Source organism: Vibrio sp. B1ASS3 (genome assembly GCF_905175355.1).
In the GTDB taxonomy this organism is placed as follows: Bacteria; Pseudomonadota; Gammaproteobacteria; order Enterobacterales; family Vibrionaceae; genus Vibrio; species Vibrio owensii.
Map to the genome: position 1 here is coordinate 2,191,514 of NZ_HG992743.1, position 53,377 is coordinate 2,244,890.

General features: G+C 47.4%; 55 protein-coding genes and 1 pseudogene (1 of these 56 only partly in view). 24 read left to right on the plus strand and 32 right to left on the minus strand.

What is annotated here, in order from left to right:
* Nucleotides 1-1,242: the 3' portion of a sodium:proton antiporter NhaD gene (nhaD, locus tag KJB05_RS27975; protein WP_005434712.1), read on the plus strand. The gene continues 189 nt to the left of window position 1, outside the view; only the last 1,242 of its 1,431 coding nucleotides appear in the window; its start codon lies beyond the left edge, outside the window; it ends in the stop codon at nucleotides 1,240-1,242.
* Between the two features lie 26 nt (nucleotides 1,243-1,268).
* Here the strand turns inward: nhaD and KJB05_RS27980 are convergent, their stop codons facing one another.
* Entirely contained in the window at nucleotides 1,269-1,664 is a 396-nt protein-coding gene (locus tag KJB05_RS27980) for a GFA family protein (protein ID WP_208444560.1), read from the minus strand.
* Nucleotides 1,665-1,882: 218 nt separating this feature from the next.
* Between KJB05_RS27980 and KJB05_RS27985 the strand changes: the two genes are divergently transcribed.
* The gene (locus KJB05_RS27985; protein WP_005434710.1) at nucleotides 1,883-2,491 is read left to right on the plus strand and encodes a YitT family protein; all 609 of its coding nucleotides are present in this window, start codon (nucleotides 1,883-1,885) and stop codon (nucleotides 2,489-2,491) included.
* A gap of 83 nt (nucleotides 2,492-2,574) precedes the next feature.
* Here the strand turns inward: KJB05_RS27985 and KJB05_RS27990 are convergent, their stop codons facing one another.
* From KJB05_RS27990 to KJB05_RS28000, 3 genes are all read right to left on the minus strand, one after another.
* The gene (locus KJB05_RS27990; protein WP_208444559.1) at nucleotides 2,575-3,396 is read right to left on the minus strand and encodes a hypothetical protein; all 822 of its coding nucleotides are present in this window, start codon (nucleotides 3,394-3,396) and stop codon (nucleotides 2,575-2,577) included.
* A 108-nt stretch (nucleotides 3,397-3,504) separates the two neighbouring features.
* Nucleotides 3,505-3,987 (minus strand): methylated-DNA--[protein]-cysteine S-methyltransferase, encoded by a 483-nt coding sequence (locus KJB05_RS27995; protein WP_208444558.1) that lies wholly within the window; start codon nucleotides 3,985-3,987, stop codon nucleotides 3,505-3,507.
* A complete protein-coding gene (locus KJB05_RS28000) occupies nucleotides 3,984-5,351 on the minus strand; it encodes an AlkA N-terminal domain-containing protein (RefSeq protein WP_208444557.1) in 1,368 nt (455 codons plus the stop codon). Before KJB05_RS28000 ends, KJB05_RS27995 begins: the two co-directional genes overlap by 4 nt.
* Nucleotides 5,352-5,554: 203 nt before the next feature.
* Here KJB05_RS28000 and KJB05_RS28005 point away from each other — a divergent pair, with 203 nt between their 5' ends.
* From KJB05_RS28005 to KJB05_RS28015, 3 genes are all read left to right on the plus strand, one after another.
* A complete protein-coding gene (locus KJB05_RS28005; RefSeq protein WP_020195070.1) occupies nucleotides 5,555-5,758 on the plus strand; it encodes a hypothetical protein in 204 nt (67 codons plus the stop codon).
* A gap of 349 nt (nucleotides 5,759-6,107) precedes the next feature.
* Complete coding sequence (locus KJB05_RS28010) at nucleotides 6,108-6,551, plus strand: DoxX family protein (RefSeq protein ID WP_038895002.1); 444 nt, start codon at nucleotides 6,108-6,110, stop codon at nucleotides 6,549-6,551.
* A 24-nt stretch (nucleotides 6,552-6,575) separates the two neighbouring features.
* Nucleotides 6,576-7,271 carry a pirin family protein gene (locus KJB05_RS28015; RefSeq protein ID WP_208444556.1) on the plus strand — a complete coding sequence of 232 codons (696 nt, stop codon included), beginning with the start codon at nucleotides 6,576-6,578 and terminating at the stop codon, nucleotides 7,269-7,271.
* A 126-nt stretch (nucleotides 7,272-7,397) separates the two neighbouring features.
* Here KJB05_RS28015 and KJB05_RS28020 read toward each other — a convergent pair whose 3' ends face one another.
* Nucleotides 7,398-8,291 (minus strand): LysR family transcriptional regulator, encoded by an 894-nt coding sequence (locus KJB05_RS28020; RefSeq protein WP_005434703.1) that lies wholly within the window; start codon nucleotides 8,289-8,291, stop codon nucleotides 7,398-7,400.
* 148 nt (nucleotides 8,292-8,439) lie between these two features.
* Here KJB05_RS28020 and KJB05_RS28025 point away from each other — a divergent pair.
* A pseudogene (locus KJB05_RS28025) lies at nucleotides 8,440-8,792 on the plus strand (DUF413 domain-containing protein).
* 146 nt (nucleotides 8,793-8,938) lie between these two features.
* Here KJB05_RS28025 and KJB05_RS28030 read toward each other — a convergent pair.
* Nucleotides 8,939-9,190, minus strand: coding sequence for a DUF3081 domain-containing protein (locus tag KJB05_RS28030; protein ID WP_009706732.1), 252 nt, complete (start codon nucleotides 9,188-9,190; stop codon nucleotides 8,939-8,941).
* A 375-nt stretch (nucleotides 9,191-9,565) separates the two neighbouring features.
* On the opposite strand from KJB05_RS28030, the gene nagB reads away from it, so the two are divergent.
* Entirely contained in the window at nucleotides 9,566-10,366 is an 801-nt protein-coding gene (nagB, locus tag KJB05_RS28035) for a glucosamine-6-phosphate deaminase (protein WP_005434699.1), read from the plus strand.
* A 118-nt stretch (nucleotides 10,367-10,484) separates the two neighbouring features.
* Here nagB and KJB05_RS28040 read toward each other — a convergent pair whose 3' ends face one another.
* The 8 genes from KJB05_RS28040 to KJB05_RS28075 all read right to left on the minus strand — a co-directional run bounded on the left by KJB05_RS28040 (nucleotide 10,485) and on the right by KJB05_RS28075 (nucleotide 17,546).
* Nucleotides 10,485-11,351: a phage antirepressor KilAC domain protein gene (locus tag KJB05_RS28040; protein ID WP_009706731.1), complete on the minus strand. Its 867-nt coding sequence runs from the start codon at nucleotides 11,349-11,351 to the stop codon at nucleotides 10,485-10,487.
* A gap of 151 nt (nucleotides 11,352-11,502) precedes the next feature.
* Nucleotides 11,503-11,931 carry a hypothetical protein gene (locus KJB05_RS28045; protein ID WP_005434695.1) on the minus strand — a complete coding sequence of 143 codons (429 nt, stop codon included), beginning with the start codon at nucleotides 11,929-11,931 and terminating at the stop codon, nucleotides 11,503-11,505.
* Between the two features lie 183 nt (nucleotides 11,932-12,114).
* Entirely contained in the window at nucleotides 12,115-12,996 is an 882-nt protein-coding gene (locus KJB05_RS28050) for an L-ribulose-5-phosphate 3-epimerase (protein ID WP_005448899.1), read from the minus strand.
* Between the two features lie 8 nt (nucleotides 12,997-13,004).
* The gene (locus KJB05_RS28055) at nucleotides 13,005-13,652 is read right to left on the minus strand and encodes a 3-keto-L-gulonate-6-phosphate decarboxylase UlaD (protein ID WP_005434690.1); all 648 of its coding nucleotides are present in this window, start codon (nucleotides 13,650-13,652) and stop codon (nucleotides 13,005-13,007) included.
* Between the two features lie 5 nt (nucleotides 13,653-13,657).
* Nucleotides 13,658-14,479 carry a Cof-type HAD-IIB family hydrolase gene (locus KJB05_RS28060; protein ID WP_047514535.1) on the minus strand — a complete coding sequence of 274 codons (822 nt, stop codon included), beginning with the start codon at nucleotides 14,477-14,479 and terminating at the stop codon, nucleotides 13,658-13,660.
* A 4-nt stretch (nucleotides 14,480-14,483) separates the two neighbouring features.
* Complete coding sequence (locus tag KJB05_RS28065; protein WP_009696581.1) at nucleotides 14,484-15,176, minus strand: L-ribulose-5-phosphate 4-epimerase; 693 nt, start codon at nucleotides 15,174-15,176, stop codon at nucleotides 14,484-14,486.
* Nucleotides 15,177-15,185: 9 nt separating this feature from the next.
* Nucleotides 15,186-15,662, minus strand: a complete 477-nt coding sequence (locus KJB05_RS28070) for a PTS sugar transporter subunit IIA (RefSeq protein WP_208444555.1) — start codon at nucleotides 15,660-15,662, stop codon at nucleotides 15,186-15,188.
* A 123-nt stretch (nucleotides 15,663-15,785) separates the two neighbouring features.
* The gene (locus tag KJB05_RS28075) at nucleotides 15,786-17,546 is read right to left on the minus strand and encodes a PTS ascorbate-specific subunit IIBC (RefSeq protein ID WP_005434683.1); all 1,761 of its coding nucleotides are present in this window, start codon (nucleotides 17,544-17,546) and stop codon (nucleotides 15,786-15,788) included.
* 386 nt (nucleotides 17,547-17,932) lie between these two features.
* On the opposite strand from KJB05_RS28075, the gene ulaR reads away from it, so the two are divergent.
* Both ulaR and ulaG read left to right on the plus strand, forming a co-directional pair.
* On the plus strand, nucleotides 17,933-18,688 hold the full coding sequence (gene ulaR / locus KJB05_RS28080) for an HTH-type transcriptional regulator UlaR (protein WP_005448893.1): 756 nt from the start codon (nucleotides 17,933-17,935) through the stop codon (nucleotides 18,686-18,688).
* A 124-nt stretch (nucleotides 18,689-18,812) separates the two neighbouring features.
* Nucleotides 18,813-19,880: an L-ascorbate 6-phosphate lactonase gene (ulaG, locus tag KJB05_RS28085; protein ID WP_005448892.1), complete on the plus strand. Its 1,068-nt coding sequence runs from the start codon at nucleotides 18,813-18,815 to the stop codon at nucleotides 19,878-19,880.
* 282 nt (nucleotides 19,881-20,162) lie between these two features.
* Here ulaG and gltS (KJB05_RS28090) read toward each other — a convergent pair whose 3' ends face one another.
* Complete coding sequence (gltS, locus tag KJB05_RS28090) at nucleotides 20,163-21,389, minus strand: sodium/glutamate symporter (RefSeq protein WP_005448891.1); 1,227 nt, start codon at nucleotides 21,387-21,389, stop codon at nucleotides 20,163-20,165.
* Nucleotides 21,390-21,837: 448 nt separating this feature from the next.
* On the opposite strand from gltS (KJB05_RS28090), the gene KJB05_RS28095 reads away from it, so the two are divergent.
* From KJB05_RS28095 to KJB05_RS28110, 4 genes are all read left to right on the plus strand, one after another.
* Nucleotides 21,838-22,209 carry a GntR family transcriptional regulator gene (locus tag KJB05_RS28095; protein ID WP_041059386.1) on the plus strand — a complete coding sequence of 124 codons (372 nt, stop codon included), beginning with the start codon at nucleotides 21,838-21,840 and terminating at the stop codon, nucleotides 22,207-22,209.
* Nucleotides 22,206-23,063 (plus strand): ABC transporter ATP-binding protein, encoded by an 858-nt coding sequence (locus KJB05_RS28100; protein WP_208444554.1) that lies wholly within the window; start codon nucleotides 22,206-22,208, stop codon nucleotides 23,061-23,063. The genes KJB05_RS28095 and KJB05_RS28100 overlap by 4 nt, the downstream gene beginning before the upstream one ends.
* Nucleotides 23,063-23,893 (plus strand): hypothetical protein, encoded by an 831-nt coding sequence (locus tag KJB05_RS28105; protein WP_208444553.1) that lies wholly within the window; start codon nucleotides 23,063-23,065, stop codon nucleotides 23,891-23,893. Before KJB05_RS28100 ends, KJB05_RS28105 begins: the two co-directional genes overlap by 1 nt.
* Before the next feature lie 202 nt (nucleotides 23,894-24,095).
* Nucleotides 24,096-24,614 (plus strand): RNA methyltransferase, encoded by a 519-nt coding sequence (locus tag KJB05_RS28110; RefSeq protein ID WP_005443438.1) that lies wholly within the window; start codon nucleotides 24,096-24,098, stop codon nucleotides 24,612-24,614.
* Between the two features lie 90 nt (nucleotides 24,615-24,704).
* Here KJB05_RS28110 and gltS (KJB05_RS28115) read toward each other — a convergent pair whose 3' ends face one another.
* Both gltS (KJB05_RS28115) and KJB05_RS28120 read right to left on the minus strand, forming a co-directional pair.
* On the minus strand, nucleotides 24,705-25,940 hold the full coding sequence (gene gltS / locus KJB05_RS28115) for a sodium/glutamate symporter (protein WP_005443440.1): 1,236 nt from the start codon (nucleotides 25,938-25,940) through the stop codon (nucleotides 24,705-24,707).
* A gap of 561 nt (nucleotides 25,941-26,501) precedes the next feature.
* The gene (locus KJB05_RS28120) at nucleotides 26,502-27,134 is read right to left on the minus strand and encodes a CatB-related O-acetyltransferase (protein WP_041059381.1); all 633 of its coding nucleotides are present in this window, start codon (nucleotides 27,132-27,134) and stop codon (nucleotides 26,502-26,504) included.
* Nucleotides 27,135-27,332: 198 nt separating this feature from the next.
* Between KJB05_RS28120 and KJB05_RS28125 the strand changes: the two genes are divergently transcribed.
* The 4 genes from KJB05_RS28125 to KJB05_RS28140 all read left to right on the plus strand — a co-directional run bounded on the left by KJB05_RS28125 (nucleotide 27,333) and on the right by KJB05_RS28140 (nucleotide 30,931).
* Nucleotides 27,333-28,106 (plus strand): DUF4344 domain-containing metallopeptidase, encoded by a 774-nt coding sequence (locus tag KJB05_RS28125; protein ID WP_208444552.1) that lies wholly within the window; start codon nucleotides 27,333-27,335, stop codon nucleotides 28,104-28,106.
* 41 nt (nucleotides 28,107-28,147) lie between these two features.
* Nucleotides 28,148-28,534 carry a DUF393 domain-containing protein gene (locus KJB05_RS28130; RefSeq protein WP_020195059.1) on the plus strand — a complete coding sequence of 129 codons (387 nt, stop codon included), beginning with the start codon at nucleotides 28,148-28,150 and terminating at the stop codon, nucleotides 28,532-28,534.
* A gap of 175 nt (nucleotides 28,535-28,709) precedes the next feature.
* Complete coding sequence (locus KJB05_RS28135) at nucleotides 28,710-30,371, plus strand: methyl-accepting chemotaxis protein (protein WP_208444551.1); 1,662 nt, start codon at nucleotides 28,710-28,712, stop codon at nucleotides 30,369-30,371.
* Nucleotides 30,372-30,436: 65 nt separating this feature from the next.
* The gene (locus tag KJB05_RS28140; protein WP_045371231.1) at nucleotides 30,437-30,931 is read left to right on the plus strand and encodes a peptidylprolyl isomerase; all 495 of its coding nucleotides are present in this window, start codon (nucleotides 30,437-30,439) and stop codon (nucleotides 30,929-30,931) included.
* Nucleotides 30,932-31,037: 106 nt separating this feature from the next.
* Here KJB05_RS28140 and KJB05_RS28145 read toward each other — a convergent pair whose 3' ends face one another.
* From KJB05_RS28145 to KJB05_RS28185, 9 genes are all read right to left on the minus strand, one after another.
* Entirely contained in the window at nucleotides 31,038-31,673 is a 636-nt protein-coding gene (locus KJB05_RS28145; RefSeq protein ID WP_208444550.1) for a DUF2268 domain-containing putative Zn-dependent protease, read from the minus strand.
* Nucleotides 31,674-31,741: 68 nt separating this feature from the next.
* Nucleotides 31,742-32,533: a LytTR family DNA-binding domain-containing protein gene (locus KJB05_RS28150; RefSeq protein WP_208444549.1), complete on the minus strand. Its 792-nt coding sequence runs from the start codon at nucleotides 32,531-32,533 to the stop codon at nucleotides 31,742-31,744.
* 15 nt (nucleotides 32,534-32,548) lie between these two features.
* Complete coding sequence (locus KJB05_RS28155) at nucleotides 32,549-33,571, minus strand: sensor histidine kinase (RefSeq protein ID WP_208444548.1); 1,023 nt, start codon at nucleotides 33,569-33,571, stop codon at nucleotides 32,549-32,551.
* On the minus strand, nucleotides 33,572-34,918 hold the full coding sequence (locus tag KJB05_RS28160) for a hypothetical protein (protein WP_208444547.1): 1,347 nt from the start codon (nucleotides 34,916-34,918) through the stop codon (nucleotides 33,572-33,574).
* A gap of 45 nt (nucleotides 34,919-34,963) precedes the next feature.
* Nucleotides 34,964-35,749 carry an outer membrane lipoprotein-sorting protein gene (locus KJB05_RS28165; RefSeq protein ID WP_208444546.1) on the minus strand — a complete coding sequence of 262 codons (786 nt, stop codon included), beginning with the start codon at nucleotides 35,747-35,749 and terminating at the stop codon, nucleotides 34,964-34,966.
* Complete coding sequence (locus KJB05_RS28170) at nucleotides 35,742-37,010, minus strand: ABC transporter permease (protein WP_208444545.1); 1,269 nt, start codon at nucleotides 37,008-37,010, stop codon at nucleotides 35,742-35,744. The genes KJB05_RS28165 and KJB05_RS28170 overlap by 8 nt, the downstream gene beginning before the upstream one ends.
* The gene (locus KJB05_RS28175; protein WP_208444544.1) at nucleotides 36,998-37,696 is read right to left on the minus strand and encodes an ABC transporter ATP-binding protein; all 699 of its coding nucleotides are present in this window, start codon (nucleotides 37,694-37,696) and stop codon (nucleotides 36,998-37,000) included. The genes KJB05_RS28170 and KJB05_RS28175 overlap by 13 nt, the downstream gene beginning before the upstream one ends.
* Before the next feature lie 9 nt (nucleotides 37,697-37,705).
* Nucleotides 37,706-38,374 carry a hypothetical protein gene (locus tag KJB05_RS28180; RefSeq protein ID WP_005383200.1) on the minus strand — a complete coding sequence of 223 codons (669 nt, stop codon included), beginning with the start codon at nucleotides 38,372-38,374 and terminating at the stop codon, nucleotides 37,706-37,708.
* 84 nt (nucleotides 38,375-38,458) lie between these two features.
* The gene (locus KJB05_RS28185; protein ID WP_010453678.1) at nucleotides 38,459-39,379 is read right to left on the minus strand and encodes a LysR family transcriptional regulator; all 921 of its coding nucleotides are present in this window, start codon (nucleotides 39,377-39,379) and stop codon (nucleotides 38,459-38,461) included.
* A 119-nt stretch (nucleotides 39,380-39,498) separates the two neighbouring features.
* Here KJB05_RS28185 and KJB05_RS28190 point away from each other — a divergent pair, with 119 nt between their 5' ends.
* The 3 genes from KJB05_RS28190 (at nucleotide 39,499) to rodA (ending at nucleotide 42,968) form a co-directional block, all read left to right on the plus strand.
* Nucleotides 39,499-40,548 carry an HlyD family secretion protein gene (locus tag KJB05_RS28190; protein WP_208444543.1) on the plus strand — a complete coding sequence of 350 codons (1,050 nt, stop codon included), beginning with the start codon at nucleotides 39,499-39,501 and terminating at the stop codon, nucleotides 40,546-40,548.
* Nucleotides 40,549-40,558: 10 nt separating this feature from the next.
* A complete protein-coding gene (locus tag KJB05_RS28195) occupies nucleotides 40,559-41,569 on the plus strand; it encodes a DUF2955 domain-containing protein (RefSeq protein WP_208444542.1) in 1,011 nt (336 codons plus the stop codon).
* 316 nt (nucleotides 41,570-41,885) lie between these two features.
* On the plus strand, nucleotides 41,886-42,968 hold the full coding sequence (gene rodA, locus KJB05_RS28200; RefSeq protein ID WP_005428884.1) for a rod shape-determining protein RodA: 1,083 nt from the start codon (nucleotides 41,886-41,888) through the stop codon (nucleotides 42,966-42,968).
* A gap of 83 nt (nucleotides 42,969-43,051) precedes the next feature.
* On the opposite strand, the gene KJB05_RS28205 is transcribed toward rodA, so the two are convergent.
* The 3 genes from KJB05_RS28205 to KJB05_RS28215 all read right to left on the minus strand — a co-directional run bounded on the left by KJB05_RS28205 (nucleotide 43,052) and on the right by KJB05_RS28215 (nucleotide 46,125).
* The gene (locus KJB05_RS28205; protein WP_005435878.1) at nucleotides 43,052-43,768 is read right to left on the minus strand and encodes a YebC/PmpR family DNA-binding transcriptional regulator; all 717 of its coding nucleotides are present in this window, start codon (nucleotides 43,766-43,768) and stop codon (nucleotides 43,052-43,054) included.
* Nucleotides 43,769-43,901: 133 nt separating this feature from the next.
* The gene (locus tag KJB05_RS28210; protein WP_005435877.1) at nucleotides 43,902-44,111 is read right to left on the minus strand and encodes a DUF3283 family protein; all 210 of its coding nucleotides are present in this window, start codon (nucleotides 44,109-44,111) and stop codon (nucleotides 43,902-43,904) included.
* A 94-nt stretch (nucleotides 44,112-44,205) separates the two neighbouring features.
* The gene (locus KJB05_RS28215) at nucleotides 44,206-46,125 is read right to left on the minus strand and encodes an ATP-binding protein (protein ID WP_199481774.1); all 1,920 of its coding nucleotides are present in this window, start codon (nucleotides 46,123-46,125) and stop codon (nucleotides 44,206-44,208) included.
* 68 nt (nucleotides 46,126-46,193) lie between these two features.
* On the opposite strand from KJB05_RS28215, the gene KJB05_RS28220 reads away from it, so the two are divergent.
* Nucleotides 46,194-46,952, plus strand: coding sequence for a transporter substrate-binding domain-containing protein (locus KJB05_RS28220; protein ID WP_208444541.1), 759 nt, complete (start codon nucleotides 46,194-46,196; stop codon nucleotides 46,950-46,952).
* A gap of 96 nt (nucleotides 46,953-47,048) precedes the next feature.
* Here the strand turns inward: KJB05_RS28220 and ribA are convergent, their stop codons facing one another.
* Both ribA and KJB05_RS28230 read right to left on the minus strand, forming a co-directional pair.
* Nucleotides 47,049-48,107 carry a GTP cyclohydrolase II gene (gene ribA, locus KJB05_RS28225; RefSeq protein WP_199453017.1) on the minus strand — a complete coding sequence of 353 codons (1,059 nt, stop codon included), beginning with the start codon at nucleotides 48,105-48,107 and terminating at the stop codon, nucleotides 47,049-47,051.
* A gap of 165 nt (nucleotides 48,108-48,272) precedes the next feature.
* Nucleotides 48,273-48,470, minus strand: coding sequence for a hypothetical protein (locus KJB05_RS28230; protein WP_009706697.1), 198 nt, complete (start codon nucleotides 48,468-48,470; stop codon nucleotides 48,273-48,275).
* A gap of 361 nt (nucleotides 48,471-48,831) precedes the next feature.
* Here KJB05_RS28230 and KJB05_RS28235 point away from each other — a divergent pair, with 361 nt between their 5' ends.
* From KJB05_RS28235 to KJB05_RS28245, 3 genes are read left to right on the plus strand one after another with little or no spacing between them, the layout of a single operon-like run.
* Nucleotides 48,832-49,686, plus strand: a complete 855-nt coding sequence (locus tag KJB05_RS28235) for an ABC transporter ATP-binding protein (protein WP_009706696.1) — start codon at nucleotides 48,832-48,834, stop codon at nucleotides 49,684-49,686.
* Nucleotides 49,683-50,615 (plus strand): ATP-binding cassette domain-containing protein, encoded by a 933-nt coding sequence (locus KJB05_RS28240; RefSeq protein WP_208444540.1) that lies wholly within the window; start codon nucleotides 49,683-49,685, stop codon nucleotides 50,613-50,615. Before KJB05_RS28235 ends, KJB05_RS28240 begins: the two co-directional genes overlap by 4 nt.
* On the plus strand, nucleotides 50,615-51,082 hold the full coding sequence (locus KJB05_RS28245) for a transcriptional regulator (protein ID WP_208444539.1): 468 nt from the start codon (nucleotides 50,615-50,617) through the stop codon (nucleotides 51,080-51,082). Before KJB05_RS28240 ends, KJB05_RS28245 begins: the two co-directional genes overlap by 1 nt.
* A 323-nt stretch (nucleotides 51,083-51,405) precedes the next feature.
* Here the strand turns inward: KJB05_RS28245 and KJB05_RS28250 are convergent, their stop codons facing one another.
* Nucleotides 51,406-53,376 carry a replication initiator protein RctB domain-containing protein gene (locus KJB05_RS28250; RefSeq protein ID WP_005435856.1) on the minus strand — a complete coding sequence of 657 codons (1,971 nt, stop codon included), beginning with the start codon at nucleotides 53,374-53,376 and terminating at the stop codon, nucleotides 51,406-51,408.
* Nucleotide 53,377: the final 1 nt, after the last annotated feature.

Below are 53,377 nucleotides of genomic sequence, written 5' to 3' on the forward strand. Positions count from 1 at the left end.
CTCGCCGCGGGATTAATCTGGATTTTGATTGGTTACACCTTTACCCAGCACAACCAAGCCGACGTCGCTAAAGCCGCACTGGAACACAACCTTCTGGAATACGCCGAACTTTTATTGTTCCTACTGGTGGCGATGACTTACATCAATGCGATGGAAGAGCGCAGACTATTTGACGCCCTGCAGGCATGGATGGTCGGTAAAGGCTTTGATTTCAAAAAGCTATTTTGGCTCACAGGTGGCTTAGCCTTCGTAATTTCACCCATCGCCGACAACTTAACCACGGCGCTATTGATGTGTGCAGTGGTAATGAAAGTCTCGGGCGATAACCCAAGGTTTGTAAACCTAGCTTGTATCAACATCGTCATAGCGGCCAACGCGGGCGGTGCATTTAGTCCGTTTGGCGATATTACGACTCTGATGGTTTGGCAGGCAGGACACGTCAGTTTTGCTGAGTTTATGCCGCTGTTTGTGCCTTCACTGATCAACTACATTATTCCGGCGTTCATCATGTCGTTATTTGTGCCAAACACCAAACCAGATACGGTTCATGAACACATCGAACTTAAGCGTGGCGCAAGACGCATCGTCGGTTTGTTTATCCTGACTATTGCCACTGCGGTGTCTTTCCATGCATTGCTGCACTTCCCACCTGTAATTGGCATGATGATGGGTCTCGCGTATCTGCAATTTTTCGGCTATTTCTTGCGCAGAACCCTTCGACACTCCCTCGCCAAAAAAGCCGCGCGCGCGATTGCCAATGGCGACGACTACGCATTAAAACGCTTAGGTTCTGTCGTGCCATTTGATGTTTTCCACCGTGTGTCTCGCGCCGAGTGGGACACCTTACTGTTCTTCTACGGCGTGGTTATGTGTGTTGGCGGCTTGAGTTTACTTGGCTATCTCGAACTGGTTTCCAACGTGATGTACACCGAGTGGAACCCAATTTGGGCGAACGTCATGGTCGGGATTCTCTCCGCCATCGTCGATAACATTCCAGTGATGTTTGCTGTGCTCACCATGGATCCAAGCATGTCGATGGGTAACTGGTTACTGGTGACACTAACTGCGGGTGTTGGTGGTAGCTTACTGTCGATTGGTTCTGCCGCGGGTGTGGCACTCATGGGGGCAGCAAGGGGACAATACACCTTCTTTGGGCACCTCAAATGGGCACCGGTGATTGCTCTGGGTTACGCAGCGAGCATTGCCGCACACCTCTGGATGAATGGCAGCTTGTTTACTTAAACTGCCTCAATCCATGCTGCGTATCTTTATCGGTCTGATGGGTGGTTCACGCCATCCATCACCTCTATCTCTCCCAATTCATACGGATTTACGCCTTCTAAGCAGCCAACGTTATAACCATATTCACTCGGGTTAGAACGGCGCTGATGGTGGGTATAGATGCCGCATTCACCACAGAAGAAGTGCTTAGCCGTATTGGTATTAAACTGGTACAGCTTGAGTGCATCCTCACCTTGGATGATGCGAATCCCATTTAAAGGCACCGATGCCACAATCGCGCCACGGCGTCGGCACATGGAGCAATCACAACGTCGAGGTTTCTCGATTCCATTTGGTAATGACAGCTCGATTTGCACTTTTCCGCAGTGACAAGAAAGCTTGTGCAAAGGCTGAATTACCGTACTACCTACTTGTTTAATCATGACATTTCCTCGCTCCTTCCGTGTTTGCCTAGCTTAATGTGTAAAGTCTGTTAAACAGTTAACATCTGCGCAATCTAGGTCAAAAACTCGACATCAATCACTTTTCACGACATTTTATTCAGCGATTTATCACTATTTGGTTGGCGTTTTGCTAACCGCGTCCGTTTTGGTTGCGTGCTTGCAGTTAAAACGGTTTAAAAACCAAGGAAAATACTTTTATGGATAAAGATCATAGCCTTAGAGAGAACCTCTTGGCTCTGACGCTCGGTAGTGCGTTAGTGTCACTTGGGGTTATCTTCTTCAACAAAGTGGGATTGCTCACTGGCGGAACAGCGGGTTTGGCAATCTTCCTCACTAAGATCAGTGACTTCAGTTTTGGTCAGGTGTTCTTCGTACTTAACCTGCCTTTCTACATTTTGTCTGTGATGCGCATGGGTTGGCGTTTTACCATCAACACTTTTATTGCGGTTTCGATCGTGTCCTTTGCGGTAGACCACCTGCACCATGTGATTGAAATTTCTCGTATTGAACCCGTTTACGCCGCACTGCTCGGTGGTGGTTTGATCGGTATGGGAATGCTGGTGATTTTCCGCCACAAGATGAGTTTAGGTGGCTTTAACATCTTGGCGCTTTACCTTCAGGAACGCTTTGGCATTCGTGCAGGTAAAGTACAAATGGCGCTCGACTGCACCATCGTTGTGATGTCGCTGTTTATCGTCGATGTTTACTTGATTGCCCTTTCTGTACTGGGCGCTGTGGCGACCAACTTAATCTTGGCCATGAACCACAAACCTGGGCGTTATCAACCCAAACCACAAGCTGCGTAATAACACAGAGTCACGATGAAAAAACAAAGCCCCAAGCCAGTAACTTGGGGCTTTTTGTTTGTTCCAATTCGCTAATGAGAAAATTACACCAATGGAGAACTCTCACAGTATTTTTGATCATCTACCGTCAGTTTTTGCTTGCTCGTTTGGCTTAAGTGATAGTGCACCAGCATCAGCAAATCATGCGCGTAGAAAAGCTCGAAAGCGTCTTCACCATTTTGTCGACAGATTGCCTCACAGCGTTCAGCGTGCACTTTAGCTTTGAGTGGATTTCCTGCTTTGAGCAAACTCATCGCTAAGCGATATTCTGCGCGCTCTTCTTGCATCCAACCACCAGCAACTTTCCAGTATTCAAGTGCCAATGTGGCAGCCTCTAGCATGTGTTTTATTTGCGCTTCAGAGCGTGTTTCAAGCTCTTCATATTGGCAGGCAAGGTTGTTACCCGTAATGGCAATTGAGTGCGCTAAAGGCTCGGCAGCTTGGTCTGGATCTATATCGTTGGCTGCTTTTGCCAACCACGTGCTGGCTTGCTCTAGCTCGTTCATTGCTGACAGCTCGTTGGCAATTTGAGCAAACACACGACGCTGCTCGACATCCTCCAAATCAGCGATATGGTTTGTGTTTTGGTCAACAAAGTACTGCGTGACAGCTTTGGCTCTTTGACTTGCTAAACACTGATTCGCAACGACATTTTCGAGCTTATCTAAACTGGTGAGAAACTGCTTCGGGTCGCGCAGATGACCGATGGAAGTGTGCAGCATCAGGGGTAAGATGCGCTCAGCATGGTTAGTGTCTTCCACCTCGCTAAGCGCTTGTTCTAATTGAGTGTATGTTTGTTGTGGCTGCGCTTCATGCTGCTGCCAACTTTGGTTTATGAATGCATCAAAATCCGTTTTGAAAGACATATCCTTATTATCCTTTTTCATTGCTCTGGATTGCTCATTAGCTCAACAACCCTACATAAAATCGAAGCAAATAAGGTAAATCTTGCCGGATTCTGAGAATGGCCTCACTTAAAGTGGTGAGCCCTTCTCCAATGCCAATAATCGCTGTTTGCGCTCTACCCCGCCCGCATAGCCAGTAAGCTTGCCACTTTTGCCGATGACACGATGGCAAGGCACTACAATCGAGATTGGGTTTTTACCATTCGCCAGCCCCACCGCGCGTACCGCTTTCGGATTGCCGATGGCATTCGCCAAATCTTGGTAACTCCATGTTTCACCATAAGGAATGGTCGTTAGTGCATGCCAAACTTGAGTTTGGAAATCCGTACCTGTCGCAGCAAGAGGCAAGTCGAATTCGTTACGCAGCCCAGCAAAGTATTCTTCCAATTGAGTAACGGTTTGGCTAAGCACGGCATGTTGATCATCACGCTCTCCCAAATCATCTGGTTTGGTGGTACACGTTTCAAACCAAATTCCTAGCAAACCTTGATCGTTAGCTTGAATGGTCACAGCGCCTAACGGACTTGGCATTACCGTATAAAGTAATTTCATGATTGATTCCATAAGTGAAAAGTCGCGTAACTGCCCCAAGGCGACGCAGTATGAGCATTCAATGACGGATAGTTTGGCATGGCTTTTTTCACCACCAAGTCTTTATCTAAAAAACAATTAGGCTGAGATTGGCCACGCAATTGGGCATAGCTCACCGTCCACGGACCAATGCCTTTCAACTCCAGCCATTGCTGCGGATCGGCTTCTAGGTTTTGCTGCATGTACTGAGCAAATCGCACGAGTGTGTCTTTACGGCTTTGCGGCATACGCAAGAAGCTAACATCAGCATTCGCAATGGCTTCTGGCGTAGGAAAGTGACGCGCTTGCTGATCGCTACTGAGCGTTGCTACCAACAAGTTAAGTTGTCCGATAGCAGCTTTGACCGACACTTGCTGCCCCAACACAGCACGTACACCGGCTTCCCACGCGCTCCAAACACCCGGAATACGAATCCCTTGGGTTTTCACCAATCCCGGCGCAATATATTCAAGGTGCTGCTCCACCGTGCAAATATCCGCATCGAGGTCGAACATTCGACGCACACCAGACACCAAATTCTGCAATTTAGTCACGTCTTCTACATCAAACTCCATCTCAAGGTAACCCTCCCCTTGAGTGACCTTAAATCGTGCATGGCAATCATCGAGTAAAACAGTGCGCTGGTAAGCATCTTGTGTGACTTGCTCCATTCCTTCAATCGCACGCAGACGATAAAAGTCGAGCATGTGTTGCCAGTTCAAAACCCCGCGATAAGGGAGCACGATTCGATTCGTCCCCACGCCATCAAACTCCTTTCTGCGCACTTGAGAAGGCGTTAGCTGAAGGATCTTTTGGAACGCATCATTGAAACGTCGAGTGCTGTTAAAACCTGCGGCAAAACCGACTTCGGTGACTGACATCGAACTCGAATGCAGAAGCTGTTTGGCAAACATCAATTGCTGATACTGTGCATACTGCTTAGGTGACATCCCCAAATATTGTTCGAACAGCATACGCAAGTAACGATCGGAGATCCCGAGACGCTCAGAGAGATCCGCAAGAGACTGATGATGCAATGCACCTTGATCGATCATGTTGATCGCACGTTGAAATGTAGTTTCAACCCCTTTCCAAGCCCATGATCCTGGCGCACTGTCTGGACGACAACGCAAGCACGGACGGTAACCTGCCTTCAAAGCTTGCGTCTTGTCAGTGAAGTACTCAACGTTTTCCTCTTTGGGCAAATTGGCTGGGCAGATCGGGCGGCAGAAGATCCCTGTGGTTTTCACCGCAATGTAAAAGCGTCCATCAAAGCGGCTGTCACGTGCCATGCGTGCTTTTTGACATTGTTCGAAGGTCAACGATGTGTGGGGGTGGATGAGCATAGTGCTGTCCTTGCGTACACAGTGGGTGTTTAACGAGTGGGTAACTTGCTCGCCACTCGATCGGTATAACTTCATTGTAGAACGAGGAGTTACTGTAGATTAGCCATTTTCGGAACTCAATATTGAGAAATTTTGGCATTAGTAAATTTGTGCACTAAAGTTAAATCAGAACAACACAACAACGTCGGCTAAAGGGAATTGGCATGGACTTACATACGTGCGTGATTGTACTTAGAAATCACAAGGTTATTACCAGTAAATCAGTCGAGCACTCGATAGGGATTATCGAACGCGACTCTGATAACGAGATTTCAGAAATTCAAATCAATGCGACTGATGGTGTGAATATTCGCACTTATCACTACCGTAGTGTGGAAGACTCGCTTGAAAGCTTAATGAATCTATAAAAACTCCTTTCTCCCTTGTTAATCGTAAAAGCAAAAGAGCACTGGTTACTGTGCTCTTTTTTTTGCTCTGCATTTACGGAATTCTTGTTTCAAAATACAAAACACGTTCGAAAAGTTATTCGAAATTTTGCGATTTCCATAATCAAAACCACCACAGCAACAGCCAATAAACAACGCCTAACAGCAACCTAACTGTCTGTATTTATTTAGTTAAAAACGTTCCATCGAATTTATCGAACGAGAACATCAAATTGCCCCAATTTTTTCTTTCTCTCCTCCTACCTACACTGATTTCAACGGCAAGGGAGTCACCACTCCGCATCAGAAAAATTCGAGAAAGGATAAAGTCATGAAAGCACTACTACAGAAAATCACCACTTCAAACGCGGGTTACAGCGCACTCGCACTTCGCATTCCAGTCGGCATCATCTTTATGGCGCACGGCGCACAAAAACTTTTTGGCTGGTTTGGCGGTTATGGCCTTGAAGGTACAGGTCAATGGATGGCATCGATTGGTTTAGGCCCTGGCATGTTGATGGCATTTTTAGCTGGCAGTGCAGAATTTTTTGGCGGCTTGTTTATCTTGCTTGGTCTGCTTACCCGCCCTGCAGCGGTGGCTTTAGCATTCACCATGGTGATCGCCATTTTCTCGGTTCACTTTGAAAACGGTTTGTTTATGTCGAACAACGGTTACGAGTTTGGTTTAGCACTACTGGCAGCAAGCGTTTCTCTCGCTTTCTCTGGCGCAGGCAAAGCCGCATTGGATGAAGCACTTCGTCAGAAACTGGCGTAAGACGATCACTAGGAGGAGATGATTATGATTACCGTAAGACATGCAAATGACCGTGGTCGCGCGAATTTTGGTTGGCTCGACAGTAAACACAGTTTCTCTTTCGGCAGCTACTACGATCCGCAGCACATGGGCTTTTCAGAGCTACGCGTGATTAACGATGACGTTGTAGAACCCAATGCAGGGTTTGATACACATGGTCACCGCGACATGGAGATCATCAGCTATGTTTTGCAAGGCGTTATCGCTCACAAAGACAGTGAAGGCAACGTAAAAACCTTGCCTGCTGGTGAATTCCAACTGATGTCGGCTGGCAAAGGGATTTATCACAGTGAATACAATGCCTCAGACAGTGAAACACTGCGCTTTCTACAAATCTGGATTCAACCAAACACGTTTGGCAATAAGCCAGGTTACCAACAAAAAGACTTTGGTCAGGAAAAAGGCTTAACCACCATTGCGACACCAACCGGTGAGAATGGCACGCTGCACATCAAGCAAGATGCCACACTGCATCAGTTGATTCTCGACGCTAACTCCGAGTTAAGCTTTGCTATCGAATCAGGTCGCAACGTGTATGTTCATCAAGTGGAAGGTGAGCTTAAGGTCGACAACACCACATTGACCGGTGGTGATGGAGCGAAAGTAGAACAGCAGAGCACCGTCATGTTCCGCAATGATTCGGACAAACCAACAACCGCATTGGTGTTCGATCTGCCATAACTCTCGGTTCAGCCATTGCTTGGCTTTATAAATGCTTAAAGATTTATGCAAGCTCATATAAAAAACCCCTTGGCATCACACCAAGGGGGTTTCGTTTAAGTTTGCTCTGGATCGCAAAAGCGGAAATTACTCGTCTGCTGGAATTTCCGCAATTTGTTGCAAGCTGTACGCCGTTAACGGGTCAATCTCTTTTACGATTTCTTCTACCTGCTTAATTGCGTCTACAGACGTGCTGGCTTTGCGATAGCTCAAATAGATAGGACGGTACCAATCTTCTACGCCAGACACCTTGTGGAGCTGCCCGCTTGCAATAAACGGCTCTACCAGAGACGCTGGTAGGTATGCGCTGCCACCTTTCTCTAAAACGAAGTCTAACGCGATACGAGCGGTAGAAGTGCGAAGGTAAGGCGCTGGGATTTTCGGGTGACGTTCCGCGTGTTCTGAAGCGAAGCGCGTACCCCAATCAACGTAAACGTATTTCTTGTTAAACACCGTATCAAGAGAATCTTGTTCGGTAGACACCAGCACCAACACCACGTCAGCAACTTTTTTGCAGTTAAGCTCATCCGCTTTGATTTGATCGAAGGCGAAAGCCATATCGAGTGTACGTTCCAACAGGCTGCGGCTTAGCATCTCACGTCCCATGACTTCCGCCATAAAACCGTAACCACCAAACGAGTCCGTTACGACACTCAAGCAGTTTTGCAGGTAAGCATCCCAAATGTTCGGCGTACCACCCATGGTGAGCTGTAACGCTTTGCCATCTTCGAGGGATAATTCGAGTTTGGCTTGCTGCAAAGTGGTGACCATCACCTCTGCATAGCCTATTAAACGCTCACCTGCGGAGGTCAACTTTATGTTATTTCGATCACGAATAAACAACTGCGTATCGAAATAACTTTCGAGTTGTTTGATGCGTGCGCTCACTGCGGCTTGAGTAATGTACAAGTTCTCAGCAGCTCGTCCGAAGTGACGAACCTTTGCCAGCTCTAAAAATGTTCGAAAGACCTTTACATCCATAAACCATCTCCTGGTCAATATAAAACCAGATTAACAACTAATTAAAATTTTGACGACAAAAAAGTTTTGTTTTTCTTTTGTTAGCTTTGCGCCTAATTTTCGCCGTAATTCATCACATTCATCAATAACGGTTACAGAGGCTGTTGATATGTCTGACACTGAATTTCGTCATGGCAAAAAACGTTTTACGACAACGTAAAATTCCCACGCGGCTTTGCAAAGTCTGGCGATTTTACTCTTTCGGAAGAGGAAATCCTAACAATTTATGGGGATACTATGCTTGGCCTAGAGTCAGGCGAGTTGACACCTGAGAACAGCGAAGAGAAACACTTCGTAAAAGTTCTGGAAAACCCAGGCAAAGCGAAAACTAAGATCGAGCGCACTTGGTTAAAATACACACAGTTAGCTCGTGGTCGCAAACGCTTCCACACGCTAAATGGTCGTAACAAACCAGAGGCGTCAGATGACTACGCAGAAGAGAGCCTAGCAGAAGACGATTAACCGACTCTGCCAAGCCTTAATGCTTGGTTAATCCTCAGAGTGTTTCATTCTGTGGAGTTGCAAAAATTTTTCTTTTCCAAAAGCCCAGAGGTGTTTCACCAAAGGGCTTTTTCGTTTTTTTAGTAAACCTATTGTACGGCGAGCACTCACTTCGCCAACATGGCGACCTTCTTCAAGAAGCTGTCTTTAAGATGCTCTTGGTCGTACTCTAGCTGATAGGTGTTGTGGAAACCCACTTTAAGCTCCACGCCATTGCCTCTCAGAAACACGTTATAGCCGTCGTAATCAGAAAAGGCTTCTACCCCTTCATACATCTTGCCAAACTCGGTAGGCGTGCCGTTGTTCATCACACATTCGTATGCTTGCAGCACTTTGGTTGCGTCTAAGTCGTTTTTCATTGCGATTCCCTCAGCAATAAACACACTTTAAGTATGGTTAAGGAAGAAACGCCGTGCCACACCATAGATTGCGTGAGATCATAACTTCGGCATTTTTCTTCTCTTTCTCCTACGCAACTCGGTTCAATTTGGCTCGCTCATTCAGCCAAAAAACTTTTTTTTAGTCATAAATTTTAAACGCTAATCAACTAGTCTAACGTCCTCTATATAAGAGGGTAATCGCAACAAGCAAACGTGAAAACTGTTGAGAAAAGCAACATTGGTTAAAGAAAAAGCAAAATTTTGACCTAAAACAATAGCAGATCGCCATTACTTATTTTATAATGCGAATTAATGTTTCAGGACATCTTAAATTCCAATAACTAGGGGCACAAAATGAGACTTATCCCGTTAGCTCAAGCAGCACAAGTAGGCAAGTGGGCAGCAGCACACATCGCTAAGCGCATCAACGACTTCAAACCAACTGCTGAGCGTCCGTTCGTTCTGGGTCTACCTACTGGTGGCACTCCTCTAGCAACTTACAAAGCATTGATCGAACTTTACCAAGCAGGTGAAGTGAGCTTCGAACACGTTGTGACTTTCAACATGGACGAGTACATCGGTATCCCTGCGGATCACCCAGAATCATACCGTTCATTCATGTACAACAACTTCTTCAACCACGTAAACATTCAAGAAGCGAACATCAACCTTCTTAACGGTAACGCGGAAGATCACGAAGCGGAATGCCAACGCTACGAAGACAAAATCAAGTCTTACGGCAAGATCAACCTATTTATGGGCGGCGTAGGTAACGACGGTCACATCGCATTCAACGAGCCAGCATCTTCTCTGTCTTCTCGCACTCGCATCAAGACACTAACTGAAGACACTCGTATCGCGAACTCTCGTTTCTTCGATGGCGACATCAACCAAGTTCCTAAATACGCACTAACTATCGGTGTTGGTACGCTACTAGACGCTCAAGAAGTGATGATCCTAGTAACTGGTCACAACAAAGCACTTGCTCTACAAGCAGCAGTAGAAGGCAGCGTAAACCACCTATGGACGGTTTCTGCACTTCAACTACACCCTAAAGCAGTGATCGTTTGTGATGAGCCTTCACAACAAGAGCTTAAAGTGAAGACTGTTAAGTACTTCTCTGAGCTAGAAGCGGAAAACATCAAAGGTTTCTAATCCCTCGGGTAACAACCAAAGATAAACGCTGAATACACAAAACCCGTGAGTCATCACGGGTTTTTTCGTTTTTAAAGACGGGAAAGCTTAGGAATTTAAACAACCGTTAGCGAGGCGTCTAATAAGCTTGAATACCAAACTGGCGCAGACGTTTTGGCAATACCTCATCGAGTTTATCTAACTCACTCGGTTCGACCTCAATGAGGTTGAAGTTATGCTGCTCGTACACCGCACGAATCTTCTCTCGTTCCGCTTCTAACATCTCGCCGGTGTCACTGCCCCAAAACTGCAGATAGACTTTGCCACCCGGAAGGTAGAAATCGCTTGTCACGTCTTGGTCGATCGGCAGTTGGCGCTCATAAGCGTGCACCACACCAGCCAAATACAGCCAGTTATCGATAAGCAGTTCTCCTTTAGAACGAACATAATGCCCGTCTAAAGTACGGTGCTTAGCTTCAAACTTCTGGCGAAAACTAGAAAACGACTTATCTGTGGAATGGGACTCGGCATCTTGTCCTAAAAACTCAATCACAGACTGCTTGAGCCGCTTGTTACGCAGCACTACGTCGTGCCACACAACAAAGGTATTCTGCGACTCTTTATCGGTTCTCTGCTGGCCACCAGCGCGGATTCCGGCTTCAGTTAAGCTCCAACCCTCTTCGGATTTACTGATCCAGCCTAATTCACTTAACAGCTGGTTCATGCGCTTGGCGTTGAGCTTAAGCTTCTCACCTAACTGGGTTGCGCTGTAGGTTTTGCCAGACGTTGCGGCAAGCTCGATGTGCAAGTTGGTCGGCCAAACAATGAACTGCCCGAATTTGGGATGATCGACATACTCACCGCCGAACTTGGCGCCCTCTTCGGTCAAAATCCATTTCTCGTCTTGGCGAACGATGTAGCCTGCGCGTTTCAGATCAGCAAACAGCAGCTTGGCTTCTATCTGACGCATTTTTGCCAGCGCCGACGTCGATATTTTTTCAGACACGATTCATGCCTCCTGCTACTGTTTGAAATAAGGTAATGACTTGGATATTAACGCATTGATTTCATTGCTTGAAGTAAGAATAGTTGGGATTTTCTATCCACAACAAAAAAGGAGCACTTTGGCTCCTTTCTCTACATCGAATTGAATCGGCTTAATTATTCGCGAGTTTGGCAAATTTGCTGTAGGTGCTGATTTTGCCGTTGATGTACTCGATACCACTGTGCACATTGTTTTCGGTATGACCAACAATTTGGTATTCGACGATGAATTCACCGCTGATGACTTTGATAAACAAGAAGCCGTCGCTGACCTTCCATAACCCCTGCAAACCACGCTCGCTGAACAAGTCTTTTTCCACCAACGTACCATTTGGTTTGAGCTCTAAAATCGACGAGAAACCGTCTACGTTCACTTTTACCCAAGGCTGTTGATGCACTTCGTAGCTGAGGATTTTGCGGCGTGTTTTCGCCCACTCACGCAGTTCTTGCTCTTGCGCTGGGGTGAGAATTGGCAGGTCTTCCATCTCCAATAGGGTGTGATGTTTTTCGTACCAGAAAAGTTGCAGATGGAGTAATTTCATTCAGATTAGCGGGGTTTCATAACGACAAAGCGCAACTTTGCGCCAACCCTGATGGTAAGTCAACCAATGAAACGAAAGAGTGCAGTTTTCACGAGGGTTAAAAACTGCACGTTCCCACGATGGGAAAACGGTGCCCAATAACGAGCACCGGAGCATGTAAGTGTCTATACGACCCAGAAAGAATTATGCGGCAAACAACCTTGGTAATTCCGCATGATCACACGCTTGATTTAAGCGCTGTTGGGCGGTTTGAATGTGCGCACGCCAATGTTCATCGTGCGCCCACATCTCAATCACCAGTGGCACGACGCAGTCTGTCTCTTTGAGTGTGCGGAAGATGGCATCGAAGTTCACTTCACCATCGCCAATCACGAGATCGCGGAACTGACCTTTGTATTCCGGCGTCACACGATAGGTGTCTTTAAGGTGGATTTGGGTAATGTGTGGCTTACTCAATTTCAGCTCAGTACACACGTCATAGTTCCAACCCGAGATATTGCCCACGTCTGGATAAGCGGTGAAATACGGCGAATTCACTTCGCGATTTAGCACCTCGAACTTACTCAATGAATTGAGGTAATCGGTGTCCATGATTTCAACAGCAAGCATCACACCTGCGCGCTCTGCCAGTTTCGCCGCTTCCTTCATTCCTTCAATAAAGCGCAAATGCGTGGCACGGTTTGCTGGCTCGTAATACACATCGTAGCCAGCTAATTGAATGGTACGGACGCCAAGTTTGTACGCCAATGCGATCGCCTTTTCCATGTGCAGCACGGCTTGCTCTCGGATCTTCGGATCAGCCGAGCCAAACGGGAACTTGCGGTGCGCGCTCAAACACATTGACTGCAATGGCATGCCGTAGCGTTCACACTGGTGACGCAGGGCATAAATCGTCTCGTCGTCCCAATCTAAGCGGCTGCGGCGTTCGTCTGATTCGTCCACCGATATCTCAAGAAAGTCGAAGCCCAACTCTTTGGTCACACTGAGCTTTTCTTCCCAACTCAACTCGTTCGGCAACGCTTTCTCATACAAGCCAACACGATGACGTTGTAGGTTCTGATACATGTCGCCCCCTAGTTCCAGTAACGGTCGATTTGCGCTTTCAGTGCTTCTGCGGTCTCTTGCCCTTTGTCACCCGCCAATGCACGACCTGCGATAAAGGTTTTCGCTTTGATGCCTTCAAACAGGTAGATATCCTCTGGCACGATACCGCCCGTGATAGATAGCTCGATACCCAGCTCAGAGAGTTGACGCATCTTGCTGATGTCAGCATCTGTCCAGCCAATCCCTGCCAACTCTGCATCGCGAGAACGGTGGTAAATCGCTTGAGTGATGCCGAGATCCACCCACGCTTGCGCATCTTCCATCGTCCAGTTGCCGTAGATTTCGATTTGGATTTCGCCACTAAACTCATCCGCGACTTTCTTACACGCTTCGATGGTCGCAATGTGCGCTGCGGCTGAAACCGTAATCCAGTCAGCGCCCGCTTCAAACGCCATGCGAGACAAAATCGCGCCGCCGTCAGTGGTCTTCATATCGCACACCAGAATGTGGTCCGGGTGGTTCTTACGCAGTGTTGAGACCGCATTCATCCCTTCTGCGAACGCGAGAATGGTGCCTACTTCAATCACATCAACATAGCTGTGTACATTGCTTGCAACCGCCACGGCGTCAGTTAGGTTAGTTTGGTCTAGAGCGATTTGAATCATTGGTTTGGTCATGATGCTTATCCTTGAATTTTTTCACGTATCAGACGAGCTAAGCCGTCGTTATTGTTATCGGTTTCGCATACCAAACGGGCGCTAGAACGTACCGTCTCGTCTGCGTTATTCATGGCAACGCCTAATCCGGCGTAACGGAGCATGGAAATATCATTGTGGTTATCGCCCACGGCAATGACATGATTCGGGTGATAACCCAGCTCAGAAACGTATTCCGCCAGTCTTAAGCCTTTGCTGTTGCCTTTTGCTGCGAAGTCGATGCGATTCGACCACGAGCGTTCGCCGTTAAATTTCTCTTTCACCCATGGTTTTTCAATCAAGCGTTCTACCGAGCTTGGTAAGCCTTCCACCACAAATTTCCACACGAACTCGGTATTGCGCACTTCTTCGCTGAACGAGTCGATTTTGTAGATCTTCGGTTGAAGGTGCTCAGGCGCGGTTTTCGCCCACTTTTCCAACGCTTCCATGTAGTGAATTGGGTTGTAGTTTGAGTACGTCATGGCATCGGTTACGTACATCACCATCTTGACCTGAAACTCCTTCGCCAAGGCGATGAACGTCAGCGCGTCTTCCTTATCAATGGAGTTGTGCTTGAGCACTCGGTCGTTGTGGTAGTCATAAACATAAGTGCCGTTGCAGCAGATGATAGGCGTGGTAAGACCCAACTCATCGTAATACGGGCGTGCCGCAGTGTGATGGCGTCCGGTGACAATCACCACGTGACACTTCTGCTGCGCTTCTTGAATCGCTTTTTTCACCTCTGGGTGAATGCTGTGGTCATCGGTGAGGACAGTTCCGTCTAAATCTAAAGCAAGCACTTTGTACATGTCGTTACCTCTGCCCGTAGTAGGCGTTTTCACCATGCTTACGCAGGTAGTGTTTGTCTGAAAGCTCAGGCTGGATCTTGATGCCGCTGTTGAGTGAACGTGTTGCTAATGCCATGGCGGAGATCTCTTCCAATACCACTGCGTTGTGCACGGCATCATCGGCGTTGGTTCCCCAAGAGAAAGGCGCATGCCCTGCCACAATCACGCTTGGCACAGCCATTGGGTCGATGCGACGTTGACGAAACTCTTCCACGATCACTAAGCCGGTGTTCTTCTCGTACTCTTCGGCAATTTCACGTTGTGAGAGCTTACGAGTGCACGGGATGTCACCGTAGAAGTAGTCGGCATGAGTCGTACCCAGCGCCGGAATATCAATCCCTGCTTGTGCCCAAATCGTTGCGCTGCGTGAGTGGGTGTGCACCACGCCGCCCACTTGTGGGAACGCTTTATAGATCTCAATGTGGGTCGCGGTATCGCTGGATGGATTCATGTTGCCTTCCACCACATTGCCATCTAAGTCGACCACCACAATGTGCTCAGCGCGCATGCCATCGTATTCCACCCCTGATGGTTTAATCGCAATCACGCCGCGCTCGCGGTCAATCTCAGACACGTTGCCCCAAGTGAAGGTCACCAAGCCGTATTTTGGCAGTTTGAGGTTGGCTTCGAGCACACGTTGTTTCAGTTCGCTGTACATGATTTCTCCTTAGGCGGTGACAGCCAAAGCTTCATCAATCACGTTGAATACATCGGTTTTGCTGCGGCAACGACGAAGCTTGTCCAAATCCACGCCCGTTTCGCTGTCTTCATCATCCAACACATGGGTCACTTCCATCAGACCTTCCATGTGCTCGTCTGAAGAGCTGCCCGCTAGCGTGATCAACACATCAACTGGCTCGTCTTCGCCTTCAAAGTAGATTGGCTCTTCTAGCGTAACCAGTGCGAAAGCAGTACGAATTACGCCGTTTTCTGGTCGTGCGTGTGGCAGTGCTAAGTTAGGCGCGATGCAGATGTAAGGACCCAACTCTTCCACGCTGCTGATGATGGCATCGTGGTAAGAAGGCTGAATCGCACCAGAGGCAATCAACATGTCCGTACCAATCTTGATGGCTTCACGCCAGTTAGACGCTTTTGCTTGCAGTTTGATTGAGTTGTTGTCGATCAGTGATTGTTTTAATCCCATTGTTCTATCTCCAGTTTGGGTGCCGTGACTTTGGCTTTCCGAAGCCCGGCACCACTGTTGTTATCCGCTGTTTGTTATTGGTTTCTTATCTCTTCATTAAGAAAAGTATTTGGTCATGCTTTTTTATTTTGCTGGTACAAAGTTTTTATTGATGATGTCGAGTAGCTCGTCCCCGAAGGAGTTAGGGTTAAGCATGTTTTGCACCCCGAGTACAAACTTGCCTTCGCCTGGTTCCATCTCCGCAGACAGGTGCTTCGACGATACGATGATGTCTGTGCTCGCAAGCTTCGACTTGTAGTCCGACACTGCGCATGAGTCCATCACGTGAGGAATGCCTTTCTTCTCTAGGTATTTGCCGATCTTCATTTTCATCATCATCGATGAACCTTGACCGTTACCACATACTGCTAGGATGCTTACTGGGCGCAGACCGTCGCTCGCTTTGATTGCTTGCTCTACCGCTTCAATCACTTCTGGCTCTTCACTGATTTCTACTGTGCCTTGCGCGTCTTCTTCAGCACGTAGCTTGCGAGAAGCGAAGAACATGTAAACCAGAGACAGACCAACAAGAACGAAGAAGAACATTTTCGATGCAGACAGACCTTGCATGATTGGTGGGAATACAAGCGCCCAGTCCGCCATGCCCATCCAACCGTTGAATTCTGTGCCGTGTTGGCTAAATAGGTGGATAGCCCAAGCAGAACCTAGTACCTCGATGATGCCCATCACGAAACAGATCTTCATCACCGCTTTCCAGCCACCGAAGTGGTTAGCAAATACGCCGATGGTCGCGTTAGAGAAGAACATTGGAATGAAGCCAGGGATGATCATGATTGGCGCATCGAATGCCAACATCGCCAATACAGCAGCGAACTGACCAAGCGCACCCCACATGAAACCAAATACCATTGCGTTTGGAGAGAATGCGTAGATAGCCGCACAGTCAATCGCCAATACCGCATTTGGAATCACGCGCTCAGAGATGCCTTTGAACGCTTCAGACAGCTCAGCAACGAACATACGTACACCGGCAACAATCACCTGAATCGCTACAGCGAATTTCAGACCCGTTTCTAAGATGTAGATAGTCCAGTGTGTGGTGCCCGCCATTTCTTGAAGGTTATCAAGACCGAATGAAAGCAGAATGATGCCGAAGAACACCGTCATCACGATCGCCGTTGCTGCGATGCTATCGTGGAAGATGTGTAGCCATTTAGGCAGTTCTAGGTGGTCAACGCTGTCGTTCTTATCACCCAGTTTTGGCGCTACTTTTGTTGCAATCCAAGACGCGACCTGTTGTTGGTGACCAATTGAGAAACCCGCCCCGCCAGTGACTTCTTCGGTTGGCTTGAACATAATGTTGGAGGAGATACCCCAGTACAGCGCCATTAACACCGCAGAGTAAATGATGGTTTCCCACATGCTTGCGCCAAGCACAAAGTAGAACACGGCGATCAGACCCGCTTGCTGGAACATGATGTGACCAGTCAGCATGATGGTGCGGATACCCGTGTAACGGCGGAACAGTACCAAGAGGATGTTAATACCTAATGCCAATAGAACGGCGTAACCCACCCAAGAGTAGTTATCGCCCATCGCTTCCATGGTAGACATCATGGAGGTGTAAGGGTCAATGACCGAGCCGGTTAGCCCGTGGTATTCAGAAAGTTTGGAAATCACAGGTTTGAAGCCAGCAACTAGGGTGCCTGCACCCACTTGAACCAGCATGAAACCCACGATCGTTTTGATGGAACCTTTAATGATGGTGGTGGCGTCTCTTCTCAGCAACCAATAGCCAATGCATGTTACCAAACCCAGTAGTAGTGGGGCTTTGGTCATAACTTGGCTGTAAAAAATATAGAAGATGTCGTACAAGAACTCCATATCTTTACCCCTAGAGTGTTTTTTATTTGTAATCGTATGTAGGTCAGAGTGATTCCATCTGATGTCGTAGAATCTACTCAGTTTTTGCTCACGAAACAAACTCTAACAATCAAAAGTAATCACGCAATGCTCATTTGTGATTATTTTGATATTTATCAATTTTGCCCTCCAAAAAACCCTACAAATGGTAAGCGGATCACACACAAAAATTAAATTACCAATAAATACAACAACTTATAAATTCTTGTGATGAAGTTCAGATTTTCATCAGTCTTGAATTTGACAATCAAGAGCGTGATTAATAGAATCAAAACAAATCACAAGTAATCACCAAATAATCACTAGATACACATTTCGGTGAATTTGAATCAAATAGGGTGATGGGTATGAATGAAGTACAAAGACACAATGGCATTCTGTCTTTATTAGAAGAAAATCAGACGATTAACGTCTCACACATTATTGAGAGCTTTAACGTCTCTCCAGCTACGGCTCGCCGTGATATCTCTAAGCTGGATGAGCTAGGCAAACTACGCAAAGTACGCAACGGCGCAGAACGCGTCGAAGCAGAAAAGAAAAAATGGTCACCGCTGAACATCAACAGCACTGAGCATTACGAAGAAAAATCCTTGATTGCGATGCAAGCCGCTGAGCTTTGTCAGCCTGGCGATAGCGTGGTCATCAACTGCGGTTCGACCGCTTTCCTACTAGGGCAGAAGTTGTGTGGGCAAGACGTGCAGATCGTCACCAACTACTTCCCATTGGCAAGCTACCTGATCAATGAAGACCATGACGATGTGATCATCATTGGCGGTCAATACAACCGTTCACAAAAACTGTTCTTAAATCCGGCGCCCAATTCGCTTGGCAGTTACGCAGGTAATTGGATGTTCACCTCGGGTAAAGGGTTAACCGAAGCCGGACTCTACAAAGCTGACATGTTAACCGCGGTGGCTGAGCAGCAAATGCTTGAGCAAATCGACAAGCTCGTCGTCGTGGTAGACAGCTCCAAAGTGGGTCACAGAACGGGCATGTTGTTCTGTCCTACCGAGAAAATCGACATTCTGATCACTGGCAAAAACGCCAACCCAGAGGTCATCAAAGCGATAGAAGCGAAAGGAACACAGGTCATTCTGGTCTAACGCGCCCTAGCCTCTTTCTCCAATAAATAAAAATAATTCAGCTCAGTGCCTTAACCACAAATTAAGGCGCTCGGCTCCCTACATCCCAAATTTAATAAAAATTGTGAAACAAAAAGGTGTTGCTATGAGTAAAGTAAATGAAATCACTCGTGAATCTTGGATCCTAAATACATTCCCTGAGTGGGGTACCTGGTTAAACGAAGAGATCGAAAATACGGTGGTAGAACCAAATACATTCTCGATGTGGTGGCTAGGTTGTACAGGTATCTGGTTGAAGAGTGAGGGCAACACCAACATCTCTATCGACTTCTGGTGTGGTACGGGCAAAAAGACGCAAAAGAACGCCTTCATGAAGAACCAGCACCAAATGATGCGTATGGGCGGAGTCGAAGCGCTGCAACCAAACCTACGTACTGCCATCTTCCCGCTTGACCCATTTGCTATCAAAGAAATCGACGCTGTGATGGCATCCCATGACCACGCAGACCATATCGACGTTAACGTCGCGGCAGCGGTACTACAAAACTGTGGTGACCACGTGAAGTTCATCGGTCCACAGGCGTGTGTCGATTTATGGATGGGCTGGGGCGTGCCAGAAGAGCGTTGTGTGGTCGCAAAAGTGGGCGATGTGCTTGAAGTCGGCGACATGAAGATCCGCGTACTGGATTCATTCGACCGTACTGCACTTGTCACGCTGCCAGAGGGGACTTCATCTTACGATAAAGAAATCCTCGACGGCATGGACAAACGCGCGGTGAACTACCTGATTGAAACTTCAGGCGGCTCAGTTTACCACTCTGGTGATTCACACTACTCGAACTACTACGCAGCGCACGGCAACGAATACCAAATCGACGTGGCACTGTTGTCATTCGGTGAGAACCCTCGCGGCGTGACTGACAAGATGACGTCTTCTGACATCCTACGCGCAGCAGAATCGTTGAATTGTGATGTCGTGATGCCATTCCACCACGATATTTGGGCGAACTTCCAAAACGACCCACGCGAAATCGAAGTGTTGTGGAACATGAAGAAAGACCGTCTGCAATACAAGTTCGCACCGTTCTTCTGGCAAGTTGGGGGCAAATACACCTTCCCAACCGATAAAGGTCGCATGCACTACCAACACTTCCGTGGCTTTAGCGACATCTTCAAAAACGAACCAGAACTGCCATACAAAGCGTTCTTGTAATTCCGTCGCAACGTCCGTTTGGCAGGAATAAAAAAAGCCCGTCGCGATGATGGATGCGACGGGCAATTAGCTAGAGTCTTATAAGGAGAAAAGGAAATTACTGATGATAAATGTCCGACGATTTCACATCAGTAACGTCCTCAACAAACCGAATATTAGTCATTGATAAATTTAAAGGACATGGCTCATTCCAGTAATCTAAATTGTTGATGCCTATTGCTCTAAGCCGATCAAAAAAGCCAGTCTCTCAGGACTGGCTTTTGTTTTGTGGCGCGAGACTGATTACTTAATAAATGAAATACAGCCTTGCAGAATCACTAGGTTGACGATGTCGATAAAGAACGCGCCAACAATAGGCACCACCATAAAGGCTTGTGGTGATGGACCGAAGCGGTTAACGATAGAGCCCATGTTCATGACTGCCGTTGGGGTTGCGCCCAGACCAAAGCCACAGTGACCACTTGCGATAACTGCTGCATCGTAGTTGCTGCCCATCACACGGAACGTTACGTAGTACGCGAAGACTGCCAGAATCACCGATTGCACCGCTAGGATGATGAGGAACGGGATTGCTAAGTCGAAGATGTTCCACAGTTTTAGGCTCATTAGTGCCATCGCTAGGAACAGAGACAGCGAAACCGTACCAAGAATATCGACCGTCTCAACATCCACTTTGCGTACTTTGGTCACTTCCATGATGTTGGTGATCACCACACCGATAAACAGCGCGTAAACAAAGTCCGGAATCATCAACCATTTGATGCCAAAGCTGCTCACCCAACCTTCTAAGTAGCCAGCACCAGTGACACACAGCAGGATGATCGACAAGCTTTCGACCACTTTCTTCGCGGTCACTCGGTCTTCTTCGTGCTCGTTGTAGGTCACCAATTCAGGGAAACGTTCGTGAGTTTGGTTGGTGCGTCCATATTCAGATTCAAGGTTGTGCTTATCTATTAAACGCTGCGCCACAGGACTGCCGATGATGCCACCAATCACCAATCCAAAGGTAGCGGATGCCATTGCCACTTCTAAAACGTTGTGCAAGCCGTACATATCTTGGAAGGTTTGCGACCATGCTGCGCCCGTACCGTGACCGCCAGACAGCGTAATCGAACCTGCAATCAAGCCCATTAGCGGGTCTAAGCCAAGCGCGGTTGCCAAAGAGACACCGACCGCGTTTTGAATAAGAATGTACACCGATGCCACGGCTAAGAAGATAAACACCTTAGCGCCGCCTTTAATCAATTGGGTGTAGTTCGCTGCCAAGCCAACGGTAGCGAAGAACATCAACATGAAAGTGTTTTGCAGCGGTAAATCGAAAACTAAATCCACGCCATTGAAATGCATCGCGGTGATCGCACAAGCGACAATCAAACCACCCACGATTGGCTCGGGAATATTGAATTTCTTTAAGATCGGTAATTTAGCGTTAACGAATTGTCCCAAGAACAACACACAAATAGCGACGAGAAACGACTCTTGTGGACCGACAGAAATGACCTGATTCATAAAACCTCTTTGCCTCCTTTTTCTCATCCTTTGAGTAACAACTCGCAGGTTGAGCGGTATTTAGGCAGGTCAGAGTGCCTACTGAACGTGTGGTTTTCTAGGGTCCAAACCCACTAAATTCTCATTAAATAAGAAAGCAATAACTCGGATATTCACCCAATTCTCACTCAATGAAAAAACACACTTTTTCACCAAGTTTTGTGGCGCAATTTTCTCGTTTTTTTCGCTCTTCTCAACTTATGAGAAGTGAACAATTTTTTACCAGTTTTTGAAGGCAAAAAACGTATGCGATTGCGTGCAAATTTTGCGTGAAACTCTGGTGCAAACTTTGTCGAATTTTCCTCGACAAAAGTGATTGAGAAAACACCGCAAGAAGATTGGCGCTTTCTATCCCATCGCCAAGGTGTTATACATATATATAACACCAACTCAGCCAAGGAAACCAATCATGACGCATTGGCATGATCGCCAACCGATTTTCCGTCAGTTGGCTGACCAGATCACCCAGCAAATATTGCAAGGCATCTGGCAAGAGGGCGAAGCTTTGCCTTCGGTACGCAGTGTCTCTGCGGATATGAAGATCAACCACCTGACGGTCATGAAGGGCTATCAATTATTGGTTGATGAAGGATTGATTGAGAAGAAACGTGGGCAAGGCATGTTTGTCGCCCAAGGTGCAAAAAAACAGCTGCTTGCTGATGAAAAAGCCCGTTTCCTTGAACAACAAATTCCGCAGATCGCCGGCACACTACAACGTCTGGATATGTCACTTGATGAATTTATCCAACAAATCCAAACACATATTGAAGGTGACCAATGAGCGCATTAGTCAGTGTAAAACACGTCTCCAAGCAATATCGTCAGCAGGGTGAAGCACTGCATGACGTGAGCTTTGATCTACAAGCGGGTCAAGTGCTTGGCTTGCTAGGTCATAACGGTGCGGGTAAATCGACTCTCATTAACGCCCTACTCGGTGCACACGAATATCAGGGCACCATTCGCATCAACGGCTTTGAGCCAATCATGCAACGCGACAAAATCATGCAGAGCTTGTCTTACATCTCAGATGTGAACGTTCTACCAAACTGGATGACGGTTGCTCAGCTGCTCGATTACACCGAGGGCGTACACCCAGGTTTTAATCGCAGCAAAGCCGATAGCATGCTTCGTCAAACCGACATTAAGCCGCGTGCACGTATCAAATCCCTATCGAAGGGCATGAAGGTACAATTGCACTTGGCTGTCGTCATCGCGACCAATACGCAGATTCTGATTCTAGACGAGCCAACGCTTGGTTTGGATTTGGTTTATCGCGATACATTCTACCGTCACTTGCTGGAATGGTTCCACGATGGCGAGCGTGTGCTGATCATAGCGAGCCATGAAGTATCGGAAATCGAACACCTACTGACGGACGTGCTGGTCCTTAAACACGGTCGACCTGTTCTGCAAACTTCAATGGACAGCATCAGCGAAGCTTACTTCATTCTCGATGCCAGTGATGAGCATCGCGCACAAATCGAAGCGCTGAAACCACTGTCATCGCAAAAAGGCTTAGGCACGACTAAATGGTTGCTGTCGTCACAATACGCAGAGCAAGTTGCTGGGCTAGGTGATGTGTATGGCGTCAAGCTTGCGGATCTGTTCTTAGCATTGCAGAAGGAGGCAGCATAATGAAATCGATTATCGCGATGTTGCGTAAAGAGTGGCTAGAGAACCCGTTGGTTACGCGCGTGCCGTTGTTTATGTTTGCCTGTGGCGTGCTGCTGTTTGTCAGCTTGATGAGTAGCTCGACACTGCAACACAATATGTTCTTCCAAATGAGCTTTGGCGGTGATGTCAGTGACATCCACAAAGAGCTCGGCGATGACGTCAACATGCTGATCACCGGTGGCATTGGTTTGTTGTCTATCCTGCTTGGCACTCAATACTTCCCGAGAACGCTGCGTAAAGAGCGCTCAGAGGGCAGTATCATGTTTTGGCGCAGTATGCCTGTCAGTGACGTGAAAACCCATCTGGTGAAGCTGACGTTTGGTTTATTGGTGATTCCATTGGTGTGTTCGGTATTGGTTTTCGCTGCCGACTTTATGCTGTGGATGTTGAATGTTTCAACCGACCACCAGCTGGCGTTATTGTATCGCCAAGCATCATTGGGCTTCGTGCTGCTGAATTGGATTGAATTCTTGCTTCGAATGGTAGTGGCAGGCGTGTTGTTATTGCCGCTCGCACTGGCTGCAATGGCAATCTCACAGAAAGTGAACTCACCACTGTTGGTGATCTTGATTGGTATTTACGCGCTGCGCTGGATGCCGATTGCGATGTTCAACTTCTATGGTCTGGATGATTTCTTCTCGGCAATTTTCTATCTACCACTGCACGCGATTCTTGCGCCAAACCCGTTCAGCGCGATTCCAGATGCAGGTTGGATGAACGTTGGGGTTTACGCTTTCATTGGTGTGCTTGCTTGGACGGCTAGCATCAAGTTCAGCCGCACCGTGAACTAACAAGCACAAGCGAAACCACACAAAAAGCGAGGTACTGTCCTCGCTTTTTTCATTTTTAGCACCATCAATCTTCACTCTGTTTGCTCCAACGCAAAAATAATCACCCTATAGCAATAGCGCTTCGGCGTGGTTAAGTTCATAATCCCCCGCTTAATGCGCTCAGCGCTGTTATCTAGAATTTTTGAAAAGCAGAACACCAACCATGACCACCAAGCCAACAGCCATTATTGGACTGTACAACCCAAAGAGTCCGACCAACGTTGGCGCTGTATTACGAGCCGCAGGCTGCTACGACGCTGCGCAAGTTCGTTACAACGGCACACGCTACAGCCGCGCAGTAAAGTTCCAGACCGACACCCAGAACTCACAAGAACGTATTCAATTAGTGGAGATGGAAGACCTCACTGCTAATGTTGCCGACGATGTGGAAATTGTTTGTGTTGAGTTAGTGGTCGGTGCAACAGCACTGCCGCAATTCACTCACCCAGAGAACGCGATTTATGTGTTTGGACCGGAGGACGGTTCACTGCCGCAAGAGATGATCGATAAGGCACATCACGTGGTGTACGTCCCGACTCACGGTTGTATGAACCTAGCCGCGACGGTGAACGTTGTGCTTTACGATCGCATGGCGAAAACACTGGGGACAATTGATGACCACCAGCAAGTTCTTGCTAATCGCGACAACAAGAACCGCTTGAAAATGAAAGCGTGCGTATAGACAGACGCAGCTACTCGTTGGAGAACGCCAGATACAAAAAAGGTCACAGCAATACTGTGACCTTTTGTTTTATTTGGCGTCTTAATCTATCTAGCCAAGGAACGAAATGTAACCTTGTAGAATGATCAAGTTAACGATGTCGATGAAGAAGGCACCTACAATCGGCACAACCATGAATGCTTGTGGTGACGGACCAAAGCGGTTAACGATTGAACCCATGTTCATTACCGCCGTTGGGGTTGCACCCAAACCAAAACCACAGTGACCACCGGAGATAACCGCAGCATCATAGTTGCTACCCATCACCTTGAACGTTACGTAATAGGTGAAGATAGCCAGAATCACCGACTGCACGCCCAGAATCACCAAGAATGGGATTGCTAGGTCGAAAATGTTCCACAGTTTTAGGCTCATCAATGCCATTGCTAAGAATAGAGACAGTGATACCGTACCTAGCATATCGACCGTTTCTGTATCCAACTTACGAACTTTAGTCACTTCCAAGAAGTTAGTGATGATAACACCAATGAACAACGCATAAACGAAGTCTGGAATCATCAGCCATTTAATCTCGTAAGTGCTCACCCATTGCTCTACGTACTTCGCACCTGTTACACAGATTAATAGGAAGAACAGTTTCTCAACCACTTTTTTCGCGGTTACTTTGTCTTCTTCGTATTCGTTGTACGTCACCAACTCTGGGAATTTTTCGTGGGTTTTGGCATCTCGGCCACCAGGACCATACTCAGATTCGATCTTGTTCTTTTCGATCAATCGCTGAGCAACCGGACTACCGATGATACCACCGATGATCAAACCGAATGTTGCTGACGCCATCGCGATTTCCAATACGTTATTCAAACCGTAAACGTCTTGGAAAGTTTGTGACCACGCCGCCCCCGTGCCGTGACCACCTGAAAGAGTAATCGAACCCGCGATAAGCCCCATCAGTGGATCTAACCCTAATGCCGCCGCTAATGAGACACCGACACCGTTTTGTATGATGATGTAGAACGACGCGACTGCTAAGAAGATGAATACCTTCGCGCCCCCTTTCATCAACTGAGTGTAGTTTGCTGCTAAACCAACAGTAGCAAAGAACATCAGCATAAATGTGTTCTGCAACGGTAAATCGAATTCCAGATCGATACCGTTAAAATGAAGAGCAGTAATGATGCAGGCGACGATTAAGCCTCCCACAATCGGCTCAGGTATGTTGAATTTCTTTAAGATCGGTAGCTTAGCATTAATAAAATGCCCCAGGAAAAGCACACTGATCGCAACCAAAAAGGACTCCAGTGCACCTACAGATATTAAATGATTCATATCGCCTCTTATTATTGTTCTCTTCATCCTCCGTAATGATTGAGTGTTAGTTTAACCTTCGCTCAATAGCAAATTTTCTCGCTATATTTTTTCGAAAATACTCAAAAGGTTGTGTTAAATGCGCCTTAGGCTAGTTTAAGGGACGGTCGTTAAGCGATGTTCTGATTTACGCGCTATTCGCAAGCCCTAAAATGTAAAAGGAGCCTGTTAAGCTCCTTCTTATCCTCTTCGTAGACAACCAGAAATGACTGCTTGCAGGAGATGGATATAATGTTGTGAGTATTGTCCGAGTGACACTTTCTGAACCGCTATCGGGCTCCCTTACTTAAACAGAAAGTGATCATCACTATCGAGCAAAGTTCCTTCCCGTCATAACGAATAGAGCGCCGTGGTGGCGCTCTAACATCTGGGTTTGCTTGTATCCCATCGTAGTTCAAAAACTCTGACTCATGGTGTTTGGAACGAGCCGAATCCAGGGAAATTCTCAAGCTTGCAACAAGTGTTCTCGTTACAACGGAGCGAGATTATAACATATCGCTGAAAATTTTCCTCATTTCAGTGCTATTCGCCACTTTCATAGTTTGCTTCTGCAATGATCAACTGTTCAATATCATTACTGCAGATGAAAGCGCGAAGTGCCTCGAACTTGGCTTCATCCCACGTATAGATTTGCAGGGCGAGCAGCTTATCAATGATGTCTTGCTCGAAGCGAAGCTTAACGGGTTTTGCCGGAGATCCTGCCACCACGGTGTAAGGTGGGACATCTTTGGTCACGACGCTGTTAGCGGCAATCACTGCGCCTTCCCCAATGGTGACGCCGGGCATGATCATCGCGCGCATGCCAATCCAAGCTGCATCACCAATCACGGTATCGCCCTTGCCTTGGTAAGATTGCTCAATGTCATCAAGAAACGGATACAGACAGAACCAGTCCGTCCTGTGATTATGGTTGCCGCCCATCAAAATCACCGCTTCAGCCGCGATACAAACGTAATCACCGATGTAGAGCTGATCGACTTCCCACCTCGGCTGCCATGCTTTACTGACTTCATCACCATGCAGATAACGCACGACAGAATCTTCGAAGCCGTTATCCCAACAATCGCTGTAATAACTGTGCGTGCCTTTGATGTGGATGTTTTGGTTTTGCACCACTTGGTGCAGGTACTGAAATTTGGACCAATGTTTTTTCATGGCAATTACCTCAATAGAGTAAATGTATGCCACGGAACGATTTCTCGTGGCGTTGTTGCTGCGTTCTCAGTCAACGACGCCTATTGGATGCGGGGTTGCAGTAGTAATGGATTATTCATGAATGTGTCCTCCAGCGCGCACACTATAAAAAGCATGTATAATTTTCAAGCAAACCAAACAAATAACAAGATTCCAAAAATGAAAAGTCACTCTGCCTTTGCCTCTCTGCTGCTGTTTGCTGCCACAGCGTCTGCGAGCGAAAACATTAAAATCGAATACCGCCCTGCGGAAACTGCTGACGATCGCTTTGCTGCGCAAGTGATTGAAAGCAGTGAAGTGAACGACATCTTCGTCCAGCTTTCTGATGATTACTTCCCGTTTGATAACCCACTAACACTGACCTACGGTGGCGAAGACGGTCCACTTTACGATCCAGAAACTCACACCATCCATATTCCCTACACCTTCTATCTGGAATCATTCAACTACTTCACCAACAACAAATACCAAGAACGTTACGGTAAATCACCGAAAACGGGCGCGCTCGATACTTTGCTGCACACACTATTGCACGAAGCCGGACACGCTTACATTGCCGATCAAAACATTCCGGTACTGGGTAAAGAGGAAGATGCGGTCGACAACTTCGCGACCATTTTGTTGATTGATTACGTTGATGACGGTGCCGATGTGGCGATCAGTGCTGCAGACATGTTCGCATTCGAATCCGACGACAGACCGGACTACTACGATTTTGGCGAGTACATTGATGAGCACAGTTTCGATCTGCAGCGTTACTTCTCTACCCTGTGTCTGGTCTACGGCAGCGATCCAGAGCAATACAAAGCCTTACTCAATGAAGTAGAAAAAGATTACTTACGTGATCGCAAAGAGTTCTGCCAATTCAATTACGGCAACATCCGTGATAATTGGCTGCATTACTTGCAAGACAATGAACTAAAAGAAAAATAATCGCGTAAAAGGGAAAAGAACCGCCAATAATGAGCTCAATCATGACCAAACTGACCGTATTTTACGATGGCACTTGTCCCTTGTGCGCCAAGGAGATGAAGGCGCTAAAACAACGCGATGCCAAGCAGCAAATAAAAACCGTCGATATCTACAGCGAGGCGTTCGCCGCTTATCCGCAGATCGATCCGGAGCAAGCCAACACCATTTTGCATGCCCTCAACGATAAGGGAGAGTTGCTGCTTGGGTTGGATGTGACTCATCGTGCATGGCAACTTGTCGGTCGCGGTTGGTTGTATGCACCGCTACGTTGGCGCGTTGTCAAACCTGTTGCGGATTGGCTTTACCTCAAATTTGCCAAAAACCGCTACCGCGTCTCCTACTGGTTAACGGGCACTTCTCGCTGCAATAACGGTTCGTGTTCACGTTAATTGTGATCCTGCTTAAAAATGCTACGACCTTAGTCTAAATTTATAAACTTCCAGTACTTCTGATTGATTAACTCGGTTAATCTCTAAGCATTACAACAATAAGTATTAATAATTTTATCAGGCAAGCTTATTCAGCTTGTCACTTGTAACGCTGCGCCGAGAGAAGGACGTCTCTATGAATCTGACGATCAGAAAACGACTATATATCCTTTCAATAATTCCAATTCTAACCATGGCAATAGGCATGATGTGGTTCACCTACCTACAAACCACTGCCTACAACGAACACGAGATTGAGCAGACTCGAAGTCAAATGATGGAGATGAAAAAAGCCGAGCTCAAAAACTACGTCCAAATGGCGCGCTCCGCCGTCGAGCCACTACTCGCTCAAAATGCCCCACTGGAAGAAGCACTGCCTATCTTGAAACAGTTGGAGTTTGGCCAATCCGGCTACATCTTTGGCTACGATTCAAAAGGCGTGCGTGTCGTGGTGGGTAAAAACACCAAAGGCATCGGAGAGAACTTCTATAACTTGCAGGACAAGAAAGGCAATTACCTAATTCAGGATTTGATCAAAAATTCCAAAACTGGTGAGTTCACGACTTATTACTTCCCGAAACTCGGTCAGAGCGAAGCACTACCGAAACTCAGCTACTCAGTCTTTATTCCTGAATGGGATTTGATGTTGGGTACGGGCTTCTACACTGACGATATCGACGCGATTGTGGCAAACATGGAAGAAGCCGCGCATCAGGCCCTCAACACCACACTGACGGCAATTGCTCTGTTCTGTGTTTCGATTGCAGCTATCGTCGCGGTCTTCGCGGTGTTTGTTAACCGCAGCATCATGAAGCCTATTGAGCAGTTTGATGCCTCAATCCACTCTTTCGCGCAAGGCGATGCAGACTTAACCGCGCGGATGGAAGAATCAAGCGTACCTGAATTCACCCAGCTGAGCCGTAACTTCAATATCTTCGTTGAAAGCCTGCAAGGCATCATCAAGAGTGTTAGCCACGTAGGGCAAGAAGTGGTTTCAGAGACCAACGACATGTCACAGCGAGCATCGCAAGTGGACGAATTGGCTTCAGGTCAACGTGAAGAAACCGAACAAGTCGCTGCAGCAATGACCGAGATGACAGCAACGGCGCACGAGATTTCCAGCAACGCTAACCAAGCGGCGCAATCCGCCAAAGACGCCGATGAAAATTCACAGCAAGCAAAACACATTGTTGATTCCGCAGCGAGCTCTGTCGAAGCGCTCGCACTAGAAGTGTCGGAAGCCAGCACGGTGATTTCTCGCTTAGAAAGCGATGTACAAAACATTTCTTCTTCGCTAGAAGTGATTCAAGACATCGCCGAGCAAACCAACCTATTGGCACTAAACGCAGCCATTGAAGCAGCCCGTGCAGGCGAACAAGGTCGCGGCTTCGCAGTCGTTGCCGATGAGGTTCGTAAACTGGCAAGTCGCACTCAAGACAGCACAGGCGAAATTCACCAAATGATTGAGCAGTTGAAGTCTGGCTCGGATGCAGCAGTGAAAGCCATGGGTTCAAGCCAAGCGCGTGGTGAAGCAACGGTTGAGGAAGCACGAGCAGCCTCCGCCGCACTGCAAGAAATCCAAGCCGCGATTGCTAACATCATGGACATGAACACCCTGATCGCAACAGCAACCGAAGAGCAAAGCCAAGTTGGGCAAGAGATTTCACAACGCATCGAAGTCATCTCTCAACAAAGCAGCCAATCGGCACACCTTGCCAACCAAAACCGTGCAGGCAGTGGCAACCTTAACCACAAAGCTAATGAGCTGTACGACTTGGTCGGTCGCTTTACGGTTTAACGCTTTCCTCACCCATTCACCATGCAAACAGCGACGCCAACTTAGCACCCATAAGGGCAAACCAGATGATTATTATGACCACCAATTTCGGTGACATCGAGATTGAACTGAACCTAGAACGAGCGCCAGTTAGCTCAAAGAACTTCAAAAAATACTGTGAAGATGGCTTCTACAACGGCACCATTTTCCACCGCGTTATCGATGGCTTTATGATCCAAGGTGGCGGTCACACCGAAGACATGACAGAAAAGCCAACGCGCGCACCGATCGCGAATGAAGCAAACCGTGGTCTAAAGAACCTTGTTGGCACTATCGCAATGGCGCGTACCGATGCACCGCACTCTGCAACGGCACAGTTCTTCATTAACTTGGAAGACAATGATTTCCTAGACCACACCGCAACTACCAATCTAGGTTGGGGCTACGCCGTGTTTGGTAAAGTGACCGCGGGTATGGATGTCGTAAATCGCATCGCGAAAGTAAAAACGACCTCTAAGCTTGGTCACGATGATGTGCCATGCGATCCAATCATTATCGAGAAAGTGACGGTCAGCGAATAAGCCTATTCGCCTCTTCGGAGAAATCGTCGCTATAAAACGACAAAAGCGCCTAACGTCTTATGACTTGGGCGCTTTTTGTTTTTATGACTCAGCCTACTAGCTAGAGTTATTGATAGAAAAGCTCGGCTTTTGCTCCGACTAAATCAAGCTCGGAGCCTTGAAAATCAGCCAGATATTCAACAACAAGGTTGTACCCAACCCAATACCCCATGTATTTCGGCCAGCGGCTTTCATCGCTGCCAAGAAAGTAAGCGTCGAAGTTGTAATCTAAGCTGGTCAGCTTGTCTTTCATCTCAGCATAGAAAGGGCGCCAATCTTGATCTTTGATTTGCTCAAACAAGCTCGGAGTGACGCCGCCATTCATCTTACGTTCGAAGTGACAAGCTAACCCTTCCATAATCAGTACATCACCAAGCGCAACGCCATTCTCTCCCGCTCGCATACGGAACAGGTGATGCAACTCATGCGCTAACACCGCAGCTAGTTCTTTCTCAATAACATTCTTAATATCAGCACGTTGAGTATCAAGCAGAATCTCTACACGATAGGCGCTTAAGCAATAGCCACCAATCCCCGTCTGCGGTACGTCATTGCGATCAAACGGGCTAATGGTGAGGTCAATGTTACTTAAATCAAAGTAACTAGAAAGTTGTGAGCTCAGATCATCAAGTTTCTGATGCAAATACTCAGAGATTGGAGACAACTCTCCCGTCGCATTTAACAGGGTTACGCGATAACTCATTTATCTTCCTTGATAATTTGGGTTAAGAGTAGCGAGTTTACAGTGTAAAGAGTGAGCAGTTCTAGCGATTACATCCCTTTGAACAAACTTTGAGATGCACGGCTCACAGGGAGCTTGTTTTCTCCAACGTGAACAAACATCCTTCCAGCAAAGTCTTTGTTTACTTTGCTAATTTTGCACACTTGCACCACGCTTGAACGGTGCACTTGCCAGAACTGTTCTGGGTTAAGCTGCCCTATCAACTCTTTCAACGATGTACGAATCAAATACTCCTGCACTTTGCCTTGTCCTTGTTGTGCATACACAGAAACGTATTTTTCTTCCGCTTTGAAATACAACACATCAGACGTAGCAATCAGATGAATATCTTCCCCTTGCGTCGCTTTGATCCACTGAAGATATTGCGGCGTTTGTGGAGCAGATAATTGCTGCAACTGTTCTAACAGGCTGCTCACCTGCACATTACTGCTTTCTTGCTCTCGCTTGGCAAGGCGTGCTTTCACTCTTTCACACGTCGTCAGGAGGCGCTCATCCGAGATAGGCTTGAGCAAATAATCGGCGGCATTTTGCTCAAAAGCTTTGATGGCGTAATCATCGTACGCGGTGACAAACACAATCAAAGGTGGATTGGCGAATTGATTGAGTTTTTGCGCTAATGTCATGCCATCCAAAACTGGCATACGAATATCGAGAAACGCAATATCAGGTTGGCTTTGCTCAATGGCTTGCAACGCTTGTTCACCATCGGCGACTTTGGCTATCACCTCTAGCTCTGGCCACACTTCAGCTAGGCTTTTATCAAGATGACGCCTCAATAACGGTTCATCATCAGCAATAATGGCAGTAAACCCTGTATTCATTCCTTTCTTCCTTGGTTACGATTCCATTGGCCAACTCAGGCGAACACAAACGCCACCCTGAGCAGACTCACTGATAGAAACCTCTCCTTGACCTGCGAACAAAGCTTCAACTCGCTGCTTGAGATTACTTAGACCCACGCCAGACCCCATGTGCCCACTAACGTGATTCAAGCCAACCCCCGTGTCTCTGACTTCAATCTTCAAGTTCTGTTGTTCGCGCTTAATGAGTAAGCTGACTTCGCCGCCTTCTCGCTTCGGTTCAATACCATGGATGATAGCGTTTTCGATTAAAGGTTGGAGCATCATCGGCGGTAACTCGGTTCTGCCTAATCCCTCTTCCACCTCAATCCTGTAACTGAGTCGATCACCCAAACGGGTTTGTTGGATGCCTAAGTAGGCCTCAAGTAACGCCGTTTCATTGTCTATGGTGGTGTGCTCTTCACGTGAGCTTTTGAGCGTTGCACGCAACAGTGCGGTTAATTGTTCTAGCATCAGCTTAGCTTTATCAACATCTTGCGACATGAGCGCGCTGATATTCGCCAAGGTATTGAATAGAAAATGCGGTTCAATCTGGCTTTGCATCTGCTTAAGCTGACTCAGCAACAGCGCACGATCTTGCTCTGCTTTCTCGCGCTTGATGGCTTCCAACTCTCGTTGAGCGATTGCATGTTGCTCGCGTGAGTAGAAATAGAAAAAGCACATGGCACTGAATAACAACCCCATGAGACCAACCGACAGCATACTTGAGATACCGAAGTATTCCCCAAGCCAAAGCTGAGCGTTCACCACACCAAACAATAGGCATGCCGTCAGCGAGATAGCCACTTCCGCCAAACGAGGAATGGTAGGAAACAGGCGGTCGACAAGCCATGAGAAGAAGATAGCCGAATAGCCAAATCCGAAGCTAACCGCCACATGAATGTAAAATGGACCGCCCCAAACCGAGAGCGTCATTGCTGCGATAAAGAGACAAAATGCCGTGGTCACTAATAAGCTACGCGGCCATCCACTTTTCACCACTGATTTTGCTGAACACATTTAGAATTTCCCTTTGATGTTAAATACAATCATATACTTATCATTGATTTGTGCGTAAGCAGATTGGTCGTCTCCGGTTAAAAAGCGTGCGGCAACTTCCACTTCTACACTTTGATCGCCAGTATCAATCCATTGGTAGTTAAGCCACTGTGTGACAATCACACCACCATCTTGTGGCGACAGCATCACATCCAACGTAGGGGTTACATCACTAAGCCAGCCCATATCCGCTTCGCCGTTCCATGCAGCCCATGCTTCTACATCCCAACTCCAGTGCAGCATTACGTTATGCTGAACGATATTGGCATGCTGAAACCCTTGGGCGTAGCTTGTCGCAAGTAGAGCGCTGCTAGCCAACAGAGAGTTGTTAGGTTCAGGGATCTGAGAGAGTAATTCGCCACGCTCTATTGCTTGTTGCCATTCGCTTTTCGACCATGCTCGGCTGTCGTACCAATATTCGGCAATCACGTTGTGTCCAGCTTGGTTTGCCCAATTCAACCCAATTAAGGCTTGGAATGCGCTGCCTTGCTCCTCAACCGAAACGGGTTGGTAAAGATCACCCTGCTGAAACTGATAGCCGACACTTTGCTTTTGCCACAGCATTGATCCGTGCATGGCGACGGATTCATCCCACACCGCAATGGCACTGGCTCCGAGTAAACCTCGGCGCACATCATCGTAATAACCAATCAGTTGATACTCGGTGTCCCCCACCAGCGCGTATCGACGAATACCAACACCTTGCTGCTCTGCGGCTTGATCAAGAGCACTCTGGTCTTGTTGCCCCCAGCTTGAATCCGTCGCAATGACGGTCCACTCGCCGGCCATATCATAGTGTGAAAGTGAAAACACACCCGCACCCTCTTCTGCGACTAAGCCAACCGGGTTTTGTCGATAAGGCTTAAACAGATCCAAAGGTCGGTAGCCATAACCCACGCCCCAATCCACGCGCAACTTACCTAAACTCACATCAAGAGTGGTATCACCGACTTGCCATTCCCCTAGCCAAGCCAGCTCTCTAATCAGCAACTGGTTATCAGCTTCACTCCACCAATCACTCTTTCCTTGTTGATTGAGGTACAAACCTTGGCTATACAGAGCGAACAAACCACTGAAGTTGTGATAATTCACCTGCACATCCAACAGTGCATTAAGTAAATCACGAGAACTGCCCTGCGCCTGCATAAACGCACTGTCACGCTGCTTGGCAGTTTCGTAGCTGACAGCCCAATCCCACTCAAAACTCAGTTCATCATTGGCAAAAACTGGGGCTGCAGCGCCCACACACAATGACGCAGCAATCAACAGACTGATGCTTTTGTTAAGGTTAAGCTGGTGCGGTTTCATGTGACTTCCTTGCTCGTTTTAATCGCTCTGTTTACGGAGTTGAAGCTAAAGCTGAGTCGTGTTGGCTTTAGGCAAATAGCTTGGGTTGTAAAACTTGTTATCCAGTTGCCAAGGCACGATTTCTTGATACTCGATAACGGTCTTTTTGCTCGGCTGAATGCTATCAAGCAAGGTCATCTCACTGACGTAGTCTTCACCGTTGTCGCTTGCTCGTCCGTATTGCGCTTGCTTGGCGAGTTTGCCAGAGCGCAAGTAAAGATCGGCTTTGATTGGAAACGCATCTTGCTCAGACAACCACAAGTCGATCTTCTGATAGCTCGCCCCTTTGGTTTTCGCGGTTAAAGCAAGGTGATAAGCCGCGACACTCTCGCCGTTCACCGAAACGGTTTCTGTCGCTTTCCATTCACCTTGATAATCTTGGCTCCACGTCAGGGTTGAGATGTCGCCGATAGACGCTTCACCAAGCAGCTTTTGCATTGGCGTAATGCGAATCGGACGTCGGCTCTTTGGCATTTGTAGCCAATAGTTATCGCCCATCATCAGCATCTTTTGCCCAGCTTCGACTGCCGATTTAAACACCACCAACGATTCACGATTTGGACGCGTGTACACGTGGTAAAGGCGAGTTTTATCTAATTCTTGGTCTTGATATAAGCGCACCAGTGACACCACTTTGGAGGAATCATCTTGCAAGCGGTAGCTGTCCGCTTTTTCAATCAATTGCGCAACTTGCTGTGCATCTAGCGGTGTTTCATTCGCACTGGCATTCATGCTTGTAACGCCAGTTACCGTCAGCAATGCAATTGGTAATAGTGATTTGAAATTAAACATAAATCAGTGCCTCCGTAATTGGCTTATTCACCCCCTTGCGCGCCGAGAAAAATGCCGCAACCAAACAAATCATCAATACTGCGAATCCTGCGACAGCCACCAACTCCCAAGAGAAGTAAATCGTTAATGGGTAACCTTCTGTGCGTCCTGGCGGTGGCGGCATTTGCACATCCACGACCATCAGTAAGACGGTAACTAATGCAGTGAACAAAGCGCCGATTAAGCTGCCAATCACCGCGAGTAACCCTGCTTCACGCAAGAACCCAGCAATGATTTCGCGAGGGTAGCTACCAAGAGCCGACAAGGTGCCGATTTCACGGGTACGCTCGGTGACCGACATGGTCATGGTGTTGAACAGCGCGACAAAGACCACCAACGCCATTACTGCACCCATGATGCCGAAGATGCGGTCATACAAATCTTTCACTTTGAGATAGAAAAACGCACGTTCTTGCCAAGGCGTGATCTCAATATCTTGATCACCAAAGTTCTGCTTTTGCTTACTCAGAACCGAAGCCACTTGTTGCTCGACTTGGCTAGTTAAACTGGTATCGAACAGGAAGACAGATAACGCACTGACTTTGTCTGAACCGAGCAGCGATTGCGCGCTGTTGATGTGCACGTACAGCTGGCGTTTATCAAGCTCTGGTACGCCTGTTGAATAGATGCCACGAACTTTGAAGTCATACGCATTCAATGCACCGTCGGTAGTGGTCGCCAGCAAGGTAATCCAATCGCCAACGTGCACGCTTAAGTTGTTCGCCAAATCAACGCCAAGCATCACTTCTGGCTCTGCTGGGTCATAACGCGAAGCATGAATGTTGGATAGAGTCTGCCCTTCGCGCACATCCAAAAACGGTCCTTTCATATCGAATTCGCGCTCGTTAACACCAATGCCCATAAAGATCGATGACTTGTTGCCGTTGGAAATCAAACCGCTGAACTCAACTCGTGGCTGCACGCCTCGCACTTCATTCAAGCCAATCAATTGCTTGGTGATGTAGTCCGCATGAGTTAACCCATTACTCAGCGGCATCTCTTCTTCTTTGGCGAAGTAACCCGGTGTGGTTAACGTCAGATGCCCCGTGTCACGTGCTGTCGATTCTTTCAAACTGTCGTAGGTATACAGACCAAAACCACCCGCACTGGTTAACGCAAACACGGCAATGGCGATGATCAGCATCGACAACAAACTGCGGCGGCGATTACGTTGCAGGTTCAACCAAGCAAGGCGAACGGAAACTGGAATTAGCTTGCCCATGAAACCTCCTCCACACTTGCGTGCGTTTGGGTGATTTTGCCATCCACCAATTCAATGGTGCGATCGCAGCGAGATGCCATACGAGAGTCGTGTGTAGCGACGATAAAAGTGGTGCCAAGCTCGTGTCCGAGCCCTTTCATAATGTCGATGACCTTGTTAGCAGTTTGACTATCAAGACTTGCGGTTGGCTCATCGGCAATCACCAATGCCGGTTTGTGCACTAAGGCGCGTGCAATTGCCACACGCTGCTGCTGGCCGCCTGATAGGTTGTCTGGCATGTGATGAATAAACTCGCCTAAGCCAACGTGCTCTAACATTTGTGTGGCGAGCTCGGTTTGTTCTACTTTTGAAAAGCCATTGAGATGTAGCGGATACGCCACGTTCTCTAGTGCCGTCATCACGGGAACAAGGTTGAATTTTTGGAACACAAAGCCAAGCTTTTCACGGCGCATTTTCGCAGCCTGCATTTGTCCGGTTGGGTATGGGCTGCCTACAAATGTCACCTGACCTTGGTATTGAGTATCCAGCATGCCAAGCACGTTAAGTAAGGTGCTTTTGCCTGAGCCCGACGGTCCACACAATGCCACCATTTCGCCGGCAAACACTTCACCAGACACGTCTCGCAATGCACGTACGGTTTGGCTGCCAAGGGCGTAATCGCGACTGAGTTGATTAAAAACGATCATGACGCCTCCCTAATACTTGGCTAACAACGCTTTCGCGGTTTGCGTTTCTAGATTGCTGTCGCCCAATTGCTCCATTTGCGCTAACCATATTTTGGCTTGTTGAACATCTTCAGCGCGCAGTGCCGCTTCAATGGCATAACGGTAAATCCACGAAGTAGCCGCGAAAGGTTGTTGGCTAAAACTCGGTTCATCGAGCAGAGAAAGGTACAGCTCGTAGCCACGCTCAAAGTGATTGAACATGTCTGGCAGAGAGGTAAACGTAGTAGCTGCCATGGCGGTAGCTAGCTGGTATTCCGGCAAGCCTTGTAAGCGTTGTTGCTCTTGCAGTGGTACTGGCTGATTCGCCATTAGGTCCAAACCTTTTTGGATTGTGGCAAGACCGCGCTCGGTGAACTTCATCTTGTTCCAAGGCATAAACGCCTCACGACCTTGCAACGTTTCAGCACTACCTAAATACACCAAGGTCACCGGCGTTGCGCCTTGCTCTTCGAGTTGTTTAGATAATTCGCCGTAAACGGTATCAACTAAGCCAGAGTCACCTTGCGCCGCTTGGTTGAATTGACTGAGTGTGCGCTCGCTTGGATTAGCCAGAGCCAAATTGCTGCTAAGTGCAAATGCGGCGATAAACGTACTTGCCAGTTTAAGAGCTTTGATTGAGCGAGATTGAGAAACCATCATGTACTGTCCTTAGTTGAACGTGATTTGATGGTTTCAGATTAAGGGAGAAGATCGCACGCTGCTTTTGCATGCGACCAATGGCACTTATGCGGAGTGAATGGTATTGAGAGAGGATGAATGGTTTTGTGTTTCGGCAGCCTGCAATATCGCCTCAATCATTAAGCTGAGAGCTTTAGGCTGGTAGTTGCGTTGGCGATAAACCAAATAGGCTTGGCGATCCCCACGGCTGTATGATTGCGCGACTTGCACCAGATTCAGCTCAGGCTTCACATGACGAATGGGAATCGAGGCGATCCCCAAGCCGTTTTCCACTGCTTTGATCACTGCGGTTATATCATTGACCACTAAGCGCGGCTTGCAGTTGAGCATGTCCACCAGCTTATCTTGTTGGTAGATAGGCACTTGTGTGGTGTGCGTGCTGGCTACCCAATCTTGCTTAGCTAAATCCTCTAAGCTTTCAATGCTGCCGCCCGCTTGCGCTAAGTACTCTGGGCTAACAAAAAAGGCGTGCTCCGCTTTAAACAACGGGCGAGCGATCATGTCATCTAACCCATCCAATTCGAATGTCACCACCAGATCGCGATCGGTTTCTGGAATCGAATTCACTTGGCTAAGCAGTAGATCGATGGTCACTTTTGGGTAGGTTTTGATGTAGTCCTCAACCACCTTGTCGACCAAGTCATTGTAGAAGCGGCTTGGCATCACCAATCGAATTCGCCCTTCGACTTGTTGGCTTTGCTGGTTGAGCTGCAAGATGCCGGATTCAATCTGCGCCATCGCACTGCTGAGCTGATCAAACGCCTGTAAGCCTGTCTCGGTTGCCACCAACTCACGGCCTTTCTTCTCCAACAATCTGAGCCCTAGACGCGCTTCCAGCGCCGATAAACGACGAGACATAGTAGAGACCGGCAGTTCGAGCTTTTTCGCCGCCGCGAGCAGAGAACCTTGCTCAACCACTGAGCAAAACAGGTACAAATCATCAACGTTTCCAAATATGGAATTCATACTTCTTCCATTGGTTATTTTTTCCAATTTTAGATGAGTATAACCTAGCCCACGTAGAAAAGAGACCCGAATATGCCGTGAACGCGGCGCTTGATAACGAATGAATACTAGGTACAGACGTGAAAGAAAATTTTTATAAATACGCGATATACACTGTTTTTTCAGCGGCAGCTTTGTTCTCCGCTTTTTTAGTCACCTCAGATAATGTTTCCCCTTTCACCACCCAAGCGACACTGCATCGTAATGTCGCAACCATTGCGCCGGAGGTATCTGGCGTGATCACAGATGTGATGGTGAATAACGGTGAATTGGTTGAAAAAGGTCAGCCACTGTTTGCTATCGATGCCAGCAGTTACCAATTGAAAGTGGCACAAGCGAAAGCCGAACTGCGCCAAGCTCGTGAATCAGATTCCGCGAAATGGCAACAATTGGCAGCAGCGAAACAAACCCAAAGCCAACGCGAATTCGAATACCACAACGCGAAGCAAAAACTGGCGCGTAACCAGAAACTACGCAATAAAGGGCTGGCAACCGAGCAAGAGCTGGATGACGCGATCACCAATACACAAGTCGCCAGCAGCGCGGTGGAAGCGGCGAACGCGGAAGTGAAGCGCATTGAGGCAGAGCTTTCTACTCAAGACCGCACGGCGGCTATTGAATTGGCAGAAGCAAAACTTGCCAGTGCGGAGCTGGGTTTAAGCCACACCCAAATCGTGGCGCAAACCGAAGGCGTGGTAACGAACTTGCAACTGCAATCAGGCAGCTATATTACACAAGGCACAGCGTCATTGATGCTGGTGGACGAAGCCCATGCGTGGATCAGTGCAGACTTCAACGAAAAAGGCATTGATAAGCTAACTAATGGTCGCGAAGTGTTGGTGTCCTTCGATGCCCTACCCGGCAAAGTATTTACTGGTGAAGTCAGCAGCCAAGAGCGTGCGATTTACGATACCAACAATGCGAATGGACAGCTTTCTAGCGTGACCAATGATACTCGTTGGATCCGTGAGCAACAGAAAGTACGTACCCGCATTACAGTTAACGAGTTGGATCCTTCAATGATTTCTGGTTCACGAGCGAGTGTGATCGTTGAAAGCGGCAATCCTGTTATGGACGTCATTGGTTCGGCTTGGATTCACTTGGTGGCTATGTTCCGCTACATCTACTAGGGGGTGAACCATGCGGACCTTCGAAAGCCTGTTTCAAAGTCGTTCTGAGCGCAATGAAGCACTGCGTGTCGCTCTTACTGTGACAATTTGTATGGTGCTAGGAAAACTGCTGAACCTTGATTCTCCGGTTTATCTTGCGCTGTACCCAACCATCATCATGACCAAGAACAAAGACTACTCTTGGCTTGGTCTGCTTCGCACCTTGCTACCTACGTTATTAGCAGCAAGTGCAGCGTTGGTGGTGACCGAAGTGTTTTCACAACATCCATTTGTGGTGTGGACCATTAGCTTGTTCTTCTTCGATTTCATGCGCCGCAGAGCGACCACACCGCCGAAGAAAGGTCAGATGCTAATGCCAACCTTCAACTGGATTCTGATTGTGGTTTTTGCTCAGCACACTACCATGGACATGCCAATGCGCATTCATGAAATCCTGCTATCGATGCTGATTACCATGGTCGTCGCGAAAACCATGGTGACTCTGTTCCCTGTTGAACGTGGCGGCAAACCACCAGCATTTGAAGAAGAACCTGTTACGTTCGAGAACCGAGCGATTTCACTCGCGTTGATTGGTCTTGGTGTGGCGTTCTTGATGATTGTAGACATCATCTCAGCAACGTTTTGTTTAGTGCCAGTGATTGCCGCAGCAACGCAAACGACACACAAAAGCTTTATCGACGTGGTTGACCGCCGTTTTCAAACTCAAGTGGGCGGCTGTGCATTAGCTGTAGTGTTCACCTTACTGATGGCTGGGCATCAGTCCACGTTCGGTTACTACACCATCGTATTGGGTCTGCTTACCTTTATGATCACCGCATCAATGGCAAAAGCGAAAGGCCCAGCCAAAGACGTCCATGCCGACGCGTTATTGGCGACCATGCTGCCGATTCAGCTGTACATGACCAGCAATGAACTGGGCTTGGAGAGTACCTTCCTTCGAGCTTGGGAGCTTACCGTGACTTTGTTTGTGCTGTGGGCGTTGTACCATTTCACGCACAAACCAGAAAAAGCCCAAGCGTAATCACGCCATCGCCTTAAGTGCTCAATACTTAAGGCGATTCCCTTTCCTATTTTGCTCATTTCATTGCGTTGTCTGTACCAATTTCCATTTCAATCTTATAAAAAATGTGGCGCAAAACCTCAGCCTGGTGTATTTATCCATCCCACGACTTTCCAAGTCAGCTTACCCATAACAGGCGGCGTCGCACACTCCTCTCTTGCACACCTTTGCGTGGTGTCTGTTATTTCCAAATTGGATTCTTAGCATCGGAATAGTTTGAGCTCGCAGAGTTCTGGTTGTTTTCGCCCCGCGTTGGGGCGTTTTTAGGTTGTAGAAGATGAACAAGCGTTTCTTCCCTAGGATTGATTTGCCATTGTTGATGGCGATCATTCCGATCATGCTATTGAGTTCGCTCACTCTCTGGAGTGCCAGTGGATTCAATGAAGCTATGCTATTTAAACACCTCGCTCGATGCGGTTTGACGCTGGTGTGTATTTTGGTGATGTCGTCGATTCCTGCGTCCAGTTATCAACGTTCAGCGCCTTATTTGTATCTGGTTGCGGTTTCTCTCTTGGCGGCCGTTGCCCTGTTTGGCGATAGCACCAATGGCTCGCAGCGTTGGCTCGATATCGGCTTCTTCCGCTTTCAACCCTCTGAGCTGATCAAGCTCTCCATTCCCATTATGATTGCGTGGATGCTGCATCTAGAAGGTGGGCGACCAGACATTCGCAAGATTGCTTTCTGTTTGCTGATCACCTTTGTCCCTGCAGGCCTAATTGCCTTACAGCCAGACTTGGACGGCGCTATCTTCACCGTGATTTACGCGTTGTTTGTGCTGTTTTTTGCTGGCATGAGCTGGAAGATCATTGGCGGCTTTTTGGTGAGCATACTAACGCTGGCACCAATACTCTGGTTCTTTGTGATGGAAGCTTATCAGAAGAGTCGTGTAACGCAGTTCTTGCATCCTGAATCGGATCCACTGGGTTCGGGCTACCAAATCATCCAATCATTGATTGCGATTGGTTCTGGCGGCATGAAAGGCAAAGGCTGGATGAATGCTACTCAAGGTACGCTAGGCTTTATCCCTGAAAGCCATACTGACTTTATCTTCTCGACCTACGCAGAAGAATGGGGCTTTATTGGTTGTGTGGTGTTGTTGGCGCTGTACTTGTTTATTACGGCGCGTGTGATGCTGCTGGCGTGCCAATCTGAGCACTTCTTCAGTCGTCTGGTAAGTGGCGCATTGGCGATGAGCTTCTTCCTTTACGCCTTCATCAACACCGGCATGGTAAGTGGCTTGTTGCCTGTAATGGGTAGCCCACTGCCGTTCTTTAGCTACGGTGGTACGGCGATGCTAACCCAAGGCATCTGTTTTGGTGTGATCATGTCGCTGTGTTATTCCAAGTACCGAAACACCTAAACGCTAGTCACAATAGAAAAGACAAACAACACGATCAAAAAAGGCTTCCCTCGGGAAGCCTTTTTTACAACTGGAGAACCGAATTATAGTTCGCCGTTGTGGTATACCTGTTGAACGTCGTCACAGTCATCTAGAAGGTCTAGGAACTTCTGGAATTTCTCTGCGTCTTCGCCTGTTACTGGCGTGTTCGTTTGCGGTACGAATGTGATTTCTTCAACGTCGATCGTTAGATCTGGGAATGCAGCGTTAAGCGCAGTTTTTGTTTTGAAGAACTCAGTGTGAGGTGCGAATACAGTGATAACACCGTCTTCTAGCTCAACGTCAGTAACGTCTACGTCTTCCATCATTAGCGTTTCTAGAATGATTTCATCATCTTCGCCTTTGAACTGGAATACCGCTTGGTGATCGAACATGTGAGAAACAGAACCTTCAACACCAATTTTCGCACCCACTTTAACAAAGCATTGGCGAACGTCTTGGAATGTACGGTTACCGTTGTCTGTTAGACAGTCTACGATCACGCTTGTGCCACCAGGGCCAAAGCCTTCGTAACGTGCTGGAGTGTAGTCTTCACCACCGCCGCCGTTCGCTTTGTCGATCGCTTTATCGATAACGTGTGCAGGAACTTGGTCTTTTTTCGCTTTTGCGATCAGGTGCTTCAGAGACAAGTTCATGTCTGGATCACCACCACCGTTTTTCGCGCACATGTAAATTTCTTTACCGTATTTGGAATAAACTTTAATTTTTGCGCCTGCAGTTTTCGCCATTGAGGCTTTGCGCACTTCAAAACTTCTTCCCATCGGGATGTCTCTCTAAATTCAAATTTAATGCGAAGGATTTTAGCAAAGAGTGAAGATTTTACCTTTCACCTTGCAAAGGAATGGGGAGGAAACCTCATTCGCCGCTACGGTTTACACCAGAGCCACGCTCGCTTTATGCGACACCCATTACTCGTTTGTACTTATCGATTGCCTGTTGAAAAAACACTTTCTCATCAGCGTCGTTAATCTTAGACAACTCTTCTTCTATCGCTTCAGGACCAGATTTCGCTTCTTTAAGCTTCCAAACCAAAAACGATGCTTGCTTATCAAGTTCGATTTTGTTTTTCTCGTCAGGCGGCAACAGGGATAGATTGAACGACATTCACAGCCTCAAGGTACTTTAATAAATACTAGCCGCGCACTATAGCACACAGATTTGACTTTTAAGAAGTGAAACGCACTTTCCTTGATCAATTTCAAGTTGCTTCCTTGGGATTCGATCGGGTTTGCAATGAATCAGGAAGATATTGCTCAAAAATTTGCTGCAAACGCTCCTTGGTAACCGGTTTGGCAACAAACTCATTCATGCCAACATCGAAACAACGCTGTTGATCTTCTTTAATCACATTGGCGCTCAACGCTATGATCGGCACTTGCTGACCCCATTCACCCATCTTGCGAATGTTTTCAGTAGCAATAAATCCATCCATCACGGGCATTTGACAGTCCATCAATATCAAATCGAATTGATGTTCTTGGCACTGTTGAAGCGCCTCCTCACCGTGTTCTGCCACATTCACCTGCATGCCGAGTTTTTCCAACATAATGCGCACGACTTTTTGGTTTACCGCGGTGTCTTCTACCACCAGAATCCAAGGTTTGCCCTCGTCTTTGGTTGGTTTAAGGCTTTTTGGCGCGCTGTCTTCACCGTTACGAAAATCAAGCACGTTCGGTGTACTTGGCGCAATTGGTGTATCACTGACGATATTGAGTGGAATAGTAAATTCAAAACAACTGCCAAGCCCCGGCTCACTGGTCAGACGGATCTCGCCGCCCATCACTTCGACCAAGCTGCTACAAATCGCTAAACCCAAGCCAGTACCGCCGTACTTACGCGTGGTACTGCCATCAGCTTGCTGAAATTTCTCAAACACCGCTTGCTGGTTTTCTTTCGCGATACCAATACCCGAATCGACCACACGGAAATGCACGCTGGCGACGTCATCTTCTCGGTTCACTTGTGACACCATCAACTTAACATGGCCACGCTCGGTGAACTTGACTGCATTACTGAGTAAGTTACTCAGCACTTGTTTGAGCCTACCCACGTCACCTTCGACTTCTGAAGGGAGTTGAGCGTCGATGTCGCAAACCAACTGTAAGCCTTTCTGCTGAGCTTTAACGGTGTGCAATCTGCCGACTTCATGCAGTAGATCGAGCAGATTATAAGTGGCTGTCTCAAGCTCAATTTTACCCGCTTCAATTTTAGAGAAGTCGAGAATGTCGTCGATGATGACCATCAGTGAGTTGGAAGAGCTGTTGATGATGGAAACAAAGTCTTTTTGCTGTTCATCCAGCTTGGTATCACCGAGTAAGGAAGCAATGCCGATAATCCCATTCATCGGCGTACGAATCTCATGGCTCATGGTGGCAAGAAATTCACTCTTCTTACGGTTTGCCACTTCAGCTTTATCACGTGCTTCTTCGATTTCCAGTTGGTGCTCACTGACACGCTCAACACTTCGGTTGTATTTACGTTCTAATAAACTCACTTCATCGAAAAACCAACGCTTGGGGAGCTGCACTTTGCTCGGTACATGGCCGCCGCTAAAATCACTCACCGCACCTGAGAGCAATTGAAGTGGCTTGACCATCAAGCGAAACGTCACCCAGAGAACACCAATGATGAGCAAGAAGATCTTGATCGCTTCCGCGATCACAAGAAAAAAGAAGGTTTGCCATAGTCCTTGATAGATCGGACTGAGATCCGATTGCACCGTTACTTCGGCAAGATCAAAGGTTTTTGTGCCCATGTCGTACTGCAAAGGCCATTGACGCTCGATCCGATCCTCGGTCAAGGCCGAGCCTAATTCGAAGATCACTTCATCCGGTGTCGCGATTCTTAGGTAGTCCACTGAGGGCAGGCGCATCGCCCCTTCTGCTTGGGTGTGCAGCAATTCTCTATCTTCAACCCACAGACTGGCAGAAAAACTAGAAAGGTAGCTGGTTTTCACCTGTTCCAGCTCTTTATCCAAGCGAGCGAGATCATCGTTGAAGTCACGATACAAACTGACGGAAGAAATGATCACGGTAAAGATTAAACTCAACGCAAAAATCGCCAGCATCAGCTGGTTTCCGATACTAAACCGACGTTGAGTTCGCTCTTTTGTCTCCATATGAAATCGCTCCCTTAAACTTGCGCTACTATAAATATAGTCACGTCACGACAATAATCGAGGTTAGGATGAAAGGACTCTTACGTACATTAGGCTTTGGTTTTATGGCCTTAAGCGCACACACCACCATGGCGAGCGAAGTGAACTACTACGTTATCTCTGAGCAAGCTCGACCATTCCAAATAGAACAACAAGGTGAACAACATTCCGGAATTGTGACTGACATCGTCAGTGCTATCTTTGCCGAATCCGATTATGAGGTGAAATACCACACTTACCCATTTAAGCGCATGATTTCGGTACTCGAAGCGGGCGGCGAGGAAAACTGGGTCACTTATGGCAGCCCGAATTGGGGGAAAGTGCAATCGGAAAACCTCTCTGAACAACCTATTTACACTGTAAAACACGTACTGGTGTCTAGCAGCAAAGCGCCATTCAAATTTAGCGATATGCAGCACATGCAAGGTCGCTCTATCGTACTGTTACTTGGCTTTGATTATCCGAACTTAAGTCCCTTCTTTGAAAACGGCACGATCAATGAAATGCGCGTGAAAGACTACGACGCCGCTTATCGCGTTCTGCAACGCACTCCTGGCGATACCGCGTTTGTCGAGATGGAATCGCGTGTGGTGTACAACATCAAACGTTTAGAGCTGCCAATGGGAGACTTCCAGATCCAATCTTTCAGCTCTGTCATTCCAGATTACTCCATCTATCTGGCTTTCTCTCCGGAGATGAATCCGAAAGTGCAGAGCTTCATCAATAAGCGCCTAGCAGAGCTCAAAAGTTCTGGGCAAATCGACAACATCATCAAAAAATACATCTAACCGTTCATACCTAACCAATCATGAAAAAACCGCCAGATTAGATAAGCTGGCGGTTTCATCTTTATCTCGTATCTGCGATTAATCTTGTTCGAGCGCTTAATCTTGTTCGACAAATTTGGGGTCGAACATGTGGCCAAGCTTATTGGCTTTGGTTTGTAGGTAGTGTTGGTTATTTGGGTTATTGCCTTCTTGTAGTGGCACCCGCTCAACCACGTTGATGTTCACCTTCTTCAGCGCTGCAAGCTTGCGTGGGTTGTTGGTCATCAAACGCACTTGATCAATATTCAGGTGGTCGAGCATCCCCTTACAAAACGCGTAATCACGCATATCAGCAGCAAAACCCAGGCGCTCATTGGCTTCGACAGTGTCTGCACCTTCATCTTGTAAGTGATAGGCACGAATCTTATTGATTAAGCCAATTCCCCTGCCCTCTTGGCGCAAATAGAGCAGCACGCCACAACCTTCTTCGACAATATTTTGCAATGCACGGTTAAGCTGGAAACCACAATCACAGCGAGTACTGAACAGCGCATCACCGGTTAAACATTCTGAATGCAGACGAATCAGCGGCGCTTTACTGTTTGCAGGGTCACCATACACCAAAGCCAGATGCTCTTTTCCCGTCGCGTTCTCGATAAAACCATGCATGATAAACGTGCCCCATTGGGTTGGCAGCTTGGCTTTATCGACAAAGCGCACCAAGTTATAAGGCTCGACGTGTTTCAGCTCAGCACGTACATTCATCAAAATCTCCCCTAAATGGTTTTCACCCGAGCCGTCACCACCATCGCCCCAAAAGGCATCTTTATGCGAATGTTCGGTCAAGCAGGCATTCCCCGTTTCCATCAGCTGTTGGGCAAGCTGAGGGTTTTGCAGAAACTTCTCACGGACGATAAACGCCATTACGGAGAGTTTGTCGTCGTCCCAATCTTCACGGACGAGATGTTGATATTTGCGGCTTAAAGCAAAGGCTTCGTCGGGGCTTTTGGCGGTAAGGATTTTATCTTGTAGTTCGCGGTCGCTGAATTTTTGCGCTTGGTAATAGTGTTCGCTGGTGGGCCAAGATTGGGTAGAAACTTTTATTTGCGCTTGGCAAAAATTGGAGAGGAAACCGTGGGATTCATCGGGTTCATAGAAAAGGATCTGATCAACCATAATCGTACTCCTGACGTTGCTGTTCAATAGTCAACAAAAAGCATATTGCTATTGATATAAGCTTTAGTAACGCAGGGAGAGAAAGTCAAATAACTGGTTGTAAATCATAAAAATGAAAAGGGCAGTCTTATGACCACCCCATGGTTTAATTCCGCAGTGCGAGAATTAGTGAATTAAGCCAAGTTCCCTTGCTTCTTCGATGCTCAAGCCGCTTTCACGGATTTCACGAAGAGCTTCAATACGACGTCTTGCTTCGGCAGATTTCACGGTTTTCTCAGGTCTCACAACGGTTTCTTCTTCAGGGAGTTCCCATTTGTGAGCGATGTTGCTCATCTCTTCATGGTCGATAGAATTAATGGACATATTTCCTCCGAACACACCATGTTTTCGATGGGTAATCTATAGCAAACCCCCAATGCAGAGGTAAGAAAAACTGTGGGGAAATGTGACCCCTTTCGACCTTTCACTAACTCGTTAATAGATTCATCATTTAGTTTTTGCAAAGCGCGTTTTTAGCGATTAAATTTGAAGAATTCCCCCTACGAAAAGTGAGCTGATCCAGCTCTCATTTTTCCCTCGTAAATTCACACTTCCATAACGGAAAAAATTCTTTTTATTACACTCAACTTTCGAGTCACTTCACTGATTAGACGGTTTTGCCTTTCGCAAACCTTACACACCTGATAATGATAACAATTATCTTTTGTATTGGTAAGGTGTAATGATGAGTGAACTAAACCTGAATCAGGCATATCACTCTGATCCTGTCATTCAGATCAGAGAGTTATGTGTGGATTACATCACCGACAACGGCGACTTCAATGCTGTGAAATCGGTGAGCTTTGATATTGGCAAAGGCGAGATATTTGGTCTGGCGGGTGAATCAGGCTGTGGTAAAAGTACCATTGCTTTCTCTATCAACCGTCTGCACAAGCCGCCCGCGTTTATCTCTGGTGGGCAAATTCTATTTGAAGGCAAAGACATCCTTCGTCTGCCTGATAATGAGCTAAATACGCTGCGCTGGAGCGAGATTGCAATGGTATTCCAAAGTGCCATGAACTCACTGAATCCGGTTCTCACCGTGCAGGAGCAATTTGCCGACGTATTACGCCACCACAAAGGATTAACCAACGAGCAAGCCAAAGACCGAGCAGAGAAGCTTCTCGATTTGGTCAACATACCGAGAAATCGTCTGGGAGAATACCCACATCAGTTCTCCGGCGGCATGCGTCAACGTTTAGTGATTGCGATTGCCCTATCCCTCAATCCCAAATTAATCATCATGGACGAGCCAACCACGGCGCTCGATGTGGTGGTTCAACGTGAAATCTTGCAGCAAATCTATCAGTTACGTGACGAGTTTGGCTTCTCAGTACTCTTTATTACCCACGATTTAGCGCTTATGAGCCAATTGTGCGACCGCATTGCCATCATGCGCCACGGCAAGATTGTTGAAGTGAATAGCTCATACGAAATCCGCAATCATCCTCAACACGAATATACCCAAAAGCTTTGGGCTTCGTTCCCGAATATTCACGATGTACATAAACAGCCACAAACGGAAGGAGCGCCAGCATGAGTGAACCGATCATCCAAATGAAAAACGTGATCAAGGAATTCAAAGTCGGTGGTGGCTTCGCTAAAGAAGAGACCTTCCGTGCGCTTCAGGGCGTTAGCTTTGATCTTTATGCAGGCAAAACCCTTGCGCTGGTGGGCGAATCAGGTTGCGGTAAGAGCACCTGCGCGCGATTAATTACCAAGGTGTATCCAGCCAGCGATGGTGAGATCCTTTTCAATGGTAAAAACATCAACGACATTACTGCTCGCGGCGAGATTCAGGATTACCGCAGTAAGGTTCAAATGGTGTTCCAAGACCCGTTTGGCTCTTTAAACCCAACCCATACTATTCGCCATCACTTAACTCGCCCACTGAAGATTCATAAGCAAGTGAAAAGTGACAAAGAAATCCCAGCCAAACTGCTAGAGCTGCTGGATTTGGTTGAGCTGCCAGAGGAAACGCTAAATAAGTTCCCTCACGAACTCAGTGGTGGCCAGCGTCAACGCGTTAATCTGGCGCGCGCTCTGGCGGTAGGCTCACAACTTATTCTTGCCGATGAACCGACGTCGATGCTGGATGTATCGATTCGTTTAGGCGTACTAAATCTGATGCAACGTATGAAGCAAGAACTGGGGATCGGGTTCCTATACATCACTCACGACCTTGCAACCGCGCATTACATCGCTGAAGAAACCGCTGTGATGTACAAAGGGCAGATCGTCGAATGGGGAGGTACCCAAGCAATCTTAAAGAATCCACAGCACCCATACACTAAGTTATTGATCTCTGCGGTACCGGATCCTGATCTGCCATTTGGCAACCTGGTGGAAAGTGAACCAAACTATTCAGTAGATGCCGATGAGATCCGTAGTCGCAGCAGCGTTGTGGTCGAAGACTATGATCAAATCGGACCAAATCACTTTGTAAAACAATGGACTGAGGCAGCCTAATGGATTTGATGACCTGGCAAGATCAACTATCAGGTTGGTACGACAGTCGGAAGCATGATCAAGTAGAAAGCTTAGAAGCGATCTTATACCAAGCGCCTGCTGCTGTGTTTGGTCCAGAACTGACGGACGAACAGAGTAAAGCGATCGCTTGTTGGTTAGATGGTTGCCTAAGAGTCTTTCAACACGCTAGGCATCAAGACCACCAAAAAGCCTTTCAAATCCTGCAATACACCGGTGCGAAGCTCGAACAATCGGCTTGCCAACCGATGACCGATATTCTTATCAAGGATTGGTGCCTCAAACGCTTACAACATTTGACTGTTCTGGCGTTGGAGTTTTGTAATCAGCAACACGATCAAACGGAATGGCAACAACAAGCGAGCAACTTGATCGAGTCACACGTTGCGTTGATGCGATCGTTGAATTGGAATGAAACTAGGAAGCATGATCAAGGATTACGTCATTGATTCGGAAAGATGATCAAGGTAACAGACAGGGACTTGTCAGTTTAAGCGGATGCACAGGACAGGAATTTTAGATAAAAAAAAGCGAGTTTCTTGAGGAGAAACTCGCGAAGTCTATTCAGAATGAATGTAACAATATGAGCCAATCTATTAATCATCAGAAAGGACAAAAGGTTGTCTATTCGGGATAAATCTTAGTCTGCCCTCGGAACCGCAATGTCAGTGATTTGTAAGAGTTAGGTCTGATTTTCATCAGTGCAATTCATTGTTACATTCTGAATCAATTCGTCACGCTTATCACTCGAAAAGCATCCACGTGATTCATATTAAATCGCCATTTCATCAAGTGCTCTGAATACCATCTCGTCCATGTGACCTTCAAAAATCTGACGACACACTTTTCGACGAACAGCCAAACCCGCGATCAAGCGCTCGATGGTCAGATGTTTCACGTCATTTTGGCCGTTAAACAGCTCCACTGTCTTGCTCAATGTCTCGTATGGCAGAGGGGCGTCCCCTACTCGCAGGTAGTCAAGCTTGTCAATGAACTCAGAACACTCTTCTTTGATTGAGGCATAGGAATGCCCTGTCATCGCCGATAAAGCCGTTATACTGCGTTCTAGGGCCTCTGGAGAGGTATATTTGGATAGAGTAATGGTTATCTCGTCCGCGTTGATCTCAACCAGGTGCTTTTTCTGTTTCACTCGACGGCCCAAATTGCCACGTGGAGAAGGTGCTTTGCGCTGAATCGGCTCAAATTCGCCGTCTATGATGCCTGAGAGCTCGTCTAGTTGCTGCCTCGTAACCATCTCATTACGAAGTGGGTTTGGCAGCGTAGGCGCCATGTTACGCTTTCCTGCGTTGGTTGTGCGAGCGCGAGAGTAGCGCAATACCTCTTCCACATCGCATTTGATGTCGACTTGGTAGTCCATCACTTTGCCATTTTCGATCATAGTCTCGATCGTTAAGTGATAGCCCCATAAGTTCACAACAAAAAGATCTTCCGTCCCTTTGCCGTCAGACAGGCGCTTCAACTCACGGATCAGATCCATTGAGAAACGACGCCATTCGATGTTGCGTGCCAGTTTTTGGTTCAACTCACTCAGCAACATGCAATCGGTGTGTTTGCGCACCATGCGGCTACGGAAGAACGAATACAGCTGGAACACCAAAGTGTGCTGTTTCAGAATTTCTGGCGGGAACAAGAAGAAATAATCACGCGTCAGCAGTTCTTCGTAGAACGAAGGTTCCCAGACTAGGATGTACAAGTTCGGCTTAATGCGAATCTCGCCGTCAGCACCTTCTGTTGGCGCTTCTTCCGATGCGGTAATGGTTCTCGCAATGAAACGGAAACGATCACTCTTGAAACCTTCTGGCATGTTTTCACTTAGCCAACGGCCAGTTAGCTCGTGCAATTGGAAATCGGTAAACTCGATTCGATCAATACTGTCACGGATTGAATCACGTGCTGGCCCGCTGTCTTTCTTGCCACGCAATGACAGGATATCCGTGATGTACAACGGGGTTTTATTCGGCACATGCGCCGCATCCATGTGGTACTGATCTTTGTGATGATCATGGTATTGCACGGTCAGTGTAAACAGAGCAAACAGCGTCATCAGATCGTCCACTGTCATGATGTTTTTCGACGATCGTGTTTCAATCACAGCTTTGGTGCCAGAGATCGACACCATGGATTTCTGGTAGCTCTTACGAGTGCGTGGTGGTGCTAAAGCTTGGTCGATGATCCCTGCCCAGTTAGTTGGTGAAACGACAAATTGATCCGCTTCATCCTTCATCATCGGTGGGGTATTGAGACCATGCTCATTCAACAGGCGCTTGTTCACTTGGGTTTGTGCCAAAGCCTTAGAACGTTTTTGCTTTTCGCTCTGACGAACTTTTTCTGTGACTAAGCTGGTGGCACCCAAGGCTGAGATTAGCTGGTTAGGGTTAACGAACTTGTGCAACATGGTTTTACCAGCAAGGCCTTCTTCAAAGCGCACTGGTGTTTGAGTAAACAAACCAATGTTAACGGCAGCACGTAAGCGTTGTTGTAATGCGGCTCTGGTTAGTTGACCGTCGGTTGCTGCCACAATTTCTGTTGTGGAGACCAAACCGTCTTTGCTGCTGAATCCTCGTAAGGAGATCAGATTAAGCAACTCTAAGATGCTTTTGGTGACCCCTTTGAAGTGTTGGTATTGTTCTACCCAATCTGCAGAAGATTCGTGTACCTCAAAAAGGTGCCCATCCTTATGGCTTCTTGGCGCTTTAATCAGAATTTTTTCATCAGCCGTCATT

Bases quoted from the DNA above. Each gene is read 5' to 3' on its own strand.
- rodA (WP_005428884.1), top strand. From the start codon at position 41,886: ATGAACAAGCGTTTCTTCCCTAGGATTGATTTGCCATTGTTGATGGCG.
- KJB05_RS28145 (WP_208444550.1), bottom strand. From the start codon at position 31,673: ATGAGTTATCGCGTAACCCTGTTAAATGCGACGGGAGAGTTGTCTCCA.
- ulaR (WP_005448893.1), top strand. From the start codon at position 17,933: ATGAATGAAGTACAAAGACACAATGGCATTCTGTCTTTATTAGAAGAA.
- KJB05_RS28220 (WP_208444541.1), top strand. From the start codon at position 46,194: ATGAAAGGACTCTTACGTACATTAGGCTTTGGTTTTATGGCCTTAAGC.
- KJB05_RS28125 (WP_208444552.1), top strand. From the start codon at position 27,333: ATGAAAAGTCACTCTGCCTTTGCCTCTCTGCTGCTGTTTGCTGCCACA.
- KJB05_RS28105 (WP_208444553.1), top strand. From the start codon at position 23,063: ATGAAATCGATTATCGCGATGTTGCGTAAAGAGTGGCTAGAGAACCCG.
- KJB05_RS28100 (WP_208444554.1), top strand. From the start codon at position 22,206: ATGAGCGCATTAGTCAGTGTAAAACACGTCTCCAAGCAATATCGTCAG.
- gltS (WP_005443440.1), bottom strand. From the start codon at position 25,940: ATGAATCATTTAATATCTGTAGGTGCACTGGAGTCCTTTTTGGTTGCG.
- KJB05_RS28045 (WP_005434695.1), bottom strand. From the start codon at position 11,931: ATGAAATTACTCCATCTGCAACTTTTCTGGTACGAAAAACATCACACC.
- KJB05_RS28160 (WP_208444547.1), bottom strand. From the start codon at position 34,918: ATGAAACCGCACCAGCTTAACCTTAACAAAAGCATCAGTCTGTTGATT.
- KJB05_RS28130 (WP_020195059.1), top strand. From the start codon at position 28,148: ATGACCAAACTGACCGTATTTTACGATGGCACTTGTCCCTTGTGCGCC.
- KJB05_RS28050 (WP_005448899.1), bottom strand. From the start codon at position 12,996: ATGTATCAGAACCTACAACGTCATCGTGTTGGCTTGTATGAGAAAGCG.
- KJB05_RS28210 (WP_005435877.1), bottom strand. From the start codon at position 44,111: ATGTCGTTCAATCTATCCCTGTTGCCGCCTGACGAGAAAAACAAAATC.
- KJB05_RS28010 (WP_038895002.1), top strand. From the start codon at position 6,108: ATGAAAGCACTACTACAGAAAATCACCACTTCAAACGCGGGTTACAGC.
- KJB05_RS28245 (WP_208444539.1), top strand. From the start codon at position 50,615: ATGGATTTGATGACCTGGCAAGATCAACTATCAGGTTGGTACGACAGT.
- KJB05_RS28230 (WP_009706697.1), bottom strand. From the start codon at position 48,470: ATGTCCATTAATTCTATCGACCATGAAGAGATGAGCAACATCGCTCAC.
- KJB05_RS28075 (WP_005434683.1), bottom strand. From the start codon at position 17,546: ATGGAGTTCTTGTACGACATCTTCTATATTTTTTACAGCCAAGTTATG.
- nagB (WP_005434699.1), top strand. From the start codon at position 9,566: ATGAGACTTATCCCGTTAGCTCAAGCAGCACAAGTAGGCAAGTGGGCA.
- KJB05_RS28195 (WP_208444542.1), top strand. From the start codon at position 40,559: ATGCGGACCTTCGAAAGCCTGTTTCAAAGTCGTTCTGAGCGCAATGAA.
- KJB05_RS28030 (WP_009706732.1), bottom strand. From the start codon at position 9,190: ATGAAAAACGACTTAGACGCAACCAAAGTGCTGCAAGCATACGAATGT.
- KJB05_RS28060 (WP_047514535.1), bottom strand. From the start codon at position 14,479: ATGTACAAAGTGCTTGCTTTAGATTTAGACGGAACTGTCCTCACCGAT.
- KJB05_RS28170 (WP_208444545.1), bottom strand. From the start codon at position 37,010: ATGGGCAAGCTAATTCCAGTTTCCGTTCGCCTTGCTTGGTTGAACCTG.
- KJB05_RS28055 (WP_005434690.1), bottom strand. From the start codon at position 13,652: ATGACCAAACCAATGATTCAAATCGCTCTAGACCAAACTAACCTAACT.
- KJB05_RS28150 (WP_208444549.1), bottom strand. From the start codon at position 32,533: ATGAATACAGGGTTTACTGCCATTATTGCTGATGATGAACCGTTATTG.
- KJB05_RS28000 (WP_208444557.1), bottom strand. From the start codon at position 5,351: ATGCTCATCCACCCCCACACATCGTTGACCTTCGAACAATGTCAAAAA.
- KJB05_RS28135 (WP_208444551.1), top strand. From the start codon at position 28,710: ATGAATCTGACGATCAGAAAACGACTATATATCCTTTCAATAATTCCA.
- KJB05_RS28120 (WP_041059381.1), bottom strand. From the start codon at position 27,134: ATGAAAAAACATTGGTCCAAATTTCAGTACCTGCACCAAGTGGTGCAA.
- KJB05_RS28065 (WP_009696581.1), bottom strand. From the start codon at position 15,176: ATGTACAGCGAACTGAAACAACGTGTGCTCGAAGCCAACCTCAAACTG.
- KJB05_RS28165 (WP_208444546.1), bottom strand. From the start codon at position 35,749: ATGTTTAATTTCAAATCACTATTACCAATTGCATTGCTGACGGTAACT.
- KJB05_RS28185 (WP_010453678.1), bottom strand. From the start codon at position 39,379: ATGAATTCCATATTTGGAAACGTTGATGATTTGTACCTGTTTTGCTCA.
- KJB05_RS28250 (WP_005435856.1), bottom strand. From the start codon at position 53,376: ATGACGGCTGATGAAAAAATTCTGATTAAAGCGCCAAGAAGCCATAAG.
- KJB05_RS28240 (WP_208444540.1), top strand. From the start codon at position 49,683: ATGAGTGAACCGATCATCCAAATGAAAAACGTGATCAAGGAATTCAAA.
- KJB05_RS27990 (WP_208444559.1), bottom strand. From the start codon at position 3,396: ATGTCTTTCAAAACGGATTTTGATGCATTCATAAACCAAAGTTGGCAG.
- KJB05_RS28020 (WP_005434703.1), bottom strand. From the start codon at position 8,291: ATGGATGTAAAGGTCTTTCGAACATTTTTAGAGCTGGCAAAGGTTCGT.
- KJB05_RS28180 (WP_005383200.1), bottom strand. From the start codon at position 38,374: ATGATGGTTTCTCAATCTCGCTCAATCAAAGCTCTTAAACTGGCAAGT.
- KJB05_RS27980 (WP_208444560.1), bottom strand. From the start codon at position 1,664: ATGATTAAACAAGTAGGTAGTACGGTAATTCAGCCTTTGCACAAGCTT.
- KJB05_RS28110 (WP_005443438.1), top strand. From the start codon at position 24,096: ATGACCACCAAGCCAACAGCCATTATTGGACTGTACAACCCAAAGAGT.
- KJB05_RS28095 (WP_041059386.1), top strand. From the start codon at position 21,838: ATGACGCATTGGCATGATCGCCAACCGATTTTCCGTCAGTTGGCTGAC.
- KJB05_RS28070 (WP_208444555.1), bottom strand. From the start codon at position 15,662: ATGGGATTAAAACAATCACTGATCGACAACAACTCAATCAAACTGCAA.
- KJB05_RS28235 (WP_009706696.1), top strand. From the start codon at position 48,832: ATGAGTGAACTAAACCTGAATCAGGCATATCACTCTGATCCTGTCATT.
- gltS (WP_005448891.1), bottom strand. From the start codon at position 21,389: ATGAATCAGGTCATTTCTGTCGGTCCACAAGAGTCGTTTCTCGTCGCT.
- KJB05_RS28140 (WP_045371231.1), top strand. From the start codon at position 30,437: ATGATTATTATGACCACCAATTTCGGTGACATCGAGATTGAACTGAAC.
- KJB05_RS28155 (WP_208444548.1), bottom strand. From the start codon at position 33,571: ATGTGTTCAGCAAAATCAGTGGTGAAAAGTGGATGGCCGCGTAGCTTA.
- KJB05_RS28205 (WP_005435878.1), bottom strand. From the start codon at position 43,768: ATGGGAAGAAGTTTTGAAGTGCGCAAAGCCTCAATGGCGAAAACTGCA.
- KJB05_RS27985 (WP_005434710.1), top strand. From the start codon at position 1,883: ATGGATAAAGATCATAGCCTTAGAGAGAACCTCTTGGCTCTGACGCTC.
- KJB05_RS27995 (WP_208444558.1), bottom strand. From the start codon at position 3,987: ATGAAATTACTTTATACGGTAATGCCAAGTCCGTTAGGCGCTGTGACC.
- ulaG (WP_005448892.1), top strand. From the start codon at position 18,813: ATGAGTAAAGTAAATGAAATCACTCGTGAATCTTGGATCCTAAATACA.
- ribA (WP_199453017.1), bottom strand. From the start codon at position 48,107: ATGGTTGATCAGATCCTTTTCTATGAACCCGATGAATCCCACGGTTTC.
- KJB05_RS28175 (WP_208444544.1), bottom strand. From the start codon at position 37,696: ATGATCGTTTTTAATCAACTCAGTCGCGATTACGCCCTTGGCAGCCAA.
- KJB05_RS28215 (WP_199481774.1), bottom strand. From the start codon at position 46,125: ATGGAGACAAAAGAGCGAACTCAACGTCGGTTTAGTATCGGAAACCAG.
- KJB05_RS28005 (WP_020195070.1), top strand. From the start codon at position 5,555: ATGGACTTACATACGTGCGTGATTGTACTTAGAAATCACAAGGTTATT.
- KJB05_RS28015 (WP_208444556.1), top strand. From the start codon at position 6,576: ATGATTACCGTAAGACATGCAAATGACCGTGGTCGCGCGAATTTTGGT.